Annotated in this window: 49 protein-coding genes and 7 tRNA genes (2 of these 56 only partly in view); 28 read left to right on the top strand and 28 right to left on the bottom strand. The window is 60.0% G+C overall.

Annotated features, from left to right (window positions below; all coding sequences use genetic code 11):
* The 3 genes from gloB to V3390_RS09750 form a co-directional block, all read left to right on the top strand.
* Nucleotides 1-122, top strand: the final stretch of a protein-coding gene (gloB, locus tag V3390_RS09740; RefSeq protein ID WP_331704274.1) for a hydroxyacylglutathione hydrolase. The gene continues 640 nt to the left of window position 1, outside the view; the window shows 122 of its 762 coding nt (coding positions 641-762); the start codon falls outside the window, past its left edge; it ends in the stop codon at nucleotides 120-122.
* Complete coding sequence (locus tag V3390_RS09745; RefSeq protein ID WP_331689887.1) at nucleotides 115-948, top strand: transglycosylase SLT domain-containing protein; 834 nt, start codon at nucleotides 115-117, stop codon at nucleotides 946-948. The genes gloB and V3390_RS09745 overlap by 8 nt, the downstream gene beginning before the upstream one ends.
* A gap of 80 nt (nucleotides 949-1,028) precedes the next feature.
* On the top strand, nucleotides 1,029-1,826 hold the full coding sequence (locus tag V3390_RS09750) for an enoyl-ACP reductase FabI (protein WP_331704275.1): 798 nt from the start codon (nucleotides 1,029-1,031) through the stop codon (nucleotides 1,824-1,826).
* Between the two features lie 84 nt (nucleotides 1,827-1,910).
* Here V3390_RS09750 and V3390_RS09755 read toward each other — a convergent pair whose 3' ends face one another.
* Nucleotides 1,911-3,641: a 3-hydroxybutyrate oligomer hydrolase family protein gene (locus V3390_RS09755; RefSeq protein WP_331704276.1), complete on the bottom strand. Its 1,731-nt coding sequence runs from the start codon at nucleotides 3,639-3,641 to the stop codon at nucleotides 1,911-1,913.
* 86 nt (nucleotides 3,642-3,727) lie between these two features.
* Here V3390_RS09755 and V3390_RS09760 point away from each other — a divergent pair, with 86 nt between their 5' ends.
* Nucleotides 3,728-4,411, top strand: a complete 684-nt coding sequence (locus tag V3390_RS09760; RefSeq protein ID WP_331689884.1) for a response regulator transcription factor — start codon at nucleotides 3,728-3,730, stop codon at nucleotides 4,409-4,411.
* 32 nt (nucleotides 4,412-4,443) lie between these two features.
* Here the strand turns inward: V3390_RS09760 and V3390_RS09765 are convergent, their stop codons facing one another.
* Nucleotides 4,444-7,776: a hybrid sensor histidine kinase/response regulator gene (locus V3390_RS09765; RefSeq protein ID WP_331704277.1), complete on the bottom strand. Its 3,333-nt coding sequence runs from the start codon at nucleotides 7,774-7,776 to the stop codon at nucleotides 4,444-4,446.
* A 93-nt stretch (nucleotides 7,777-7,869) separates the two neighbouring features.
* Nucleotides 7,870-10,107 carry a TonB-dependent receptor gene (locus tag V3390_RS09770; RefSeq protein ID WP_331704278.1) on the bottom strand — a complete coding sequence of 746 codons (2,238 nt, stop codon included), beginning with the start codon at nucleotides 10,105-10,107 and terminating at the stop codon, nucleotides 7,870-7,872.
* Nucleotides 10,108-10,269: 162 nt separating this feature from the next.
* Between V3390_RS09770 and V3390_RS09775 the strand changes: the two genes are divergently transcribed.
* Nucleotides 10,270-11,664: a GntP family permease gene (locus V3390_RS09775; protein WP_331689881.1), complete on the top strand. Its 1,395-nt coding sequence runs from the start codon at nucleotides 10,270-10,272 to the stop codon at nucleotides 11,662-11,664.
* A gap of 68 nt (nucleotides 11,665-11,732) precedes the next feature.
* Here V3390_RS09775 and V3390_RS09780 read toward each other — a convergent pair whose 3' ends face one another.
* The 16 genes from V3390_RS09780 to grxC all read right to left on the bottom strand — a co-directional run bounded on the left by V3390_RS09780 (nucleotide 11,733) and on the right by grxC (nucleotide 23,190).
* On the bottom strand, nucleotides 11,733-13,703 hold the full coding sequence (locus V3390_RS09780) for a SurA N-terminal domain-containing protein (RefSeq protein WP_331704279.1): 1,971 nt from the start codon (nucleotides 13,701-13,703) through the stop codon (nucleotides 11,733-11,735).
* Between the two features lie 112 nt (nucleotides 13,704-13,815).
* Nucleotides 13,816-13,892, bottom strand: a tRNA-Asp gene (locus V3390_RS09785).
* A 109-nt stretch (nucleotides 13,893-14,001) separates the two neighbouring features.
* Nucleotides 14,002-14,076: transfer RNA gene (locus V3390_RS09790), tRNA-Val, on the bottom strand.
* 78 nt (nucleotides 14,077-14,154) lie between these two features.
* Complete coding sequence (locus V3390_RS09795; protein WP_331689879.1) at nucleotides 14,155-14,427, bottom strand: HU family DNA-binding protein; 273 nt, start codon at nucleotides 14,425-14,427, stop codon at nucleotides 14,155-14,157.
* Between the two features lie 197 nt (nucleotides 14,428-14,624).
* The gene (gene lon, locus V3390_RS09800) at nucleotides 14,625-17,120 is read right to left on the bottom strand and encodes an endopeptidase La (RefSeq protein WP_331704280.1); all 2,496 of its coding nucleotides are present in this window, start codon (nucleotides 17,118-17,120) and stop codon (nucleotides 14,625-14,627) included.
* Between the two features lie 171 nt (nucleotides 17,121-17,291).
* On the bottom strand, nucleotides 17,292-18,569 hold the full coding sequence (gene clpX / locus V3390_RS09805) for an ATP-dependent Clp protease ATP-binding subunit ClpX (protein ID WP_331704281.1): 1,278 nt from the start codon (nucleotides 18,567-18,569) through the stop codon (nucleotides 17,292-17,294).
* An 81-nt stretch (nucleotides 18,570-18,650) separates the two neighbouring features.
* A complete protein-coding gene (gene clpP, locus V3390_RS09810) occupies nucleotides 18,651-19,277 on the bottom strand; it encodes an ATP-dependent Clp endopeptidase proteolytic subunit ClpP (protein WP_331689876.1) in 627 nt (208 codons plus the stop codon).
* A gap of 117 nt (nucleotides 19,278-19,394) precedes the next feature.
* Nucleotides 19,395-20,690, bottom strand: coding sequence for a trigger factor (gene tig, locus V3390_RS09815; RefSeq protein ID WP_331689875.1), 1,296 nt, complete (start codon nucleotides 20,688-20,690; stop codon nucleotides 19,395-19,397).
* Nucleotides 20,691-20,744: 54 nt separating this feature from the next.
* Nucleotides 20,745-20,829 (bottom strand) — tRNA-Leu (locus tag V3390_RS09820).
* 140 nt (nucleotides 20,830-20,969) lie between these two features.
* Nucleotides 20,970-21,045 (bottom strand) — tRNA-Lys (locus tag V3390_RS09825).
* 54 nt (nucleotides 21,046-21,099) lie between these two features.
* Nucleotides 21,100-21,176: transfer RNA gene (locus V3390_RS09830), tRNA-His, on the bottom strand.
* A 22-nt stretch (nucleotides 21,177-21,198) separates the two neighbouring features.
* Nucleotides 21,199-21,275: transfer RNA gene (locus V3390_RS09835), tRNA-Arg, on the bottom strand.
* Nucleotides 21,276-21,287: 12 nt separating this feature from the next.
* A tRNA-Pro gene (locus V3390_RS09840) sits at nucleotides 21,288-21,364 on the bottom strand.
* Nucleotides 21,365-21,444: 80 nt separating this feature from the next.
* Nucleotides 21,445-22,455, bottom strand: coding sequence for an isocitrate dehydrogenase (locus V3390_RS09845; RefSeq protein ID WP_331704282.1), 1,011 nt, complete (start codon nucleotides 22,453-22,455; stop codon nucleotides 21,445-21,447).
* A gap of 64 nt (nucleotides 22,456-22,519) precedes the next feature.
* Nucleotides 22,520-22,915, bottom strand: coding sequence for a carboxymuconolactone decarboxylase family protein (locus V3390_RS09850; protein ID WP_331704283.1), 396 nt, complete (start codon nucleotides 22,913-22,915; stop codon nucleotides 22,520-22,522).
* Nucleotides 22,912-23,190, bottom strand: coding sequence for a glutaredoxin 3 (gene grxC, locus V3390_RS09855; protein WP_331689873.1), 279 nt, complete (start codon nucleotides 23,188-23,190; stop codon nucleotides 22,912-22,914). The genes V3390_RS09850 and grxC overlap by 4 nt, the downstream gene beginning before the upstream one ends.
* Nucleotides 23,191-23,281: 91 nt before the next feature.
* On the opposite strand from grxC, the gene V3390_RS09860 reads away from it, so the two are divergent.
* From V3390_RS09860 to V3390_RS09895, 8 genes are all read left to right on the top strand, one after another.
* On the top strand, nucleotides 23,282-24,946 hold the full coding sequence (locus V3390_RS09860) for a M48 family metalloprotease (RefSeq protein WP_425493050.1): 1,665 nt from the start codon (nucleotides 23,282-23,284) through the stop codon (nucleotides 24,944-24,946).
* A gap of 88 nt (nucleotides 24,947-25,034) precedes the next feature.
* Nucleotides 25,035-25,730, top strand: a complete 696-nt coding sequence (gene phoB, locus V3390_RS09865) for a phosphate regulon transcriptional regulator PhoB (protein ID WP_331704285.1) — start codon at nucleotides 25,035-25,037, stop codon at nucleotides 25,728-25,730.
* Nucleotides 25,731-25,744: 14 nt separating this feature from the next.
* Nucleotides 25,745-27,109, top strand: a complete 1,365-nt coding sequence (gene phoR / locus V3390_RS09870; protein ID WP_331704286.1) for a phosphate regulon sensor histidine kinase PhoR — start codon at nucleotides 25,745-25,747, stop codon at nucleotides 27,107-27,109.
* Entirely contained in the window at nucleotides 27,106-29,181 is a 2,076-nt protein-coding gene (gene ppk1, locus V3390_RS09875; protein ID WP_331704287.1) for a polyphosphate kinase 1, read from the top strand. The genes phoR and ppk1 overlap by 4 nt, the downstream gene beginning before the upstream one ends.
* A 32-nt stretch (nucleotides 29,182-29,213) precedes the next feature.
* A complete protein-coding gene (gene ppx, locus V3390_RS09880) occupies nucleotides 29,214-30,743 on the top strand; it encodes an exopolyphosphatase (RefSeq protein WP_331704288.1) in 1,530 nt (509 codons plus the stop codon).
* A 95-nt stretch (nucleotides 30,744-30,838) separates the two neighbouring features.
* A complete protein-coding gene (locus V3390_RS09885) occupies nucleotides 30,839-32,008 on the top strand; it encodes a glycosyltransferase family 4 protein (RefSeq protein WP_331704289.1) in 1,170 nt (389 codons plus the stop codon).
* Complete coding sequence (locus V3390_RS09890) at nucleotides 31,986-32,534, top strand: phosphatase PAP2 family protein (RefSeq protein WP_425493051.1); 549 nt, start codon at nucleotides 31,986-31,988, stop codon at nucleotides 32,532-32,534. Before V3390_RS09885 ends, V3390_RS09890 begins: the two co-directional genes overlap by 23 nt.
* A gap of 17 nt (nucleotides 32,535-32,551) precedes the next feature.
* Nucleotides 32,552-33,415: a 23S rRNA (adenine(2030)-N(6))-methyltransferase RlmJ gene (locus V3390_RS09895; RefSeq protein WP_331689865.1), complete on the top strand. Its 864-nt coding sequence runs from the start codon at nucleotides 32,552-32,554 to the stop codon at nucleotides 33,413-33,415.
* Here V3390_RS09895 and V3390_RS09900 read toward each other — a convergent pair.
* Nucleotides 33,390-34,313, bottom strand: a complete 924-nt coding sequence (locus tag V3390_RS09900) for a cation diffusion facilitator family transporter (protein ID WP_331704291.1) — start codon at nucleotides 34,311-34,313, stop codon at nucleotides 33,390-33,392. The genes V3390_RS09895 and V3390_RS09900 overlap by 26 nt on opposite strands.
* Nucleotides 34,314-34,400: 87 nt before the next feature.
* Between V3390_RS09900 and mfd the strand changes: the two genes are divergently transcribed.
* Together mfd and V3390_RS09910 are read left to right on the top strand one after the other, a co-directional pair.
* Nucleotides 34,401-37,865 (top strand): transcription-repair coupling factor, encoded by a 3,465-nt coding sequence (mfd, locus tag V3390_RS09905; protein WP_331704292.1) that lies wholly within the window; start codon nucleotides 34,401-34,403, stop codon nucleotides 37,863-37,865.
* Nucleotides 37,862-38,254 (top strand): hypothetical protein, encoded by a 393-nt coding sequence (locus tag V3390_RS09910; RefSeq protein WP_331704293.1) that lies wholly within the window; start codon nucleotides 37,862-37,864, stop codon nucleotides 38,252-38,254. Before mfd ends, V3390_RS09910 begins: the two co-directional genes overlap by 4 nt.
* A gap of 32 nt (nucleotides 38,255-38,286) precedes the next feature.
* Here V3390_RS09910 and rlmKL read toward each other — a convergent pair whose 3' ends face one another.
* On the bottom strand, nucleotides 38,287-40,440 hold the full coding sequence (rlmKL, locus tag V3390_RS09915) for a bifunctional 23S rRNA (guanine(2069)-N(7))-methyltransferase RlmK/23S rRNA (guanine(2445)-N(2))-methyltransferase RlmL (protein ID WP_331704294.1): 2,154 nt from the start codon (nucleotides 40,438-40,440) through the stop codon (nucleotides 38,287-38,289).
* Nucleotides 40,437-40,973: an alpha/beta fold hydrolase gene (locus V3390_RS09920; RefSeq protein WP_331689860.1), complete on the bottom strand. Its 537-nt coding sequence runs from the start codon at nucleotides 40,971-40,973 to the stop codon at nucleotides 40,437-40,439. Before V3390_RS09920 ends, rlmKL begins: the two co-directional genes overlap by 4 nt.
* A 46-nt stretch (nucleotides 40,974-41,019) precedes the next feature.
* Here V3390_RS09920 and V3390_RS09925 point away from each other — a divergent pair, with 46 nt between their 5' ends.
* The 5 genes from V3390_RS09925 to V3390_RS09945 all read left to right on the top strand — a co-directional run bounded on the left by V3390_RS09925 (nucleotide 41,020) and on the right by V3390_RS09945 (nucleotide 45,371).
* Nucleotides 41,020-41,601 carry an N-acetylmuramoyl-L-alanine amidase gene (locus tag V3390_RS09925; RefSeq protein WP_331689859.1) on the top strand — a complete coding sequence of 194 codons (582 nt, stop codon included), beginning with the start codon at nucleotides 41,020-41,022 and terminating at the stop codon, nucleotides 41,599-41,601.
* A gap of 33 nt (nucleotides 41,602-41,634) precedes the next feature.
* The gene (locus V3390_RS09930) at nucleotides 41,635-42,525 is read left to right on the top strand and encodes an acyl-CoA thioesterase (protein WP_331704295.1); all 891 of its coding nucleotides are present in this window, start codon (nucleotides 41,635-41,637) and stop codon (nucleotides 42,523-42,525) included.
* A 3-nt stretch (nucleotides 42,526-42,528) separates the two neighbouring features.
* Nucleotides 42,529-43,347, top strand: a complete 819-nt coding sequence (locus tag V3390_RS09935) for a hypothetical protein (RefSeq protein WP_331704296.1) — start codon at nucleotides 42,529-42,531, stop codon at nucleotides 43,345-43,347.
* Between the two features lie 12 nt (nucleotides 43,348-43,359).
* Nucleotides 43,360-44,094: an arginyltransferase gene (locus tag V3390_RS09940; protein ID WP_331704297.1), complete on the top strand. Its 735-nt coding sequence runs from the start codon at nucleotides 43,360-43,362 to the stop codon at nucleotides 44,092-44,094.
* 104 nt (nucleotides 44,095-44,198) lie between these two features.
* A complete protein-coding gene (locus tag V3390_RS09945; RefSeq protein ID WP_331704353.1) occupies nucleotides 44,199-45,371 on the top strand; it encodes an endonuclease/exonuclease/phosphatase family protein in 1,173 nt (390 codons plus the stop codon).
* 16 nt (nucleotides 45,372-45,387) lie between these two features.
* Here the strand turns inward: V3390_RS09945 and V3390_RS09950 are convergent, their stop codons facing one another.
* Together V3390_RS09950 and purT are read right to left on the bottom strand one after the other, a co-directional pair.
* Complete coding sequence (locus tag V3390_RS09950; protein ID WP_331689855.1) at nucleotides 45,388-45,672, bottom strand: hypothetical protein; 285 nt, start codon at nucleotides 45,670-45,672, stop codon at nucleotides 45,388-45,390.
* A 1-nt stretch (nucleotide 45,673) separates the two neighbouring features.
* Complete coding sequence (gene purT, locus V3390_RS09955) at nucleotides 45,674-46,879, bottom strand: formate-dependent phosphoribosylglycinamide formyltransferase (protein WP_331704298.1); 1,206 nt, start codon at nucleotides 46,877-46,879, stop codon at nucleotides 45,674-45,676.
* A 145-nt stretch (nucleotides 46,880-47,024) separates the two neighbouring features.
* Here purT and V3390_RS09960 point away from each other — a divergent pair, with 145 nt between their 5' ends.
* Together V3390_RS09960 and V3390_RS09965 are read left to right on the top strand one after the other, a co-directional pair.
* Nucleotides 47,025-47,909: a hypothetical protein gene (locus tag V3390_RS09960; RefSeq protein ID WP_331704299.1), complete on the top strand. Its 885-nt coding sequence runs from the start codon at nucleotides 47,025-47,027 to the stop codon at nucleotides 47,907-47,909.
* A complete protein-coding gene (locus tag V3390_RS09965) occupies nucleotides 47,906-48,721 on the top strand; it encodes a M15 family metallopeptidase (protein ID WP_331704300.1) in 816 nt (271 codons plus the stop codon). The genes V3390_RS09960 and V3390_RS09965 overlap by 4 nt, the downstream gene beginning before the upstream one ends.
* On the opposite strand, the gene V3390_RS09970 is transcribed toward V3390_RS09965, so the two are convergent.
* The 4 genes from V3390_RS09970 to V3390_RS09985 all read right to left on the bottom strand — a co-directional run bounded on the left by V3390_RS09970 (nucleotide 48,722) and on the right by V3390_RS09985 (nucleotide 52,496).
* A complete protein-coding gene (locus V3390_RS09970) occupies nucleotides 48,722-49,363 on the bottom strand; it encodes a DNA-3-methyladenine glycosylase family protein (protein ID WP_331704301.1) in 642 nt (213 codons plus the stop codon).
* A 9-nt stretch (nucleotides 49,364-49,372) separates the two neighbouring features.
* A complete protein-coding gene (locus V3390_RS09975; protein ID WP_331704303.1) occupies nucleotides 49,373-50,548 on the bottom strand; it encodes a polyketide cyclase in 1,176 nt (391 codons plus the stop codon).
* A 105-nt stretch (nucleotides 50,549-50,653) separates the two neighbouring features.
* Nucleotides 50,654-51,304 (bottom strand): response regulator transcription factor, encoded by a 651-nt coding sequence (locus V3390_RS09980; RefSeq protein WP_331689849.1) that lies wholly within the window; start codon nucleotides 51,302-51,304, stop codon nucleotides 50,654-50,656.
* 13 nt (nucleotides 51,305-51,317) lie between these two features.
* On the bottom strand, nucleotides 51,318-52,496 hold the full coding sequence (locus V3390_RS09985) for a sensor histidine kinase (RefSeq protein WP_331704304.1): 1,179 nt from the start codon (nucleotides 52,494-52,496) through the stop codon (nucleotides 51,318-51,320).
* Between the two features lie 148 nt (nucleotides 52,497-52,644).
* Here V3390_RS09985 and V3390_RS09990 point away from each other — a divergent pair, with 148 nt between their 5' ends.
* The 6 genes from V3390_RS09990 to V3390_RS10015 form a co-directional block, all read left to right on the top strand.
* The gene (locus V3390_RS09990; RefSeq protein ID WP_331704305.1) at nucleotides 52,645-53,211 is read left to right on the top strand and encodes a GNAT family N-acetyltransferase; all 567 of its coding nucleotides are present in this window, start codon (nucleotides 52,645-52,647) and stop codon (nucleotides 53,209-53,211) included.
* Nucleotides 53,212-53,241: 30 nt separating this feature from the next.
* Complete coding sequence (gene minC / locus V3390_RS09995) at nucleotides 53,242-54,012, top strand: septum site-determining protein MinC (RefSeq protein ID WP_331689846.1); 771 nt, start codon at nucleotides 53,242-53,244, stop codon at nucleotides 54,010-54,012.
* A gap of 51 nt (nucleotides 54,013-54,063) precedes the next feature.
* A complete protein-coding gene (minD, locus tag V3390_RS10000) occupies nucleotides 54,064-54,873 on the top strand; it encodes a septum site-determining protein MinD (RefSeq protein WP_331689845.1) in 810 nt (269 codons plus the stop codon).
* A 3-nt stretch (nucleotides 54,874-54,876) separates the two neighbouring features.
* The gene (gene minE / locus V3390_RS10005; protein ID WP_331689844.1) at nucleotides 54,877-55,128 is read left to right on the top strand and encodes a cell division topological specificity factor MinE; all 252 of its coding nucleotides are present in this window, start codon (nucleotides 54,877-54,879) and stop codon (nucleotides 55,126-55,128) included.
* Nucleotides 55,129-55,194: 66 nt separating this feature from the next.
* Nucleotides 55,195-55,674 (top strand): hypothetical protein, encoded by a 480-nt coding sequence (locus tag V3390_RS10010; protein WP_331689843.1) that lies wholly within the window; start codon nucleotides 55,195-55,197, stop codon nucleotides 55,672-55,674.
* Nucleotides 55,675-55,743: 69 nt separating this feature from the next.
* Nucleotides 55,744-57,671, top strand: the 5' portion of a protein-coding gene (locus tag V3390_RS10015) for a M2 family metallopeptidase (protein WP_425493037.1). Its footprint extends 130 nt past the window's final position; only the first 1,928 of its 2,058 coding nucleotides appear in the window; the start codon lies at nucleotides 55,744-55,746; the stop codon falls past the right edge of the window.

The following is a 57,671-nucleotide window of genomic DNA, read 5'->3' on the forward strand; positions in this document are numbered from 1 at the left end:
CGTTTTTGCGTGCGGACGAACCCCAAGTGGCTGCGACCATTGACGCCCACTTCGGTTCGCCCTCCGCCAACGCCGTAGAACGCCTCGGGCGTCTGCGTGCCTGGAAAGATCACTATGTCTAAATTCAGAAGCGCTGTACTGAGCGTGCTGGCCCTTGGGGCCATCTTGCCCAACTCCGTCAACGTATCGCCCGTACGCGCCGAATCCGTTACCGGTGTTGAAGTGCTGCACGCTTACCACGCCAAAGCAGTCCAACAGGGTTGTACCGGCTCCATCACCGGTCGATGGGTTGCGCATTTTTCCAATGCACCTAAGCAGCTGGCAGATCCGAACGATCCGACCTTGTCGCTGTTTCACTATGTGCTCGAGCAAGTGCACGAGGCGGGATTGCCCAGCGAATACGCAATGATTCCGTTCGTCGAAAGTGCATATCATCCGGAACTGCGCAGTCGTCTTGGGCCGACCGGGCTGTGGCAACTGGTTGGTACTACCGCACGCAACTTTAAGGTGCCCATGCGCGGCGGCTATGACGGACGTCTCTCGCCGATCGATTCAACGCGCGGTGTCGTCAACTATCTCAAATACCTCAATCGCATGTTTAAGGGCAACGAGGACCGCGTCATCATGGCCTACAACGCCGGTGAAGGCGCCATGCAGGGCTTTCTGAAGGGCCGCACCAAGCTGTCCCAGATCACCCATTCGTATCCGAAGAAGATCAACGCTCTGACCTGCCTGATTGATCGGCAGATGGACAAGCCTTCGTTCCGTATTGCCATGTCGCGCAAAGTGCCCAAGCTCCATGTGGTGCGTGCCGAAGCGGGTGCGGGCAATCTGAACTCCTGGGCCAAACAGCAGGGCTTTGATCCGAACTGGATTCGCAAACTCAATCCGGCGCTGGCCGGTCGCTCGGTGGGTGGCCTCGAAGTGCTAGTCCACGACCCCAAGTAAGTCGCTCCACCATACGGTCTGGTCCTTTGCTTCAGTTGTTGGCAAACTAGGGAACTTACTGAACGGATCTAGGAGTTTCCATGGGCTTTCTGCAAGGCAAGCGCGCGCTAATCACCGGCATTGCCAGTGACCGCTCCATCGCCTCCGGCATTGCTGCCGCCATGCACCGTGAGGGTGCCGAACTGGCCTTCACTTATCTGACGGACAAGCTCAAGTCGCGCGTTGAAAAAGCAGCCGCTGAGTTCGGCTCCGATATCGTGCTGCCGCTTGATGTCAGCTCCGACGAGCAGATCCGCGAATGTTTCGAGCAACTCGGCCAACGCTGGACGGACGGTTTCGACATTCTGGTGCACGCCATCGCATATGCGCCGCGTGAGGCGATCGAAGGCGAATTCCTCGATGGTCTGACTCGCGAAAACTGGGGCATAGCACACGACATCTCGGCCTACTCGCTTGCCGCTCTCGCCAAAGAGGCGCGTCCGCTGATGCAAGGCCGTCAGGGCGCAGTGCTGACGCTGTCCTACCTGGGCGCACAACGTGCGCTGCAAAACTACAATGTCATGGGTGTAGCCAAGGCCTCGCTCGAGGCAACCGTACGTTATCTCGCATTGGATTTGGGCAAGGAAGGCATTCGCGTCAACGCCATTTCCGCCGGACCGATCCGTACGCTCGCGGCCTCGGGTATTGCCAACTTCCGCAAGATGCTCGGCCACTTTGAGAAATACGCACCGCTGCACCGTGCAGTCACCATCGACGAAGTGGGCAACACCGCCGCATTCCTGTGCTCGGACTTGGCCTCGGGCATCACCGGCGAAGTCACTTATGTGGATTCGGGCTACAACATTCTGGGCATGACCGGTATCGGTGACGACGACTGATTTGCCGTCTGCGTTGTTGCGAGAACTAAAACAGAAAGCCGGCTTGCGCCGGCTTTTTGCTGTCCGAAACCGCCGAAGCCTTCCTTAGGGCATCGGACCGCCTTCGGCAATGTGAGACCACATCCGATCGAGGCCGCGATACAGTTCAGGCAACAACGGCCGCCAGCGTTGGCGATACGCGGGAAAACCCAGGAATGCATCGAAATGCTGTGCCTTGTCCTCGGCGATGAAACTCACAGCGTTGTGGCCGCCTTCGCGCAACATGGCCACGTACGGAATGCTGCTGTACTGAATTGGCACCAGACCGTCATCCTTACCGTGCAGGATCAGAATCGGCGTGTCCTTGTGGGCGGGCATCGAGGCCGTGGTGGCCGCAATCGACTCGGCAACAACCGGATCCTTGCGCAGTTCGGTGAGACATTGCAGCTGCGCGTAGATGTCGGGATTGTCGTGCTTGAGGCTTACGGCGTTGCCCGGCGGAATGCCACTGGAATCGCTCCACCATGCAGCACGCTCAGCGAGCGTTGCCGCACGCGCTTGCTTGTCTGCGCTCTCCGCCTGATAACGATAGCCGCACGGATGCGCGCCCACCGGCGCCTGCGCATAGGCCGATGCATAGGCGACCAGCACGGAGCGCCACAAATCAAAACCGGTCGAAGCGTATCCCGCCGCAAGGGCACCATCGCTCCAGCCGGACGCGCGCATGATCTCGTGCGCCTGCTTGGCCATGGCGGGCACATCGGCACCGTCCAGACGGCCGGCCATCTTTAAGCGTTGGCACCACAGGCCCATCAGTGGCTTGGCAGCAGCCAGCGCCGGCGGTTCCGGCAAGGCGCCATCGGGCAATGCCAGTTGCGCACACGGCATAAAGGTCATCGCATCGAGACCGTAGTCATACAGTGCTTTGCCACCAAAGCCATTGACATGAATCTGCGGCTCACCCGCAACGATGGCGGCAAAATGTGCGCCCTGCTCTTCGGCGGCGCGCAACACGGCGCCACCACCGTTAGAGATGCCCACGGCGATAACGCGCGTATTGTCCCAGTTGAATTGACCGTTACCCGGGAACGCCTGTGACAATGCATCCAAACCGAATTGCGCCGCCTGCACTACGTGACGACCCCAGTCGGCCTCGGGGTTGACCTGCGAATGCGCATGCTTGAAGGCAACCTCATGCGCCTGCGGTGTTTTCTGCGCAGAGACCTTAGGAATGAACACGCGCGAATGGCCGATAGCGCGTTGGCCGGCCAAGTCGGTGCCCTCGCCCGTATCGACATCGACAAAATCGGTACCCGTGCCCTTATCGGTGTAGACCACAGCACAGCCCTTGGGCAGGCCCCAGGCACCGGCTACGCTGATCGCACCGTAGACGCCACGCGAACCCGATGAGGGCGCAACCAGCAAACAACGTTTGTTGCCGTCGAACCCGTCGGGAATCTGGGCCACGACGCGATGCGAGGACACACCACCGGGTAAAGTCGCAACGCCACTGTATTCACGGCCGGCGACTGCAGCGGTGCTGCCATATCTCTCGCCGTATCCGCCGCCGGGTGCTAAGTCGGCGATACCTCGCCAGTTGGCCCAGATCGCACGCCGACGCAACTCAACTGCCGTCGGCTGCTCCGGGTTGGCAAATGCGGGCGCAACGGGCGACTGCAGTCCTTTCAGGCCGAGACCGGCAGTCAGCAAGTCATCGTCGCCGCGGTGATCCGTAATTTGCGGTGGCTGACTGGCCATGTTGTTCGTCATTTGAGCGGTGCCGGCGCAGCCGGCGGTGACCGTGGCGAGCACGGCAGCGGTGAGCAATGTCTTCATGGATCCTAGCCTACCGCAAGTACCGAGTGTCGGCAGTGGCCAAAAGTCCATAGGTAGTACGAAGTCCGCTTGCTACACTCAGAGCCATGCACCAGATTTTAATTGCCGACGATCATCCGCTGTTTCGCGCAGCCTTGCGCGCCGCGGCGACTGAGGCGATTCCGGGTGTCGGCATTCACGAGGCCGATTCTCTCGAGTCGGTACTGCAGACGCTCGATGCGCAACCCGACATTGAGCTGTTACTGCTTGATCTGCACATGCCGGGCAATCACGGTTTGGCCGGACTCGCTTCGATTCGTGCCCAACATCCGGTAGTGGCGGTCATGGTGGTTTCGGCGAACGACGATCCCCTGATCGTACGACGCGCTCTGGATTTTGGCGCCGCAGGATTCCTGCCTAAGAGTTCCGGTCTCGACGATCTGAATGCCGCGATCTCGACCATTCTGAATTGCGGGCAATGGCTGCCGGAATCGATTCGTGCCACCGTGCTACGCACGCGCAGCAGCAATTCGGATGCGGACATGGCATCCAAGCTGTCCTCGTTATCGCCGCAGCAGTTCCGCGTGCTGCGCATGGTGGCTGACGGTCTGCTCAACAAGCAGATTGCGGACCGTCTCAATGTGCAGGAGCGTACGGTCAAGGCCCACGTCTCGGCCATCTTTGAACGTCTGGGCGTTCGCAACCGGACCCAGGCCGGCATCGTGCTACGCGAACTCGAACTGACCGACCCGGGCCGCGTCCCGATGATGCAAGGTCAGGCCAGACCATAACACCCCGCAATCGGACGCCTTTCCTGCAGGCGCTAGGGACGCGCCGCGTTCGATGCCGACAGCAGTCGCATCAGCACACTACGCAAAGCCAATGCGCGTATCGGTTTGCGTACCAGAGTCAGATCCAGCTCCTGACAGATGGATCGCACCTGATCGCTAATATCGGCAGTCAGAACCAATGTCGGCCTGTCGGGCATTTGCCTGATCAGTTTCCGATACAGATCAATACCGGTACGGCCATCGTCCAGATGGAAATCAAGCAGCCACACCGATGCATTCAACGCGGCCTGCGCGATGGGCTCTATTTGCGTACCGTCGAAGGCACTCACATCGTGCCCCCACTCCTGCAACATGGAAGTGAGCTGCTCGCGCGTCGGCTGATCGTTGTCCACCAGCAGGATCCGTGCACCCTCGGCAGTCTCGATCGGCGGTGCCGTCTGCTGCAATTGGTCTGTAATGCTCACGCGCACTGCAAAGGTAGAGCCGCGATTGGTTTCCGTGTGCAGCAGTAATTCATGTTCAAGCAGATCCGACAGCCCCTTCGCAATGGACAACCCCAGGCCCAATCCGCTGGCAGTCACGCCTTCGCCGCGGCGGAACTCATCAAAAATGATCGTGCGGTCCTGCTCCGGAATGCCGGGACCCTGATCGTGCACGGCGAGTTGCAGCGTTCCGTCCGTATCCGTAGTCGCCAGCAGACTCACAGTGCCCTGACCGGCGTAACGCGTTGCGTTGGCCAGAAAATTCTGCAGCACACGTCGCAGCAAGGTCGGATCGGTGCGAATCCACTCTTCGCTCGGGCGATAGACAAACTCCAGACCGTTGGCCTTGGCAATCGCAGAGAACTCGGCGGCCAACGGATCCGTGACGTCGCGCGAAGGCAAGGTCCGCAATGCCGGTGTGAGCCCGCCGGATTTTAGTTTGGCGATATCGAGCAGACTTTGCAGCAGTTCGGTCGTCGAGTCTAGAGCGCCACGAACCTCGCGCACGCGCCCCAGGGGATCGGCTTCTGCATGATCCTTTCGGCGCAGCATTGACTCGAGTCCGTCCGTAAACAGCTGTGCCGCGTGCAATGGTTGCATCAGATCATGACCGACGGCCGTCATAAAGCGCGTTTTGGCTTCGTTGGCGAGCTCCGCTTCGCGCTTGGCTTGCTGCAGCATTTCAGTCCGTTCGGCAACACGCGTCTCCAGCGTTTCATTGGCCAACGCCAGCTGACGTTGTGCCTGCCGGAATTGCGTCACGTCGGTATACGTCGCAACGAACCCGCCACCCGGCATTGGCGTGCCGCGAATTTCGATCATGCTGCCGTCGGGGAATATGCGCTCCGTTAAATGCAATGTCCCTGCGCGCATATAGGCCAGACGACGTTCAACTGCCGCATCGAGTGCCGAACCGCTCAGTCCATGCGAGGCCTGCAGCGCTTCTCGGGTCAGATCCTCGATCGGGCGTCCTACACGCAGCAGCGCATCCGAAAATCCGAACAGCTCGGCATAGCGCGGATTCCACGCCACCAGTCGCAGATTGCGATCGACAACGCTGATGCCCTGACTCATGTTGCTCAGGGCCGCTTCGAGCAGCTGCTGATTGAAACGCAAACCGACCCGCGATTCGTCGACGATGCGCGCCACCTGCTCCACGCCTAAACCCTGGCGGTTATGTGCAGCCTCCAGCAGAATATTGGCCGAAGCGCTGCCTAGCACTTGACTCAGTTCCGCTTCGACCGACTCGCCCACTTCAGCCGGCACCGCGTCGCTGCCGTGGAGTCCTTCGAAGACTGCCTGCACGCGCGCAGGAGGAAGAAAGCGCGATGCCAACTCCCGCAAGGTGCGCACCTGCAGACCCCCGGCGCCGCGACGCTGTAGCGCATCGAATCGGCCGGACAAGCCGATTGTCAGACCGTAACTGACCAGCAGCGAGGTTGCGAGCCCACGCCCCAACGGCGACCAGCTATTCAATCCGAACCACACATTCGGATGTAACCATTCGATTGCGCTCGGGAATGCCGGCACCCGCATGACGTTGGGCAGCAGCACCAACCACGCCCACACCAGCAGGCCGGCAACAATGCCGATGCAGGCCGCCTGTGGTGCCACCTGCGGCCGCCACAGCGCCAACAGCAACACGGGCACGACCGGAACCATGGCCGAGAAGCTCAGGGCCCCTACGTCGGCCAGGACGGCGTTATTGTCGATGGCGCGCGCAAAGGCCCATGACAGCGCCATGACCACCAGAACGGCAGCGCGGCGGGCCAAAACCACATCGCGACGTAAGTCACCATCGGGACGTGTCCACCAGGACCCGCGCAGCACCGATGGCGAAACCCAATGGTTGATGATCATCAGGCTCAAGCTCAGTACGCTCACCACCACCATTCCGGTGGCTGCACCAAGTCCCCCGAGAAACGCGAGCAAGGCCACGCCATCATGGCCGGCATGCAGGGGCAGCGCCAAGACGAACAAATCCGGTGCAACGGTGGATGCTAGCGGGCCGGACAATCCGATCAGCGCGATGGGCAAAATCGGCAAGGCAATCAGCGCAAGATAGGCAGGCAACACCCATCGGGCCTTGACCGTATCGCGTTCATCGCGAGCCTCGACCACGGCCATGTGGAACTGGTGCGGCTGGACGAACATTGCCATCGCACCCAGAATGATGAGTGGCCCAAATCCCAGAGTGCTGCGTTCCGGCAGGGTCTGCGCGGCATCGGGAATGCTCTCCGCACCACCAATGACCACAATCCCCACCAGCAGCATGGCCATTAGTTTGAACAGGGATTCGAAGGCAATCGCGACCACCATGCCGCGGTTGTGCGCACTGGCATTTGCCTCGCGTGTGCCAAAGGCCATCGCAAACAGCGCCATTGCCAGGGCACCATAGAGTGAAATATCCGCATACCATGCCGAAGACCGCGCCGCCACATTGCCGCTCATGAGCACAGAGAAGCTGCCACTGACTGCACGCAACTGCAATGCAATGTAAGGCACCATGCCGATCACCATCACCAGGGTGACCACGGCGGCCAAAGGTGCGCTCTTGCCGAGACGCGTGGCAATTAAGTCGGCCACCGATGTCGCATGGGTGCGACGGCCCAGGTCGACCAGACGGCGCATTAGCGGCAAGCCGAGCGTATAGAGCAAAATGGCGCCGATAAATGTAGGCGGAATCCACCAGCCCGAGCGGGCTGCCTGTGTCACCGTGCCGTAAAACGTCCACGAGGTGCAGTGAATTGCCAGCGACAAACCATAGATCAGCCACCAATGCCGTGCAAACGCCGGTGGATAGCGTTGCGCCCATCGTGCCAGCGCGAACAGGCTAAGCAGCCAGCACACGCAGGCCATGGCAACGGTCAGCGGACTCAGCATCGAAACAGGAATAGCGGCAGTCTCATCAGTACAGGATACAAAAAAGCCCCGGCACAAAGGCCGGGGCCGTTTCACTTCAAGTCACTGCAACGATCAGAAATCGTAGCGGACGGTCAGCGAGTACTGACGCGGCGCACCGTAGAAGCCGGTCAGCACACCGTAAGCGGCGATGTTATAGCCGGTGGTACGGTATTCTTCGTCAGTCAGGTTCGAGCCCTGCAGCGACACGGTCCATGGCTTCTTGCGCCAGATCAGACCGGCATTGACCAGGCCATACCCTTCCTGATAAATCGCCGGGCTCAGATCGGTGGTCGGCCAAACCGACGACTGATAGGTATAGCCGGCACGTGCGGTCAGTTCGCCACCGGCAATCATCGGCAGACGATGCTCGATGTTGAACGCACCGGAGAACTCAGGCGCATTGGTGAAATACTGCGTATCGGCAATATTGACGTTGCTGCTCATGAATTCCGTGTACTTGGAATCCATCCAGGCCAAGTTGCCGCTAATCAACCAGCGGTTCGAAGGCATCCATTGGTATTCCACTTCAAAGCCGTCGATCGTACCGGCACCGGCGTTGGTGAAGTCACCGAAGAAGCTCTTGGATCCGTTCGGCAGGGTGTACTCGGTGAACACGGACAGTTGGATGTCTTTGTACTTGTTATGGAAGTACGCGAAGTTCAGGAACAGGCTCTGATCGAGCAGGCCCATCTTGGTACCGACTTCTAGGCTGTCGACCTGTTCGTCACGGAAGGGGTCGCCTGAACGCGGTACGGATGTGGTGTTGGCACGGATGTTGTAACCGCCGGACTTGAAGCCGCGTGTCGCCGACACATAGCCCATGATGTCCTGCGTGAAGTCGTAGTTGACTGCCAGTTTCGGCGACAGGTTCTTAAAGCGGATGGTCTTGTCGAAGTTGGCGGCAGTGCCCCACGAAGTCGTATAGTTCGGCGTGGTGTAGAACTTGTTGAGCGCGATGGCGTGTTTCTTTTCATCGGTCCAGCGTGCACCGATATCCAGTCCCAGACGTTCGGACAGATCAATCGACCAGTCGGTATAGACCGCAAAGCTGTCCGTAATCACCTTACCCTGCGTATCGCCGAACAGCGGATTGGTGATGGTGGTTGCACCCAGCGGATTATGGAAGTAGTTCAGCACCTGGCCACCGGCTTCGCCGCTGAACATGTAGGCACCCATGACACCGCGCGCGCGGCCACCGCCATCGTAATTGAGCTGCAGTTCGTTACTCAGCTGTTCGTCGCTGTAGAACGCATGCACGTCAACATACTTGCCGGGCAAGGTATCAAAGTCGATGTCAGTCGAGGTATCGGACTCCCGCTTGGCGATGACATACTTGGCAGTCCAGCTCGGATTCATACGCCAGGTTGCGGTGGCGCTGACACCCTTCATGCCGGTGTCATTGACGTTGCCCATGCCACTGCGGATGTCATAACGGCTGTCGAGCGGCTTATAGGTCGAATTCAGCGGGTTAACAGCCAGCATCTTCGCGCCGCGGACACCGGACTGATCGTCCATCCAGTCAAAGGCCAGCTTAATGTCAAAGTCATCGCTGACGAAGGCACCGAGTTCACCGCGCAGCGCCAGGATTTCCTTGTCGCTCACCGGCTGACCGTTGGTCAGGTTGGTACCGAAGCCATCGCGATGCAGACTGGCAACGCTCAAGCGGGCACGCAGTGCATCGGTGCCCAGGATTGGACCGCCGATGGCGCCCTTCACATCGAGCTGACCGTAGTTGCCGACGGTTACCGAACCGAAACCGTTAGTCGTCTTAGGCAGTTCCTTGGAGATGTACTTGATCGCACCGCCAATTGTGTTCTTGCCGTACAGCGTGCCTTGCGGGCCGCGCAGCACTTCGATGCGTTCAACGTCGAACACGTCCAGCAATGCACCCTGCGGACGGGCGATGTACACGTCATCCAGATAAATACCGACACCGGGGTCCACACCCCACAACGGATCGGATTGGCCGATGCCGCGAATGTACGCAGTGACGGTGCTGCTGGAACCGCGAGCGGCGTAGACCGTCAGGTTAGGGACTTGAGCATCAAGATCACCCAGGTCCTGCACGTTCAAGGTCTCCAGGCGCTCCGGCGTAAAGGCCGTAACTGCGACCGGCACTTCCTGCAGCGTTTCATCGCGCTTACGAGCTGATACAGTGACTTTACCGAGCGACTTGACGCTGGAGCTGTCGTCTGCGGTCGTTTCCTTATCGGAAGAGGCGGCTTGGGACTCTTGGGCATAGACCGGCGTGGCCAAGGCGCCTAGAACGGCCAGACACAAGGCATGGCGGGCGGGGCTGCGACGAAACATTGGAACTACCTCGTATCGTTGACGATTGAATTTCCGCCGGAATCGGCGGGCATGACCACAACTTAACGAAATTTGCAGGTTTCGACAGTTGTCCTTTTGTCCAATGTGCGGACCGGGACCCGCGCTTGAAACTGGGGGTCGCCTTTTGTCTCGGACGCCTGTATGTCCTTCCTGATTGTTTTAGCTGCCCTGTGTTTCCTGATGTGGATCGCGTACCGCGGCCACAGTGTGATCCTGTTTGCGCCCCTGGTGGCGCTAGGAGCGGTTGCACTGACAGACCCGTCCTTAGTCGCCCCCATGTTCAGTGGACTGTTCATGGACAAGATGGTCGGCTTCCTTAAGAACTACTTCCCCGTGTTTCTGCTGGGTGCAGTGTTCGGCAAAGTCATTGAGCTGTCCGGATTCTCGCGCTCCATCGTTGCAGGTTCCATCCGATTGCTCGGCGAATCCCGCGCCATCTTATCCATTGTGGCGGTATGCGCCCTGCTCACCTACGGCGGCGTCTCGCTATTCGTGGTTGTGTTTGCGGTGTACCCGTTTGCGGCGGAGCTGTTCCGACAGAGCGGCATTCCTAAGCGTCTGATTCCCGGCACCATCGCGCTCGGTGCCTTTACCTTCACGATGGATGCACTGCCCGGTACGCCGCAGATCCAGAACATCATCCCCACCACGTTCTTCGGTACCGATGGCTGGGCGGCTCCGGTTCTGGGTGTTGCAGGTTCCATCTTCATCCTGATTGTCGGTCTGACTTATCTGGAATGGCGTCGCCGCCAAGCCAAGAATGCGGGCGAAGGCTATGGCGACCCCGCAACCCTGGTCAATGAGCCCGACACCGCCGCAGATACCACACTCAGCCATCCGCTGATTGCACTGCTGCCCTTAATTGCCGTTGGTGTCGTCAACAAGTTGCTCACGCAGTGGATTCCGACCCATTACGGTAAGGAGACATCCTTTATCCCCGCAGTCATGGGTCAGACCGCACCGGTAGTGCAGGAAACATCCAAGCTGGCTGCTATCTGGGCTGTTGAGGGCGCACTGATTGTCGGCATTCTGCTGGTGTTTGCATTTGCCGGCAAACGCGTCATGACGCAGTTTGCGAGCGGCAGTAAAGCTGCGATCGGCGGTGCGCTCCTCGCCGCAATGAATACGGCCTCCGAATACGGCTTCGGTGCGGTGATCGCTGCATTGCCCGGCTTCCTGGTCGTAGCGAACGCGCTGAACGCCATCCCTAATCCGTTAGTCAACGAAGCCATCACCGTGACCGCGCTAGCCGGTATTACAGGCTCTGCATCCGGCGGTCTGTCCATTGCCCTGGCCGCGATGTCCGAATCATTCATTGCGAACGCCAATGCTGCAGGCATTCCTATGGACGTCCTGCACCGCGTTGCGTCCATGGCCTCCGGCGGTATGGATACCCTGCCGCACAATGGCGCGGTGATCACGTTGCTGGCAGTTACCGGCCTGACCCATCGCCAAGCCTACAAGGATGTCTTTGCCATCACGATCATTAAAACCATGGCGGTGTTTGTGGTGATCGCGCTGTATTACCTGCTGTAACCGACCGTTCCGACCGGTACAAAAAAGGCGACCCTCGGGTCGCCTTTTCTGTTTCGTTCGAATCAAGCTCAGAGATTGCGGTCAAACACCGTCACCTTAACGTGACTGCGCTTGGCACGAATGAAGCTACGCACCTCTTCGATGCCGCGCCCCATACCGAACTGCTGCAGCAGCTGATTACGCATGGCCGGAGTGTACTGCGAGGTATCACCCGGTGTGACCTTGCGCAATTCCACCAGCATCGGCTGACCGTTGGTCAAGGTAAACACCTTGACTGCTGCGGCGCCCTTAGCCGACGCCGGAATCGCAAAAATCGCCTCGGACATCTTGGAGTCCAGACCTTGCGCCTGACGCGGCACGCCGTTCAGAACGCGCATCGGCAAACCGGCAGTTGCGCCGGCGACCGGCGAACCGGCCTTGATCTTGGCCATGATGGCATTCGCCTTGGTCATAGCGACCTTGTTGGCGCGCTCAAGACGCACTTGCGCGATGATCTCGTCGCGCACCTTAGCCAGAGGCAACGTCGCCGCCGGCTGGTGTGCGGTGACTCGCAGCAGCATCTTCTGGGTGGGCGACAGATCAATCGGATCACCGACAGCCTTGTCCTTGATCAGCGATTCCTTAAAGGCTTCGCGCTTGACCGCCGGAGTGGCAAATACGCCCTCGTTGGAGGAGCGCAACAGCGGACCCGCCGTTACCACAGTTAGACCGTTGGCTGTGGCGGGTGTCTTCAGATCCTGCGGATTGCTGTACACCGCATCGAGCACCTTACCGGTGACCGTGTTGAGGTTACGTGCAGCGTTGGCCTTATGGAGCTCAGCAGCAATCTCGGCCTTTACCTGCTCGAACGAACGCGCGTTGGAGGCGTTGATCTTGCGCAGCTGAATGACGTGCCAGCCGAAGTCGGTCTTGACCGGCTTGGAGATGCCGGCAGCAGTCATCGAGAACAGAGCCGTATCAAATGCGGCCGGCATGGTGCCCTTGCCTACGGCACCCAAGCTACCGCCCTGCGCCTTAGAACCCGTGTCTTCGGACTTTGCCTTAGCCACTGCGGCAAAGTCAGCACCTGCCGCCGTCACCTCGGCATAGATCGCATCAATCTTGCGCTTGGCTTCGTCCTGCTGGTCCTTGCCGGCGTTGGCCGGCAGGTTCACCAGAATGTGCGACGCTTCGCGCGTTTCAGTACCGGTGTACTTGGCAATGTCCTTGTCGTACTGGGCGCGGATCTGCGCTTCGGTTACCGGTGCCGGCGGCGGCAACTTGGCCGCGTCTATAATCACGTATTCGAGATTGACGCTCTCCGGTGCCTGCAGCTGACCTTTGTGAGTGTCGTACCAGGTCTTGATTTCGGCATCAGTAACAGCTGCAGTATCGGCAACTGTCGGCACGGCAATCAGTGCTGCATCGCGAGTCTCACCGCTGAGCTTGAGGAGATTGTCGAGCTCCTTGGGCGTGACGAACGAACTCGTCGCCAGCTGCTCGGTCAGCAGACGTTCCTGCAGGTTGTCACGGATCACCTGCTCAAACTGACGCGGCGTCTGCGGCGGACTCAATGTTCGCAGGCCCATGATGTACGCATTGGAATCGAACTTACCGTCGGCACCGATAAAGGCCGGGATCGTCATGATTTCCTTTTGCACCTGACCGTCGCTGATACCCATGCCGGCAGCAGTCGCACTGAGCGCACCGATCTTCTCATCGATCATGCGCTCCAGAATTTCACGCTTGTTTTCAGCACTGTCAAATGCGATGGCATCGAAGGCCTCGCCCTCGGCTTCACGTTGTGCCTGACGCTCACGCTCCAGACGCGAGCGGAACTCGTCCTGAGAGATTTCGGCATGATCGTACAGCATGCTGACCGGCCAGAACTTAGGGGCGCCGGGCCAGTAGGATGGCGGCGTATCAATACGGGCGACAGCAGTGGAGCCGCCGCCGACGTTGTACTGGTCAATACCAAAGATGGCAAACGGAACGATTAGCAGACCGAGGATGACGGTCGCGAACCAACCCGTGGATTTATCTCGCAAAAATTGCAGCATGTGGAAGCGCACAGTCCGATGAACGAATCGGTCATTTTAGCGCACCTTCGCCCCGGACCCGCGAGCACAAAAAAACAAGCCCCGCTACGAAGAGCGGGGCTTGCAGAATAAATGGCGGAGTGGACGGGACTCGAACCCGCGACCTCCGGCGTGACAGGCCAGCATTCTAACCAACTGAACTACCACTCCGCGCGCCTGACAATGTTGCCATCAGGTAAGGTTGACTATTCTGCCAAAGGATCTGGCATTTGTAAAGCCCTTAGGAAAACTTTTTTACATTGTTCCTAAGTTTTTTATTTGGTGCGGGCTGAGGGGATCGAACCCCCGACCCTCTCCGTGTAAAGGAGACGCTCTACCGCTGAGCTAAGCCCGCATGTCCGGTATCAGAACAAACACGCCGGCCCCCTTTCGGATGCCGGCGCGCTGTGGAATTGATGCTCCGGGCAGGCGCTTAGTTTACAGCGTCCTTGAGTGCCTTACCAGCCTTGAACGCCGGATTGTTCGAGGCCGGAATTTGAATTTCGGCCTTGGTTTGCGGATTGCGGCCAACGCGGGCTGCACGTTCACGCACCTGGAAAGTACCGAAGCCAACCAACGTCACGGCCTCTTTCTTTTGCAGGGTCTTGGTGATCACGTCAATCATTGCGTCAACGGCCTTGGCGGCATCGGTCTTGGAAATCTCGGCGGCGTCGGCAACGGCTGCGACGAAATCAGTCTTATTCATTGTGAAGGGCTCCTGCGCGAACATTGTCCGCTGTGTTGAAAGATTATTTCATTGATGCGCGACGTCAGGTCACGCTCGAATCCGGTGGCACAAATACCACCCGAATGCCTAAGTTATACCAGCGACTGTGGGGCACTGCAAGCAAAAAGGCCTGAAAATCAGGCCTTTTCACTGTCTATTGACACCGCCGCAACATCTTAGTGACGGGATCGGGATCCCGTCGCCGGACGCTTAGCCGCCGCACGCTTGCGAACGTTCTTTGCGGCAACCGTTTTGCGCACCGCCTTGCGGGCTTTTTTGGGCGGACCGACAGGACGTTCAAGTGCAATGTCGAGCACTTCGTCAATGTATTTGACGGGATGAATGCTCAGGCCTTCGTTCACGGACTTGGGCATATCGACCAGGTCTTTTGCATTCTCCTGCGGGATGATGACGGTCTTAATGCCGCCACGGAGCGCTGCGAGCAGCTTTTCCTTCAGACCGCCGATCGGAAGGACTCGACCACGAAGGGTAATTTCACCTGTCATGGCCACATCGGCACGCACGGGGACCTTGGTATACATGGACACCAGTGCGGTGGCCATTGCGATACCTGCAGAAGGACCGTCTTTAGGCGTGGCCCCTTCGGGCACGTGAATGTGCACATCGTACTTCTGGAACTGATCCTGGGCGATGCCAAGTCGATCTGCGCGTGCACGCACCACCGACATGGCGGCCGAGGCCGATTCCTTCATGACGCTGCCGAGCTGACCCGTTAGCGTCACTCCGCCCTTGCCCATCATCTGAGTCGTCTCGATCTGCAGCAGGTCGCCGCCCACTTCGGTCCAGGCCAGGCCGGTGACCAGACCCACTTCGTTCTCTTCTTCGGCACGGCCGAAATCAAAGCGACGCACGCCCAGGAACTGTTCGATGTTGTCGGGAGTGACCGTTACAGGCTTGGGCTTGACGACCTTGCCCTTGACCTTGCTTTTGACCGGACCGGCCAACGCAATCTGCTTGACGACCTTACGGGCGATCTTGGCGATTTCACGTTCGAGCGAACGCACACCCGATTCGCGCGTGTAGTAGCGTACGACTTCGCGCAGTGCTTCGTCGGTAATGCGGATTTCCTCATCACGCAGACCGTTGGCGGCGATCTGCTTGGGCAGCAGATAGCGCGACGCGATGTTGAGTTTCTCTTCTTCGGTGTAGCCCGGGATGCGAATCACTTCCATGCGGTCCAGCAGCGGACCAGGAATGTTCATTGAGTTCGAAGTTGCAATGAACATCACCTCGGACAGATCGAGATCCACCTCAAGGTAGTGATCGTTAAAGGCGTGGTTCTGTTCGGGATCGAGCACTTCGAGCAAGGCGGCCGCAGGATCGCCACGGAAGTCATTGGCCATCTTGTCGATTTCGTCGAGCACAAACAGCGGATTGCGGGTGCCTGCCTTGTTGAGGTTCTGCACGATGCGACCCGGCATGGAACCGACATAAGTCCGACGGTGTCCGCGGATTTCCGATTCGTCACGAACGCCGCCCAGTGCCATGCGCACGAACTTGCGGTTGGTAGCCTTGGCAATGCTCTGACCCAACGAGGTCTTACCGACACCCGGCGGCCCGACCAGACACAGGATCGGACCCTTCATTTGCTTGACGCGCGTTTGCACGGCCAGATATTCGAGGATGCGATCCTTGACCTTCTCGAGACCGAAGTGATCAGCGTCGAGTACGTCCTGGGCGGCCTTGAGATCTTTACTGACCTTGCTGCGCTTGGACCACGGGACACCGACCAGCCAATCGAGATAGTTGCGCACAACAGCCGCTTCGGCGGACATCGGCGACATTTGCTTGAGTTTGCCGAGCTCGGACTTGGCCTTGCTCTCGACCACCTTCGGCATTCCGGCTTCGGCGATCTTGCGGGTCAGCTCTTCGATGTCGTTGGGTGCATCGTCGTATTCGCCCAGTTCCTTCTGGATGGCCTTCATCTGCTCGTTGAGATAGTACTCACGCTGCGATTTTTCCATCTGCGATTTGACGCGACCGCGAATGCGCTTTTCGAGCTGCTGGACATCAATCTCGCCGTCCACCAGACCGATCATGCTTTCGATCCGCGCAGCGATGCCGGGAGTTTCCAGCAGCTTCTGCTTGTCGATCAGCCGCACGCCGAGATTTGCGGCAGCCGTATCGGCCAGACGCGAAGGATCGTCGATGGCCTGTAAGGTCTGCATCAGTTCTGCAGGCAACTTGCGGTTGGTCTTGACATACTGCTCGAACGAATTGAGCAAGGTGCGCGCCACGGCCTCGAGCTCGCGCGGATCGCGATCGGCCGTGCTGTTGATCTCCACGCCTTTGCCGACCAGTGCGCCTTCGGTCTCAGCAACATCGGAGATGGATGCGCGCTCCAGACCCTCGACCAGCACCTTGATGGTGCCATCGGGCAGCTTGAGCATTTGCAACACCGTGGCGACGGTGCCGACAGCATGCAAATCGTCTCCGCTCGGGTCATCAGTCTCGGCCGTTTTCTGCGCAACCAGCAAGATGCACTTGCTGTCGGAATTCATGGCAGCCTCTAAAGCCCGAATGGACTTGTCGCGGCCGACGAACAACGGAATAACCATATACGGGAACACGACAACGTCGCGCAGGGGCAGTACCGGCAAACGATCGGACGCTGCGGATTCTGGGGTGGATTTGCTCTTGGCCTTGGCCATGTGGTCTCCGGGGATTGCGATTGGGCGAACAAGTCGCCGCACTATCTCAGTGTATAGGGTCAGCGCGGTACAAACTCAAGCGATCGCCGGGATTCATTCAGCGGCCCGCAACGCAAAACGCCGCACCCTTTCGGATACGGCGCCCTGCAATTGGCGGAGCCTGACTCGGACTCAACCGGCGTCAGCTGCCGGTTGCTTGGAATTGTCATAAATCAGGTACGGCGGGGTGCCGTGCTCGACTACGGACTCATCGACCACTACCTTACGCACGTTCTCCAGCGACGGCAGATCGAACATGGTGTCAAGCAGGATGTTCTCGACGATGGTACGCAGACCGCGAGCACCCGTCTTGCGCTTGAGCGCCTTGCGGGCGATGGCTGTCAGCGCCTCGGGCCGGAATTCCAGCTCGACGTTTTCCATGTCGAACAACTTGCGGAATTGTTTGGTGATGGCATTGCGCGGCTCGGTCAGGATCTCGATGAGTGCGGTTTCGTCGAGCTCTTCGAGCGTTGCAATCACCGGCAGACGACCGATGAATTCGGGAATCAGGCCGAACTTGATCAGATCTTCGGGCTCCACTTGCGTCAGGATCTTGCCGGTATCTACCTTACGCTCGCTCGATTTGACCTTGGCACCGAAGCCGATACTGCCGGCCTCGGTCGATCGGGCCTGGATGACCTTTTCCAGACCGGCAAACGCGCCACCCACGATAAACAGGATGTTGCGCGTATCCACCTGCAGGAACTCCTGCTGCGGATGCTTCCGACCGCCCTGGGGCGGCACCGAGGCGACCGTGCCCTCGATTAGCTTGAGCAGCGCCTGCTGTACGCCCTCACCCGACACATCGCGCGTGATGGACGGGTTGTCGGACTTGCGCGAAATCTTGTCAATCTCGTCAATGTATACAATGCCCTGCTGCGCCTTCTCGACATCGTAGTCGCATTTCTGCAGCAGCTTCTGGATGATGTTCTCGACATCTTCGCCGACGTAACCGGCCTCGGTCAGCGTGGTGGCATCGGCCATGGTGAACGGCACATTGAGCAGACGGGCCAGCGTTTCGGCCAGCAACGTCTTGCCCGAACCGGTCGGACCGACCATCAGGATGTTGGATTTGGAGAGCTCGACGTCATCGTTGCGCTGACGCGACTCCATACGCTTGTAATGGTTGTACACAGCGACCGCCAACGTGCGCTTGGCGCGCTGCTGACCGATGACGTACTGATCGAGCGTTTCCAGAATCTCGCGCGGCTTGGGCAGCTGCGTGCGAGTCGCTGTCGATTTCTCCTCGAGCTCTTCGCTGATGATGTCGTTACACAGATCGACACACTCATCGCAAATATAGACACTAGGGCCGGCAATTAGCTTGCGAACCTCGTGCTGATTTTTACCGCAGAAGGAGCAGTACAGAACTTTGTTGCTGTCGCCGCGGGAATTGGTGTCGTCGTTCATGTTGCTTCCTGAACCGGCGCGCCGCACGCGCCGTATAACTTGATACTAGCGAAAATTGGGTCTTGCAGACACATCAGCAGATTAACCGGCCTGAATCGAGTCTTCGGGGCGGCGCTCCAGCACTTGGTCCACCAGGCCGTAATCACGTGCCGCATCGGCCGACTTGAAGTTATCGCGCTCGGTATCGTGCGCAATGGTCTCCAACGACTGACCGGTGTGCCTGGCCAGAATTTCGTTCAGACGGGTCTTGAGCGACAGGATTTCACGGGCATGAATATCAATATCCGTCGCCTGGCCCTGGAAGCCGCCCAAGGGCTGGTGAATCATGACGCGTGAATTCGGCAGTGAATACCGCTTACCTGCTGCGCCCGCTGCCAGTAACAGCGCACCCATGCTGGCCGCCTGACCGACACAGATCGTGCTGACATCGGGCTTGATGTACTGCATCGTGTCGTAGATGCCCAAACCGGCAGTCACCAGGCCACCCGGCGAATTGATATACAGGCTGATGTCCTTTTCGGGGTTCTCGGCCTCAAGGAACAGCATCTGGGCGATCACGACATTAGCCACGTGGTCATCAATAGGACCAACCAGGAAAATGACGCGCTCTTTGAGCAGTCGCGAGTAGATGTCGTACGAGCGTTCGCCGCGGGCGGTTTGCTCCACCACCATGGGGATCAGGTTCAGAGCGTGAGGTGCATTTTCCATTACGAAGGCCTGGTTCGGTTGCAATGTTTCTAATCTGGGGATAGATGTGTCAAAAAGCAAGCAAAAACGCCGGCTCCGAATGACGGAACCGGCGTTATTCAACGCTACGCCCGGTGTTTATTCAGGGCGGATGGCGTCGGCAAAGTCCAGCGCCACCTCGTTCTGACGAGCTTGACCGGCGATCCAGTCAAACACTTGTTCTTCCATTACGCGGTTCTGCACCGATTCAAACAGGTTGCGATCCTGACGGTACAGGTTGATCACTTGCTGCGGATCCTCGTACGTGGACGCAATCAGATTGATGGTCTCGTTGACGCGGGCCGAGTCGAGGCGCAGATCGTTCTTGCGGGCAATTTCGCCGACCACCAGACCAACCAGCACGCGCTTGCGAGCGGTATCGAGGAAGCCCAGATGGGTATCCTGGTCCAACGGATATTGCTGACCTTGCTGACGTGCCTGCTCGGCAACTTGCGCGACCATGGCCCGTGCTTCCTGCTCGACCAGACGCGGCGGCATCTCAGCCGACTCGTACTTGGCGATGAGTTGCTCACCGACCGAACGACGCAGACGCTGCATCAGGGCACCCTTGAGTTCACGCTCAAGGTTGCTGCGAATTTCAGTGCGGAACTGATCGGCATCGCCGCTGGCTACACCGAAACTACGGATGAAGGCTGCATCGACTTCCGGCATGACCGGTTCGCTGACTTCCTTGACATCGACATGGATTTCGACGGACTTGCCGGCGAACAGTTCAACACGCCAGTCGGCCGGGAAATCAACGGTGATGGTCTTTTGCTCGCCGACCTTCATGCCCTTGAAGCCCTCTTCGAGCTGCGGCAGAACCACGCCGGAACCGATAGCAGTGGCATTGCGCTCAACGCCCTCTGCCGGCACGCGTTCGCCATCGACCGTGCTGTACGATTCGAAACCGATCAGATCGCCATCTTGCGCGCCACGCTCAACCGGATTCCAGGTGCGGCGTTGCAGCTGCAGATTGCTGATCATGTTGTCAATGTCAGCGTCTTTAATTTCAGCGGTGTGACGGGTCACATCGAGCGTGGACACATCGAGATCACCGAAATCGGGCATCAGTTCGACGTGTGCAACGTATTGCAGGTCATTGCCCTCGACCGGTTCAACACTCGGATTACCGGCCAGACGGAAATCGTTGTCACGAATGGCGCCGCCCAGACCCTCACGCAGCAGACCGTCGATGGCTTCGCCGCGGACCTGATCGCCAAAGCGCTTTTGGATCACGCTGGCGGGGACTTTGCCCGGACGGAAACCCTTGATGTTTGCATTGCGCTGCAGATCCTTAAGACGGGTATCGACCAGCGAATTGAGACGGTCAGCCGGCAGATCGAGGATCAGCTTGCGACCGAGATTACCTTGCGATTCAACTGAGACTTGCATGTAGTGCTCCGAATACCCGCTGCTGTCGGAAACAGCACCGGGGTGAATGAAAACTGGTGCGAATGGAGGGACTCGAACCCACACGTCTTGCGACACTGGTACCTAAAACCAGGGCGTCTACCAATTCCGCCACATCCGCTTTTTGGAACCCGACATTCTGCCACAGTTGGACCAAAGCGGCCAGAACTACCGCCTATTTTCAGGCGTTTTATCGAACTGCAGGCAAAAAAAGAGCCCGGCGTTTGCCGAGCTCAGTGTTATACACACAACAGGAGAATTTGGTGGGCCGTCAAGGATTCGAACCTTGGACCAATTGATTAAGAGTCAACTGCTCTACCAGCTGAGCTAACGGCCCGTATTGAAATTGTAACAAATGTTGCGGTGCTTTGCATCATTTGCGCAAAAAAAATGGGGTGGCTGAGGGGACTCGAACCCCCGACCTCCGGAATCACAATCCGGAGCTCTAACCAACTGAGCTACAGCCACCATTGGAACACTTTTAATCGAGTGGCGCGCCCGGCAGGAATCGAACCTGCAACCCCAGGCTTAGAAGGCCTGTGCTCTATCCGGTTGAGCTACGGGCGCCTGGAGTAAAAATGGTCGGGGCTGAGGGATTCGAACCCCCGACCCTCTGGTCCCAAACCAGATGCGCTACCAGACTGCGCTAAGCCCCGCCGGCTCTTTCATGGCACGCCGTGCCTCGAAAGGTTGACCATTATGACGGGGCCCGCACAGGCTGTCAATAACGCCGACTTTACACCAGGCGCTTAGCAATCGCCTCGGCAAAGGACTGCGTGGTGCCGGTGCCGCCCAGGTCCGGCGTCAGGTTGTCCTTGGCCTCGAGCGTGTGCACGATGGCTTCGCGCAAGGCGGTGGCACGATCAGGCAATCCGAGATGATCGAGCATCTGTGCGGCAGCCAGCAGCAATGCGCACGGATTGGCAATGCCCTTGCCGGCGATATCGGGAGCCGAGCCGTGGACGGCTTCGAAGATAGCGGTGTCATCACCGATGTTGGCGCCCGGAGCCAGGCCCAGACCGCCGACGAGACCGGCGCAAAGATCGGACAGGATGTCGCCGAACAGGTTGGTGGTAACGATCACATCGAACTGTTCCGGACGCATCACCAACTGCATGCAGGTGTTGTCCACGATCATTTCGTTGCATTCGATTTCCGGATAAGCGGCGGCCACTTCGCGAGCGGTCTTAAGGAACAGACCCGAAGTCGACTTGAGGATGTTGGCCTTGTGCACGATGGTCACTTTTCTGCGACCGGTACGCTTGGCCAGCTCGAACGCATAACGCACGACGCGCTCGGCACCCTTGTGCGTTACACGCGAGGTGGAGGTGGCGATCTCACCGTCTGCGGAGACCGTCTGGCCATCGCCAATGTACAGACCCTCGGTGTTCTCACGAATGGTAATCAGATCGACACCGGTCGGGAAACGCGACTTGGTATTGGGGAAGGACTTGGCCGGACGCACGTTGGCGTACAGGTCGAACTTTTTGCGCAGCGTCACGTTGATCGAGGTGAAGCCCTCACCGACCGGTGTGGTCAGCGGCGACTTGAGTGCGATCTTGTTGCGGGCAATCGAATCCAAGGTGGTTTGCGGAATCAGCTCGCCCGAGGATTCGAGCGCGGCCAGACCGGCATCGACAAATTCGTACTGCAGACCCAGGTTCATGGTGTCCAGCACCTTGAGCGTCGCGTCCATGATTTCGGGGCCGATGCCATCGCCGCGGATGACAGAAATCGTCTGGGTCATTGTCGCTCCTGATTCTAAAAAGTTAGCCGAATATTATGCCACGAATCCGCTGAAAGCCGCCTGATTAGGCGGTTTCACCTTCGAGCTGGTCGAGAAAATCCACAGCGCGGCGCAGATGGGGAATGACGATCGAACCGCCCACCACCAGACCGACGCTGAACACTTCGAACATTTCATCGCGAGTCACGCCTGCTTCCTTGCACTGGGCCACGTGATAGCTGATGCAGTCATCGCAACGCAGGACCATGGACGCGGCCAGACCGAGCATTTCCTTGGTTTTCACATCAAGAGCGCCGGCCTGATAGGTCTGCGTATCCAGCGCGAAAAAGCGCCGCACGACCTGATTGGGCTCGGCCAGGATGCGCTCATTCATGCGCTGACGGTATTTGGTGAACTCCGCAACGCGGTCCGAAGTGTCGGCCGTAGCTGCGCCTTCTGCGTGATCCGAACAGGGCTTCACTGCGACTCACCGTTCAGCAGCGGCATCAGCTCGCCGGCGCGATGCAGGGCCATCATGTCGTCATAGCCACCCACATGACGGTCACCGATAAAGATCTGCGGAACCGAGGTGCGTTTGGTGATTTCGACCATGCGCTCACGGGCGGCGGGATCCTGATCGACGCGGATTTCGCTGCCGATTTCATAGCCTTGCGACTTCAGAAAGGTCTTGGCCATGTTGCAATAAGGGCACACGGCAGTGGTGTACATACGGATTTCGGGCTTGGCGTTACTCATGGGGCGGTTACCTGCGGTTTGAACTTACCTACCCGAAGTATGGTCGAATTATCCAATCTCAATTGATTATTGACGGATTAGCGTTTCAGTGTTGCGACAGACCGTTCTCGTTTTAGCCCTTACTCTGGCCACCGGCGCAGCAACTGCGCAGACGTGGTCGGTAGAGGACCGCAAGTTGCCGGAGATGGGTTCCTCGGCGGCGCAGCTACTGACGCCCGCCAAACGCGTCGAATACGGCAGCATGATGCTGGCGCAGATGCGGCACTACAACCTGGTCCTCGACGACCCGATGCTGGACCGCTGGTTGTCCGGCACGGGTGCCAATCTGGGCAAGCACAGTGCGCGTCCGGCCGATTCCTTCCGCTTCTTTCTGCTGCGCGATCGGCAGATCAACGCGTTTGCCACACTCGGCGGCTATATCGGCGTCAACTCCGGCCTGGTGCTGGCGGCGCAGAATGAGGACGAAGTGGCCTCAGTGCTCGGACACGAAGTCGCGCACGTCACACAAGACCATGTGTTGCGCTCGGTAGAGCGCTCGCAACGCGATCAGCTGCCGGTGTTGCTGGCCATGCTGGGCGCCATTGCGGCCGCTCAGGCCGGCGGCAACAGCTCGGGCAATGCCGCCATGGCCATCATGACCGGCGCGATGGGACTGGCGCAGCAGCGACAGATCAACTACACCCGTTCGGGCGAGCAGGAGGCCGATCGCATTGGTATGCAGACACTGATCCGCAGCGGATATAACGCCAACGCGATGGCCGAGTTCTTTGCGACACTGCAAAATCGCATGCGCGCCAACTCTGCCAACTATTACGGCGAAGAGCCGCCCGAATATCTGATGACCCACCCGGTCACCACCAACCGGATCTCCGATGCCCGTGCACTGGCCCAGCAATACATGGCCGACCCCGCAAAACTGAAAACGGGCGCTCCGATTGGTGCAGGCATCGGCAACACCAACTCTCTGCTGCCCAGCAGTTTGAGGGTCAGCAGTACCGCTATGGCCGCAGCCACCGCGGCCGCGAGCGCGAGTTCGGGGCCGCGCGGTGGCGACTTTGCCTTCGCCAAGGAACGTTTGCGGGTTCTGAGTGAGGAACAACCCGGCAGCTCGCTGCGTGAATATCAGGCCATCGAAAAGCGTGGCGCGCTGACCGATGCGCAGCGCTACGGCAAGGCGGTGGCGCTCATGCGTGCCCAAGGCGGCGCAAATATAGCGCAAAGCATGGAATTGCTGCGGGGACTCGCCGGCGTTAACGCCGGCAATTTGTGGATTCGCATGGCCGAGGCGGAAAGCCTTAGTCGCTCGGGTCAGACCGGCGGCGGCGATGCCATTTACCTGCAACTTCTGCGTGAATATCCGGGCGATCGGGCCGTGAGTCTGACCTATGCCGACTCGCTGACCAATCGGCAGAACAAGGCCTCAGCCCAGCAGGCTCTGCAGGTCTTGCGGCCGCTCGAGGACAAGCTGCCTGATGATCCGATGTACTGGTTGAGCCTGGCTCGAGCCTATCAGGCAGCAGGAGATGAGGTCCGTGCCGGCCTGGCCTTCGCCGAGAATGCCTATGTGCGAGGCCTGACCGAACAGGCACTGGTGCAGTACGAGACGATCAAACGGCGCACCGATCTGGACTACTATGCCCGCGCCCGAGCCGATGCCCGCATCGCCGAAATCAAACCGATGGTGCTGGAACTGCGGCGCCAGGGGCTCGAGGACCCCGACCTGCACGGTCGCAAGCAGGATCCGGACGGGTTCTGACCCACCTCCATACGCTGAACGGCGCTGTCATACCTCTGTCACGAAACTGTAGTCTTATACTGGCACCTAGAGTTGCCGGTATTGACCAGTGCAAAAACGCATTCTGATTGTTGAAGACGAGGCTGCCATCCGTGACATGGTGGCCTTTGCTGTTCGTAAAGGGGAATACGAACCGGTGCTCGCTGCCGATGCCCGCGAGGCGCAAGCCGCCGTCGCCGACCGTGTTCCCGACCTGATCCTGCTCGATTGGATGCTGCCCGGCACCAGCGGCATTGAGTTGGCGCGCCGTTGGCGCAAAGACCAGATCACTCGCGATGTACCGATCATCATGCTGACGGCCCGCGGCGAGGAGAACGACCGCGTTAACGGTCTGGAGGCCGGCGTCGACGACTACGTGGTCAAGCCCTTCTCGGCCCGCGAGCTGCTGGCACGGATCCGGGCAGTCCTGCGTCGTAGCCGCGATGACGAACCCGATGGCAGTGTCGAGGTAGGCCGTCTACGCATCGACGGTGCCGGTCACCGCGTGTACGCCGGCGATCAGCAGCTGCAGATCGGCCCGACCGAATATCGCCTGCTGCACTTTTTCATGACGCATGCGGAGCGCGTGTACTCGCGTTCGCAACTGCTGGATCACATCTGGGGTGGCAACGTCTATGTCGAAGAGCGGACCGTCGACGTCCACATCCGCCGCCTGCGGAAGACGCTAACGCCGTTCGGTGCTGAAGACATGATCCAGACCGTGCGTGGCGCGGGGTATCGGTTCTCCGCATCGCCGATCGGATAAACGGGTCGACTTTAATGCCTATCCGTTTGCGCCTGGCCTGGAATCGTACGCTGCTGGAGCTGGCTCTGCTGGTGGTGGTGGCAACCGCCGTGGGCTATGCCGTCGGCTATCCGTGGCAGGCGCTGTCCGTCTCATTGCTCGGCGTCATCCTGTGGCATTACTGGCGACTGCGCGCGTTGCTGACCCGCCTGAGTGCTCGTCGCCGCGTGCCACCCAAAGTGCGCGAGGGCATCTGGCACGAACTGGATCGCATGCTGTATCGCGGCCAATCCGAAACCCGTCACGGCAAGAAGCGTCTGGTACAGATGCTGCGCGCCTATCGGGCAACCGGTGCAGCCCTGCCCGACGCACTGCTGATTGTCGATCGCAAGACGCAACAGCTGATCTGGTTCAATCAGGCCGCACAACCGCTACTGGGTTTGCGCTATCCCGAGGACATTGACCACAACGTCACGACCTCACTCCCATCTCTACCCCTGCGGCAAATGCTCGAAGAAGGCACTGCGAGTGAGCCGCGCGAAGTGCGATCGCCGGTAAATTCCGACATGACATTGAGCATTCGTCTGATTCCCTACTCCAAGGATCTGTGGATGCTGGTGGCGCGCGATGTCAGCCGACTGGTCCGTCTCGAGGAAATGCGCCGGGATTTTGTAGCCAACGTCTCGCACGAACTGCGCACGCCACTGACCGTGATACACGGCTATCTGGACATGCTCGATGCCGAAGACTATCCCGACCTCGCCCCGGTGCTGGCCGAGATGAGCCGCCAGTCAGATCGCATGAGCAATCTGGTTGAGGATCTGCTGACCCTGTCCCGCCTCGAGGCCCAAGGCATCACAATTGAGCGCAATCGTGTGGATATGCACGGAATGCTCAACACCTTACGGGCCGATGCCGAGGGCCTGAGCCAAGGTCGTCACACCATTCTGGTCGAAGGCCTGACCGACGTCGACGTGCTTGGCTCGGCGCAGGAACTGCATTCTGCATTCTCGAACCTGGTCAGCAATGCGATTCGCTATACACCGACTGATGGTCGCATTATCGTGCGCTGGTATCGTACCGGCGACGGTGGCGCTGTGCTTAGCGTCGCGGATACCGGTTTCGGCATTCCCCCCAGTCATTTGCCGCGTCTGACCGAACGCTTTTACCGCGTTTCCAATTCGCGTTCACGCACTAGCGGCGGTACCGGCTTGGGTCTGGCCATCGCCAAGCACATTCTGAATCTGCACGATGCGCATCTGGAAATCAGTTCCGAAGTCGGACTCGGCAGCACGTTCTCGTGTATCTTCGGCCCCTCTTCGGTATTGGATGCTGCAACCCAACTCGCGCACCACACCCCCATGGACAACACGGCAGTCGTCGCCGACGGAACCTCATGAACAACCCTGCTCCCGCTGACATCGCCCCGCTCTTTGCCAATCGCGAGCTGTCGCAGATCAGCTTTAATGCCCGCGTCCTCGATCAGGCTCTGGACAAGCGCATCCCGCTGCTGGAACGCCTGCGATTCCTGTGCATTTCCTGCACCAATCTCGACGAATTCTTTGAGATCCGCGCCGGCAATCTGACCCGAAAGATCGGCATGGTTCAAGTGCCGGGTCCTGATGGCCGCACGCCGCAGGAGGTTCTGGATGCGGTGCACGACGAATCGGCCAAGCTCGTGCGTGCGCAGTACAGCTGCTGGCAGGACGTGCTCGCACCGGCTCTGGCTGCCGAGGGAATCCGTGTACTCAAATCGCGCGACTGGGATGCTGCCACGGCGGACTGGCTGCGCACCTATTTCAACGACGAAGTCATGCCGGTACTGTCGCCACTGGGTCTGGATCCGGCACATCCCTTCCCCAAGATTCTCAACAAGTCACTCAATCTGGTCGTACTGGTCGAGGGCCGCGATGCCTTCGGACGCGAAGGCGGTCTTGCGATTGTGCGGGCACCGCGTTCCCTGCCGCGCATTATCCGCATTCCGGAATCGGTGTCCGGCGGCAAGAGCGACTTTGTGTTTCTGTCGTCAATTCTGTCGCAGTATGTCAGTGACCTGTTCCCCGGCATGACGGTAAACGGTGCCTATCAGTTCCGCGTAACCCGCAACTCCGAACTGTTCGTTGACGAAGAAGAAGTCGAAGACATTGCGATTGCCCTGCGTGACGAACTGGCCCGCCGCGGCTACCTGCGCGCCGTACGTCTCGAGATCGACGAAGCGTGCCCGGACGAGATCGTCGGGACGCTGCTGGAGAATTTCGAGCTGACGGAAAATGCGGTGTACCGCATCAATGGTCCTGTAAATCTCAATCGCGTCTCGCAGGTAATTGATCTCGCGCAACGTCCGGACTTGCTGTACGGCGATTTCAATTCGCGCAAGATGGAGATCGGCGACGACCTGTTCCACCATGTGCGCGATCGCGACATTCTGCTGCACCACCCGTACGACTCGTTCTCGACGGTGATCGAGCTGCTGCGGCAGGCCTCCGTGGATCCCGATGTACTGGCGATCAAGCAGACGCTGTATCGCGCCGGCAAAGGCTCACCGATCGTTGATCATCTGATCCAGGCCGCACGTAACGGTAAGGATGTGACCGTCGTAGTCGAACTGCGCGCCCGCTTTGATGAAGAAGCGAACCTTGACTTTGCCGATCGTCTGCAGGAGGCCGGAGTACAGGTCGTCTACGGCGTCGTCGGCTATAAAACCCACGCAAAGATGATGCTGATCGTGCGCCGCGAAGCAAATCAGCTGCGTCGCTACGTGCATTTGGGAACCGGTAACTACCACTCCGGCACCGCCCGCGTGTACACCGACTTCGGACTTATCACTGCCAACCCGGATATTGGCCGCGATGTGCATCTGATATTCCAGCAGTTGTCGGGTCTGGCCCCGGCGATCCAGCTCCATCGTCTGCTGCAGTCGCCGTTCAGTCTGCACTCCGGGCTGATCGAGCGCATTGAACGCGAGGCCGAGCACGCCAGGGCCGGGCGTCCTGCGCGCCTTATCGCCAAGATGAATGCACTGAACGAGACGAAGGTCATTCGGGCGCTCTACGCTGCCTCACAAGCCGGGGTTCAGATCGATCTGATCGTTCGTGGTGCCTGCACACTGCAGCCCGGCATCCAAGGTATCTCCGAGAATATTCGCGTGCGTTCGATTGTCGGGCGGTTCCTGGAGCACCACCGCGTGTACTGGTTCCGGAACGATGGCGATTCGGAGATCTACTGCTCCTCCGCCGACTGGCTGGAGCGCAATCTGCTGCGGCGTGTGGAGACGGCCTTCCCTATTCTCGATCCGATTCTGGCCCGCCGCGTCTACGAGGAATCGCTCGAAAATTATCTGCGCGACAATCAGAACGCCTACGAGTTGCTGCCGGACGGCACCTATACCCGCGTCGAAGTCGAACCCGGCGAGCAACCGTTCTCAGCACAGATGTCCCTGCTGGCGCAGACCGCAGCAGGTCATTCCGCGTGACAGCAGGCGTGGCCGGCGTTTAGAATGCGCGAATGACCGCCACGTTGCATAGCGCAAGACTCCCTCTCAAGGACGGCGACCAGCTCGCCGCGATTGACCTCGGCTCCAACAGTTTCCACATGGTGGTGGCGCGCTACCAGATGGGTCAGCTGCAGCTGCTCGATCGCATTCGCGAGACGGTTCGCATGGCCGAGGGTCTGGATCGCAAAGGCAACCTTTCCGACGATGCGCGCCGCCGTGCTCTGGACTGCCTTGGTCGCTTTGGCCAACGGTTACGGGATATCCCTCCATCACAGGTCCGGGCAGTTGCCACCAACACGGTGCGCCGTCTGGCCGAACCTGCCGCATTTCTTGCCCGTGCGGAAAAAGCCTTAGGCCACCCTGTCGAAGTGATTGCCGGCCGCGAAGAAGCGCGCCTGGTCTATCTGGGTGTGGCTCATGCGCAGCCACCCAAAGACGGCCAGCTGCGGCTGGTAATGGACATTGGCGGTGGCTCGACGGAATGCATCATCGGTAACGGTTACGAGCCGCTCGAGCGCGAGTCGGTACAGCTGGGCTGTGTCGCTTCGACCAAACGTTTTTTCGCCAACGGCAAACTGTCGCGTAAAAAATACCGTGAAGCCCTCGATGATGTCGCCGCCGAATTCCAGCAGTTTGCAGGTGTCTACCGTGATCTGGGCTGGGAAGAAGCCATCGGCTCCTCCGGCACGATCAAGGCCATCGGCAAAATCTGCCAGAACATGAATCTCACCAAGGGCGCCATCACGGCTGATGCGCTGCCGGCGTTCCGTGATCGCCTGCTCCTCGCAGACAGCATCGATGAAATCGACTTGCCGGGCCTGAGTGATGACCGTCGTCCGGTGATTGCCGGCGGACTGCTGATTGTCGAAGCGGCCTTCCGCACTTTAGGTCTGCAGCGCATGATCGTCTCCAAGGCGGCCCTGCGCGAGGGCGTTCTGTACGACATGCTGGAACGCGGCAGCCACCAGGACCCGCGCGACGGCGCTGTGGATGCGCTGATGACCCGCTTTACCGTCGATCATGCGCAAGTCGAACGCGTGCAGGCCACTGTCCTGCGTTTATTTGATCAGGTCGCCGGCAGTTGGGGCCTGGACGCTGATGACCGCGTACTGCTCGAGCGCGCGGTGCGACTGCACGAGATTGGCCTGGGGATCGCGCACAGCGGCTACCACACGCACGGTGCATACGTGCTGGAGAATGCCGATATCGAGGGCTTCTCGCGCCAGCAGCAGCAGTTCCTTGCTAGTCTGGTCGCCACCCATCGCCGCAAGGTCGCCAAGAATGCCTTCGATGCGCTGCCCGATCGACTGGTCCCCGCTGCGCGTCGCTGCTCTGCTCTGCTGCGACTGGCCGTGCTGTTTCAGCGCGGACATACGGATACGGTGATTCCCCGCCTGGACCTGCGCGCCTCAGGCAACGTGTTGCACCTGCAGCTCGATGCCGGCTGGTACGCCGACCGGCCGCTACTGCGCTCGGACCTGACCGATGAAATCAAGGACATCGAAGCGCTAGGCATGCGACTCGAAATTACCGCGGTGTAAGAACACCGGCACCCTACCGTCACGGAACTGACACGCGACTGCCACGATCAGTTCATCTGCGCTTGCCAGGCTATGCTCATATGGAGTCCAAGCCGATGCGCTACGCACTGATCAGCGAAACCTATCCGCCCGAAATCAACGGCGTTGCCCTGACGGTGCAGAGCCTCGAGCAAGGTCTGCGTCAGCGCGGCCATGAAGTGCAGCTGATTCGCCCTAAACAGCGCGATGAAGCCGCCGCACTCGCCGAAAGCGTGACCCCTGCGGCGCATCTGCTGACGGTGCCGAGTTTGCCGGTGCCAAAGTATCCGCAGTTACGGTTCGGACTGCCTTCAACCGGTCGCCTTCTGAAACTGTGGAAGTTCGAGCGCCCCGATGCCGTCTACGTCGCGACCGAAGGCCCGCTGGGCTGGAGCGCATTGAAGGCGGCCAAGATCCTGGGCATCCCTGCAGTCACCGGCTTTCATACGCGGTTTGACGAATACATGCGCGATTACGGCGTCGGCTTTCTGCGTCCGGCTGCGGTCTCATGGATGCGGCGATTCCATAATCGCGCGGCCCGCACCTTGGTTCCGACTCGCGAGCTGCAACGTGAATTGCAGGAGCTAGGGTTCGAAGGCGTAGATTGCCTGCCACGCGCTGTCGACTGTAACCGCTTCACACCGCAACGTCGCGATGCGTCGCTGCGCACGCAATGGGGCTTGGGTCGCCACGATCTCGCTGTGGTCTATCTGGGCCGTATTGCTGCGGAAAAAAATCTTCAGTTGGCCATCAATGCGTTTCGCGCGCTGCAGATGCAACGTCCCGATGCGCGCTACATCTGGATAGGCGACGGCCCCAAGCGCGCCGAGATCGAAGCCGAAAATCCCGACTTTATCTTCACCGGTACCTTGCGCGGCACGGAGCTGGCGACGGCCTTGGCCAGTTGCGATCTGTTTGTCTTCCCCTCGCGCTCGGAAACCTTTGGCAACGTCACCCTCGAAGCGATGGCCAGCGGCGTTCCGACCATCGCGTTCGATTACGGTTCCGCGCATGAATTCCTGCGCCACCGCATTCACGGCGAAGTCCTGCCGGTTGATGACGAGAACGGCTTTACCGACGCCGTAGTGCGTCTGGGTCTGGATGACACACGGCGGCCGGCAATGGGGCTGGCCGCCCGACAAGCCATGGAAAAGCTGCGACCCGAACAGGTCGCTGCCGACCTGGATTCCATGTTGTGCGGTTTGGCCGTCCGAGGGGATCATGATGCAAAAATTGCATTGGCATAGCGGCTGGGTCCGTCGCGAACACGAATGGTGCGTGAGCGCCAACCGTGCCGGCTACCTCGAACGCTCACGCCGCTACTTTGCCACCGTCTCGCGTTGGGGCGATGGTCCGGCCTGGTACGGACTCATGGCGACGCTGTTTGTGTTTGGCGGCGGCCGCGGAGTCCAGGCTGCATTGCACATGGCAGTGTTGGGCGCCGTGTCACTGATTCTGTATAAAGTCCTGAAGCGCTGGACTCGTCGCCCGCGACCGTTCGCTGCCGATGGCCGCATTCAGGCCTGGGTCGCCCCGCTCGACGAATTCTCCTTCCCCTCCGGTCATACGCTGCACGCGGTGGGCTTTACGATCATTGCCTGCGCTTATTTCCCGCTGCTGGCGCTGATTCTGGTGCCGTTTTCGGTGAGCGTGGCCCTGTCCCGCGTCGTGCTCGGCCTGCATTACCCGTCCGATGTACTGGCTGCCACTGCCATCGGCATGAGCCTGGCATCGTTAACCTTGTGGCTGACTCCCGGGGTCACGCTGTTCTAAGCCCGTACAATGGGCCCATGAATTATCGCCACGCCTTTCACGCCGGCAACCATGCCGACGTTCTGAAACATCTGACTGTTGTCGGCCTGCTGCAGGCTTTGACGCAAAAAGACACACCCCTGTTCGCCGCTGACACGCACGCCGGCCGTGGCCTGTACAGCATGGTCAGCTCCAGCGCACAGAAAACCGGCGAGGCCGAGGATGGCATTGGCCGTTTACTGGCCGAAGCGCCTTCTGACCCGCTAATTCACGACTATTTGCAGGTGGTGCGCAATGCCCGCCAGCAGACCGGTGACATGACGGTATATCCGGGTTCGCCGTGGTTGCTCAGTCATCTCACGCGCCCCCAGGATCGGCTTGGCTTTGTGGAGCTGCACGATGAGGAAGCCGCAGTCCTGCAATCGAACTTTGCCGGCGACCGTCGCGTCACCGTGCGCCATGGCGATGGCTATACGGCCATGCGTGCCTTACTGCCGCCCCGTATCGGTACGGAACGCATCAATCGCGGCCTGGTGCTGATTGACCCGCCGTTTGAGAAACAGCTCGGCGAGTTCGACGACATCATCGCGGCCTTGCGCGATGCACTGGAGCGTTGGCCCTTGGGCTGCTTTGCCGTGTGGTATCCGATCAAGCTACAACGCTCGCTGCAACCCTTTATGCGGCGCTGCGAAGCGCTCCCGGCCCGCAACGTCTTACGTGCGGAACTGCTGGTACGGGCCGCCGATTCGCCGCTGCGCATGAACGGCAGCGGCATGGTCATCGTCAATGCGCCGTGGCAACTGGATACCCGGTTGCGCACGGCGCTAGCGAAACTGGCGCCGATTCTGGCCGATGGCCCGGGCGCCGATTCGCTGGTCAGTTGGGTCCGACAGCCGGCCTGATTTCCGGCTCAAAGAAGCTAAAGCGAATCTCACCGAACTGCGTCTTCATGGCGCGCTCGATGCGATTGATTTCGTCAGTCAGCTCCTGGGCGGTCTGCAAGCCCTGCATCTCGGCTTGCACGGAGACCATCGCTTCATTGCCCAGCTGCAGCGTGATCAGACTGATCACGTGTTTGATAGATGGCTGCTTTTCAATGAATGCGCGGATCTCGGCCTGGCGATACGGCTCGAGCGACTGACCGATCAGCATGGCTTTGACCTCACGCGCTACGAATACAGCCACCACGATCAGCAGGACGCCAATCATCAGCGTGCCGATGGCATCCCAGATCGGGTTGCCGGTGAACACGGACATCAGCACGGCAAACAGAGCAAAGATCAGACCCAGCAGGGCGGCCAGATCTTCGCCGAAGATAACGACGAGTTCAGCCTGACGGCTTTCGCGGAACCAGCGATAGATACTGCGGCCGTTGCGGGATTTGGTCACTTCCTGCAGACAGGCGCGCATCGAAATCGATTCGGCGATGATGGCGAACACCAGCACGCCGGCGGCCCACCACCACTGGCGCAGAGGCTCAGGATTCTGAAGCTTGTGGATGCCTTCGTACAGTGAATAGATGCCGCCGACGGTAAACAGCATCACTGCAACCAGAAACGACCAGAAATAGATTTCCTTGCCGTGGCCGAGCGGATATTCATCGGTCGGTGGAAGCGCGGATTTGCGCAGACCCAGTAGTAACAGCAACTGATTTCCGCAGTCCGCCAGCGAGTGAACCGTTTCTGCCAGCATCGCGGTCGAGCCGGTCACGAAGGCGGCTACGCCCTTGGCCACTGCAATTGCAAAGTTTGCACCCAAGGCGAAAATAATCGCCCGCTTGGAATCACCACCACCGGCCATAGCATTCCCTCTGTCTTGAAATCGGAAAGTGCTTATTCTAACTTGCAGCGGGCGGTTGCCCGATCTCCCTTGTTAAAATAAGCGGCTATGCCATCGCTTCCTCTGCCTCCGCTGCCGCAAAAGGGCCACAAAAGGGCCCTGTGGCGCACCCCCGCGACTCGCACCGGCCTGGCTCTAGAGTTTCTGCAGGCTGCCGGGAGCCTGGATCGTCCGGTTCTGGTGGTCGCCCGTGACAGTGCGCATGCGCATCAGCTTGAGGCCGACTTACTGGCCCTCAGCAATCCCGATCGCGGCGCAAACCTGCCCATTCTGGCCTTTCCCGATTGGGAAACCCTGCCCTACGACGTGTTCAGTCCGCACCCGCAGGTGGTCTCGCAGCGATTAGCGGTTCTGCGCGAGTTGCCGAATCTTTCCCGCGGCATCGTCATCGCCCCGGTACAGACCTTATTGCAGCGGATTGCACCGCCATCGTTTTTGGCGGGCGGCAGTTTCGATTTGCGTCACGGCCAACGCCTGAGTCTGGAGGCTGAACGTCTGCGTCTCGAGGCCGCGGGCTATCGCACGGTACCGCAGGTGATGGACCCGGGTGATTTTGCCGTACGCGGTGGTCTGCTCGATGTCTACCCGATGGGGACCGAGCAACCGTTCCGTATTGAGCTGCTCGATGACGAGATCGATTCGATCCGTCACTTTGATCCCGAGTCACAGCGCTCGCTCGACAGACTCGAGACACTGCAGATCCTGCCCGGCCGTGAGATTCCGCTCGATGATCTGAATCGCCGCCGTGTGCTCGATCGCCTGCGTGACCGCTTCGACATTGATACGCGACGATCGGCGCTCTATCGCGATCTGCGCGATGGTCATGCGCCCGCCGGCATCGAATACTATCTGCCGCTGTTTTTCGAGCAGACCGCGTCGCTACTGGATTATTTTCCCGACGAGTGCCTGCCGGCCCTCGATGATGGCGTGTTCGCGCAAGCTGAGGCCTTCCTGCTGCAAGTGGCTTCGCGCTATGAGCAGCGCCGCCACGATGTCGAACGTCCGATTCTGCCGCCGGCAGATCTGTTCCATCCTCTGGATTCACTGCGGCAGCGATTAAACGCCCTGCAACGGATCGAAGTGATCGCCGACGGGGATCCGCTATGGGAGCAGGCCAAACCCCTCGATGTGACGGCAGCGCCTGATCTCGCCATCGGCAATCGCGAAGGCCGGACCGGCGATGCCCTGCGCTCCTTTCTCGCCAGCTACCCGGGTCGCGTGCTGATTGCTGCCGACAGTGCCGGTCGCCGTGAGACACTGCTCGATATTCTGCACAGTGCCGACCTGTCGCCGGCCACGGTCAATGACTGGTCGTCCTGGCAAGCGGGCAATGACCGGTTTGCACTCACCGTGTTGCCGATCGAAGACGGTTTTTCGATCCGCCAACCGGCCATCACCGTTCTCACTGAGCGCCAGCTGTTTCCCGATCGCATTACACCGATCCGTCGTCGTGGCAAGCGGGTCCGCGATCCCGAGGGACTGATCCGTGACCTCGGTGAGCTCGAACCCGGCGCGCCCATCGTGCACGAAGATCATGGCGTCGGTCGCTATCGCGGACTGACCGTTCTCGAAGCCGGCGGTGTTCGCGGTGAGTTTCTGGAGATCGAGTACGCCAAGGGCGACCGCCTGTATGTGCCGGTCACTCAGCTGCATCTGATCAACCGTTACTCGGGTGCCTCGCCGGAGACAGCGCCGCTGCATAGCCTGGGGGGCGAACAATGGACCAAGGCACGCCGCAAGGCCGCTGAAAAAGTCCGTGACGTCGCTGCCGAGCTGCTGGCTATTCAAGCCAAGCGTCACGCGCGCGAAGGCTTGTCCATGCCCGTTGACAGAGCCATGTACGAAACCTTTGCGGCCGGCTTCGCCTTCGAAGAAACACCGGACCAGCATGCCGCCATTCAAGCGGTGTTGCGCGATCTGGATTCGTCCCAGCCCATGGACCGTGTAGTGTGTGGCGATGTCGGCTTTGGCAAGACCGAGGTTGCGGTGCGCGCTGCATTTGCCGCCGCTTCGGCGGGGCGCCAGGTCGCACTGCTGGTGCCGACAACGCTGCTGGCCGAACAGCACTTTGAGAATCTGCAGGATCGCCTTGCCGACTGGCCGATCAAGGTCGAAGTGCTCTCCCGCTTCAAGTCTGCCAAGGAAACCAAAGAAGCGCTGGCCCGCGTGGAAAACGGCAGCGTGGACATCATTGTCGGCACCCACAAACTGCTGTCGCCCGACGTGCGCTTCCGCAATCTGGGCCTGGTCATTGTGGACGAGGAGCAACGCTTTGGTGTGCGCCAGAAAGAGGCATTGAAAGCCCTGCGCGCCAACGTGCATCTGCTGACGCTAACGGCCACGCCGATTCCGCGCACGCTCAACATGGCCATGGCCGGCCTGCGCGATCTGTCGATCATTGCGACGCCACCGGCCAATCGCATGGCCGTGCAGACCACCATCGCCCACTGGGATGATGAGTTACTGCGCGATGCCTTCGCGCGTGAACTGGCGCGCGGCGGTCAGGTGTATTTTCTGCACAACGATGTCGAGAGCATCGGTCGCATGCAGCGGCAATTGCAGGAACTGGTGCCCGAGGCACGTATCGGTGTGGCGCATGGCCAGATGCACGAGCGCGATCTCGAGCGGGTCATGGGTGACTTCCATCACCAGCGGCACAACGTGTTGCTGGCCACCACCATTATCGAATCCGGCATTGATATTCCCAACGCCAATACCATCGTAATCAATCGCGCCGATCGGTTTGGGTTGGCGCAGCTGCACCAGTTGCGCGGTCGGGTCGGTCGCTCGCATCATCGTGCGTTCGCCTATCTGCTGGTCCCGGAACAGCGTGCAATGACGGCCGATGCCCGCAAACGTCTGGATGCCATTGCCTCGATGGATGAACTGGGCGCCGGCTTTGCCCTCTCTACCCACGACCTGGAAATACGCGGTGCCGGTGAACTGCTCGGCGAGGATCAGTCGGGCCAGATGGCCGAAATCGGTTTCACGCTGTATACCGAGCTGCTGGAGCGTGCGGTGCAGTCGATTCGCAATGGCGAGCTGCCGGCCGACGACGTGCTGACTTCACGCAGCACCGATGTGGAACTGCATTCACCGGCGCTGATTCCGGAAACGTATGTCGCCGACGTGCATACGCGTCTGATGCTGTACAAGCGCATCAGCTCCGCTCGCGATGACGAGCAACTGCGTGAACTGCAGATCGAAATGATTGATCGCTTCGGTTTGCTGCCCGACCCTGTGCGCACACTGTTTCACGCACACGCGCTGCGTCGTCTCGCCGAGCCCATGGGCATCCGCAAGATCGACTGGGGCCCGAACGGCGGCCGCATTGTGTTCAGCGACAAACCCAACATTGACACCTTGTCGCTGATTCAATTAATGCAAAGCAAATCCGCGAATTTCCGGATGGAAGGATCCAACCAGCTTCGCATTACACTGGAAATCGAAGAGTTGCCGGCCCGCGTCGAATCCGCGACCGTGCTGTTGCAATCCCTGAGGGCTAAACCATGATCTCCATCCGTACTGCTACCGCGACCGCCGTTATGGCTGTATTGCTGTCGGCCTGCGCTACCGGCAATGCACCGGGCGTCCGCAAGGATCGCATCGTGACCCTGGGCAAGATGACCGTCCTGGGCTACACGCAGACTGCCGTGCTGCCCGACGGCTCGCGCCTGACCTACATCAGCACGACCAACGATTCACGCTGCAAGCCCAAGGTCCAATGCGTGTGGGCTGGCAAGGCCGATGCCAATTTCCGCTACGCACCGGTCAATGGTGCTGCGTATAACTTCAGCATGGAAATTCCGCGCGAGCTGCATCGCAAGGTCGGACGCTATGACATGGAACTGATTTCCATCGAGCCGTACGCGACACCACCGGCAGTGGTGATCTTCCGTTAAATAAAATGGCCGGCATCATGCCGGCCATTTTTTCAGTTGCGATGTGTCAGTCGCCAGCAGCGATGGATGCGGTGATTGCGCTCAAAGTCAGGATCCAGCGTCTCGGCCGTAATCTCTTCGCACTCGGCGAACAGGGCCACGGCTTCAGCATCGAGTTTGAAACGACGGAAATTGTTGGAGAACAGCAGCACCCCATCGCGACGCAGTCGGCGCATCGCCAGCTCGAGCAGCTCCACGTGACTGGTCTGGATGTCAAAGTCCCCTGCCCGTTTGGAGTTCGAGAACGTCGGCGGATCACAGAAGATCAGATCGTATTGCGACTTGTCCTCGGTTAGAAAACGCAGCGCATCGGCCTGGACCAGGCGATGTGCACGTCCGGTACAACCGTTGATGCGCAGATTGTCTGCCGCCCATTGCAGGTACGTGGCCGACAGATCAACCGAGGTCGTGCTGCGCGCACCACCGACGGCCGCCTGGACTGTCGCTGCACCCGTGTAGGCAAACAGGTTGAGCATGTCTTTGTCGTCGGCCGCACCGGCAATACCCGAACGGACCGGGCGATGATCAAGGAAGAGACCCGTATCCAGGTAATCAAACAGATTGACGCGTAGCAGGACCGAGCCCTCGCGAACTTCAAGGAACTCACCACGCCGATCCATCACGCCGTACTTGCTGCCGCCCTTGCCGCGCGAACGGGTCTTGACGGAGACGCGATCGCGACTCACCTCAAACACCTCGCGCACGGCCGACAGCAGGTCGCGCAAGCGCTGCTTCTGCACCGGCTCGGGAATTGTGGCCGGCGCCGCGTATTCCTGCACGTGCAGCCACAGTGAGCCGTCGTCGGCTTGCGTATAGACATCGACGGCGGCGGCGTATTCCGGCAGATCGGCATCGTAGATGCGATAGCAGGTGACGCCGCTACGTGCCAACCAGGACTTGAGCTTGCGACGGTTCTTGCGCAGACGGTTAGCCACCATTTGCGCTGACTCGTTCAGCGCCGCCGGAGCCTCAGTTTCACGCGCCGTCATCGGACGCAGATCGCGAACCACGATCAGGCTCGCCTCAATCGCGCCGTTAAAGAGCTGATAGACCTTATTGGCACGCAGGCCGGTCGCCTTGCCTAACTCCTCGCTGCCGCACAGGATGGCCGCGGTCCAGCCGGGCACCCGCTCCTGCAGTGCCGTACCGAGCGCCCGATACAGTGCCGGATCGGCTTGCAGTCGCGCATCGTAGGGAGGATTGCAAACCACGACGCCTTGCGCGGGAACCGGCGCATTGGCGGTGTCATCGTCAATAGCGCGTTGCCGCCATTCGATGACGCCATCCAGTTCCGCCAGCTCGGCATTGCGACGCGCATTGGTTAGCGCACGGGAATCCATGTCCTCGCCAATGAATTGAAGGCTCGGCAAGCGCTGCAGTCCGACCTGGCGGCGTTGCTCCGCATCGGCGACCACGGTCTTCCAATGTTTGCTGTCAAACTGCAGCCAACGGCTCGGTTCGACACCAAACGGATAGCGGCTCAGACCGGGCGCACTGTCAGCAGCCATGAGCGCGCCTTCGATCAGTATGGTTCCTGAGCCGCACATCGGATCCAGCAGACCGCTGCCTTCCTGCAATGCCATCTGCGGCCAGCCGGCACGCATCAGCATGGCCGCGGCTAAGGTTTCCTTTAACGGGGCCTCGCCCTGGTGCTGGCGCCAACCGCGACGGTGTAAGGGGCCGCCACCCATATCCACGGAAATGATGGCCACGCCTTTACGGATGACCAGATGCAGACGCACATCGGGTTCTTTCAGATCGACCGACGGTCGCTGATCGAACTCACGACGAATTGTGTCGACCACCGCGTCTTTGACGCGTTGTGCCGCGAACTGACTGTGCGTGATGCCGCTATCGGAGACGTGGGCATCGACTGCGATGCTGGCCGTGGGCGCCACATGCATCGGCCAGTCAATCGCGCTGGCACCTTCATACAAGGCCTTTTCATCGCGACAGGGAAAACTGTGCAGCGGCCACAACACGCGCGACGCAAGTCGCGAGTGCATGACGATCCGTTGCGCCTCGGCCTGAGTGCCCTCGACGGCGACACCGGCCATGGCGGCCTTCGCACCTTGGGCCCCGAGCGCGACACACTCATCGACCAGCAGGTATTCGAGCCCCTTGCCGCAGCTGACAAAAAAACTCATCGCAGCGACTGCAGAAATTGCCCGAAGGCTTGTGCCGAGGCCTGGACGTGGTCCGTCAGGCGATGCGTATCATTTACCAGTAGCAGACGTGCACGGCGCGGCGCGGCCCAGTCGATCACGTGTTGCACCGGAATCAGCTCGTCGCGCCACGGATGGACAATGGAGATGGGTACTGCGGCCGCATCCAGATGCAGCGAGGCATCCTGCAATTCGCGAAAGATCGGCGGAGCCATCAGGAACAGACCCGCCACGGGTGCCAGCAGGCTCTCCTGCGCGGAAATATAGGAGCCCAAGCTGGAACCCGCCAATACGACCGGACCATTCGGCAAGGCCGCGGCAATGCGCGCACGCAAATGTTCTCGGCGCGCCACGACGTTGCCCAGTGCGCTGACCTCGGACTGCGCATCATAGCCGGTGTAGTCCGGCCGCTCGTGCGTCCATCCTAAGGATTCGGCGACTTCGGCCAGGGCGGTGACTTTGGTGGCATCGGGTCCGCTTTCAAATCCGTGCGAGAGAATGCAATGGCCTTTCATGCGGCGCAGTTCGGTGTCTTCATGGCCATAATGCTAGCATTTGCCCATGCCCGCTGATCTGCCGCCACTGAACCTTCTTCCCGATCCGCTGCCCTACGAATCGCGTCTGGAGTCGCGTGCGCCCGAGCAAGTGGATCTGGTTGTGATCCACTGCACCGAATTGCCGGATCTGAAGACAGCGCGGGAGTTCGGTGAGTCCGTGCTGTATCAGGAATCGGGCACAGGCAATAGCGGGCACTTCTATGTTGACCGGGACGGCAGCGTGCACCAGTACATCCAACCCCGGTACGTCGCCCATCACACCCGCGGCTATAACCCGCGCTCGATCGGCATTGAACTGGTCAATACCGGTCGCTATCCGAATTGGCTGGATTCACGCCATCAGGCCATGGACGAACCCTATACTGCGCTGCAGATCACGGCGCTGATCCGATTGCTGCAGGAACTGAGTGCGCAATATCCGCGCCTGCAGTTCATTGCCGGCCACGAGGATCTGGACACCACGCGCGTTCCGGCCAGCGACGATCCGAGTCTCGAGGTCGCCCGCAAGCGCGATCCGGGTCCGCAATTCCCGTGGGGCGATGTATTGGCGGCCATTCGACTGGTCCGGCTGCAGGCGGCTCCATAACCCGCATGCGATAATGGAGGGCTGTTTTTCTGTATGTCCGCGATGACCTCGACTGTCCCTGAATTACTCGATCTGCTGCAGCTGGAACGGCTGGAACAGAATCTCTTCCGCGGCCAAAGCCGTGATATCGGCACCAAATTCGTATTTGGTGGCCAAGTGCTGGGGCAATCACTGAGTGCTGCGCAGGCCACGATCGAAGAAGATCGCATCGCCCATTCGACCCACGCCTATTTCCTGCGTGCCGGCGATATTGAACATCCGATCGTGTATCAGGTCGATCGCACCCGTGACGGCGGCAGTTTCAGCGTGCGCCGCGTGACCGCCATCCAGCATGGCCAGCCGATCTTTTTTATGGCCTGCTCGTTCCAGACGCCCGAAGACGGCGCCGAGCACCAACTCTCCATGCCCGAGGTCCCCAAGCCCGACGATCTCCCCGCGCCGATCCCGGTGCCGGCTGAAACAGCGGCCACCTTGCCGGCCATGGTACAGCGATGGTTGTCGCGCCAGGGGCCTTTTGAGTTCCGCCACATCTATCCGCGCGACGAACTCAATCCGACCAAGCGCCCGCCGTTCCAGCAAGTCTGGTTCCGTCTGAGCGAACGCGTTGGCGATGAACCCTCGTTGCATCGCTCCTTACTGGCTTACGCGTCGGACTTCCATCTGTTGGGCACGGCCACCTTCCCGCACGGCGTCAGCTATTACCAGCCTAATGTGGTCATGGCTTCGCTCGATCACGCTCTGTACTTTCACCGACCGTTTCGCGCGGACGAATGGCTGCTTTACTCCATGGACAGCCCCACAGCGCAGGGTGCACGCGGATTGGCCCGCGGCATGGTTTACGATCTGCAAGGCCGTCTGGTGGCCAGTTCCATTCAGGAAGGCCTGATCCGTGTAATGGATCCGGCGCAACAGGCCGGCAGTTAAGTCATGCGCCAGGTCTTTGTCAGCGATCGTCTGGAAACTGTCGAAGGCGTGGTCCGCCTTCTGAACGACAACGGCATCGAAGCGATTGTCCGCAACGGGCGCGGTTACCGCGGCAACCGACGCCAGGACTTCAGCTTCCGGCAATCGGCACCTAACCTGCCCGAAGCCTGGGTCCTCAACAACGATGACAAGACCCGCGCCCGACAGCTGCTGTTCGACGCCAAGTTGATAGACTCCACGCGCGACCGCGACAGTTATCTGGCCGGCACGCAACGCCGCGACGACGCGCTCCAGCGCAAAGGCAGTCGCGCCATGACCTTGCGCTTGGTCGCACTGGCCGTACTGACCATTGGCGCCGGCATCTTTTTTATGACGCGCACTCACTCGCCGCTCGATCGTGCGGATGCAGCGCTGCAGGGCCCGATCGATTCGACCAGGAGCCGACCGCTGCCACTAAGTCTGCAGATCAGCGCTTTGCAGCAAGGCATTGATCTGGGTGCCATGCCGGCGCTATGCCTCAGCGTGGATGGCCAACGTCCCGTCAATGATCTGATGGTGCGCTTGCAGGGCAACGGCAAACGCATCGTGCCGTTCAATCACTGCCAACGGCAATCCGACCCGCTGACGGGATCGCATCTTACCGACGGCACGCCGGCGGAGTTCATTGAGATCGGCAATTTCCGTGCGCGTTCCGCCACCGAAGGCGTCATAGATATCAATACCTTTCACCATCAGCAGTGGGCACACTACCGTACGTATCGTGTCGAACTGATCAACGGCCGATGGGCTGTCCGTCAGCTGACTCGTCACGTCGCGGCGTAACGGCTACCCGCCATGGGCACCGAACGCGACACTGACATCCGCCTGTTCCGAACTGCAGAACACGAATGCGGTTATTACGATGACCGAATGGCACGCGATCTGGTCATTGACCCGCAGGATCCGAGCCTGCCGCTGATCTACAACCAGGCCCTGGCCAATGGCTTTCGTCGTTCGGGTAGCATCGTCTATCGGCCGGACTGCCTGGAATGTCAGGCCTGCACTGCACTACGCCTGCCGATTGCATCGTTTCAACACTCGCGAAGCCAACGTCGCTGCCTGCAGCGCAATGAGACTGTTTCCGCACAATGGGCGCCACCAACTCGCACGCCGGAACAGTTCGATCTGTACCGTCGATACCTGCAGTCACGCCATCGCGATGGCGGCATGGACGCTCATGAGGAACCGGATTTTGATGAGTTCCTCACCGGCACGTGGATGGATACGCGCTTTCTGGAAATGCGTGAGGACGACAAACTCATCGGCGTCGCCGTTACCGATGTCGTGGACGACGGTCTGTCGGCCGTATACACATTCTTTGAACCTGAGATGGCGGCCCGCAGTCTGGGTACGTTCGCCATCCTGCGCCAGATCGAATGGGCGCGCGAGTGGAGCCTTCCTTATCTCTATCTGGGATACTGGATCCATGACCACCCCAAGATGGATTACAAGCGGCGTTACGCGGGTGCCCAAGTGCTGGTCGGCTCTCAGTGGCTGCCCATTTCCATGCTCAATTCGGAGTCGAGATGAAATCTTCCCTTTTAATCAGCGGCGCACTGTCAATGGCGATGCTGACCGCCTGCACACCGCAGCAATGGATCGAGCGTCGCGTCGAATCCGCAGTGACCAATGCCATGGATGAAATCTCCAAAGACAGCGTCGATGTCCGCCGCAAACCGGGCACGCAGCTGCGCATCGCCACGTTCAACACCTCGATGTTCGATGATGCCGATGGCGGACTGCTCACGCGCCTGCGCAGTGACGATGCCAATATCCGCCGTATCGCTACCGTGATCCGCACGGTCCGTCCCGATGTCGTACTGCTCAACGAATTCGATTACGTGGCCGATGGCTCGGCAGTCGATCTGTTCCGTACGCGTTTTCTGCAGGCGTCTGTCGCGGGCACGGACCCTATTACCTATCCGTACCGCTACATCGCACCGGTAAATACCGGGGTGCCGAGCGGTCTGGATCTCGACAACAACGGCCAAGTCGGCGGCGACGGTCGCAGCGCAGGCAATGACGCCTGGGGCTATGGTCTGCATCCCGGCCAATACGGCATGGTGGTCCTGTCGCGTTATCCGATTGATGCGGCCGCCGTGCGAACCTTTCAGAATTTAAAGTGGTCCGCGATGCCGCAGGCCATGAAACCTGTCGATCCGACCACCGGCAAGGACTGGTATTCGGCCAAGGCATGGGGTCAGTTGCGACTTTCCTCCAAGTCGCACTGGGATGTACCCGTTTTCGTCAACGGCAAGACCGTGCATGTACTGGCCTCGCATCCGACGCCGCCCGTGTTTGACGGTCCCGAGCGTCGCAACCGCAACCGCAATCACGACGAAATCCGTTTGTGGCGCGAGTATCTCGACAATGCCGCTACCTCTGCGCGCTGGCTGTGCGATGACCGCGGACACTGTGGCGGTCTGGCGGCCGATCGTGCCTTCGTGATCATGGGCGATCAGAATGCCGACCCCGATGATGGCGATGGCGTTGCCGGCGCCGTTCGGCAGATCCTGGACCATCCGCGCGCGCAAACCGGCAATGCTCCGCGCAGTGCGGGCGCAGCGCTGAGGGCATTGGACTACGGCAAGGAACGCAAGGGCGATGTGAGCACGCACACCGGCGACTTCGGTCCCCAAGCGGGCACCTTGCGTCTGGATTACGTCATTCCGTCAAAGCAGTTCGAGATTCTCGGACAGGGCGTGTTCTGGCCCTTGCCGAAAGACCCGCAAGCCGATGCCACCACCGCCAGCGATCATCACATGGTGTGGATGGATCTGCGCTTCGGCCCCGACGACTCGCGCTGAGCGCGTCGGATAGCCGTTACCTACGCGGCTGAAAGCCGATGGATTCCGGCGCGACTATGGTCAGGATCATCTTGATCATCCCTAAGGGGATCATCATCTCGACCGTCATGTCGACGCCTTTGGCATCTTTACCGTGCAGTGTGAGTTCGCACAGGGCGCCACCGGTATCGACTTCGGCGGCGACGATATGCGGACCGCTGGCGTCCTTTTGAATAAACGGAGCGGCGACGGGTCCTAGCGCTTCGGCCGCGCTATCGAGTAAGTAGACGGCGTAGCGCCCCACCACAGTTTCGCTGTTCAAATCAGTTCTCCGGATCCAGGGTAATTTGCAGGGCCGCAGCGGCATCGCGCGCCTTGCGGCGGGCCTCATCAATTGATGTTCCCAGTGCCAGCGTAACCGCCACGCGGCGCTGACCTTGCACAATCGGCTTACCGAACAGGCGCAATGCAGTACCCCGCTCGTTCAATGCGCGATCCACACCGTCAAACTGCGGCACGCCGTTGCCTTGCGCGAGCACCGCACACGAAGCCGACGGACCGTAATCCACCAGCTGCGGAATCGGCAGACCCAGAATCGCGCGCGCGTGCAGTGCAAATTCACTCAATTCCTGACCGATCAGTGTGACCAGCCCGGTGTCGTGCGGTCGTGGAGACACTTCGCTAAACCAGACCTGATCGCCTTTGACGAACAGCTCCACACCGAACACACCCCAACCGCCCAGCTCGGCCGTGACGGCATCGGCGATGCGTTGCGCCTCACTCAGAGCGATCGGCGACATGGGCTGCGGCTGCCAGCTCTCGCGGTAGTCGCCATCGCGCTGCAAATGACCGATGGGCGCGCAGAAACTCACGCCACCGGCATGGCGCACGGTCAACAGTGTGATCTCGTAATCGAAATCAACAAAGCCTTCGACAATGACGCGGCCGGCACCGGTGCGACCACCGGTTTGCGAGTAATCCCATGCGGCCTGCACATCGTCGGCGCTGCGCACGGTGCTCTGCCCTTTGCCGGAGGACGACATCACCGGTTTGACCACGCACGGCATGCCGATCTGCTCGACGGCATCGCGATAGGCCTCGAGCGTGTCTACAAACGCATACGGCGAGGTCGGCAGGCCTAAGGCCTCTGCGGCCAGGCGGCGAATGCCCTCGCGATCCATGGTCAGCTGCGCGGCACGCGCCGTCGGAATCACGCGGCGGTCTGAATCCGCGCCCCACTCGCTCTCCAGCTCAACCAGTGTCTGCGTATGGATCGCTTCGATCTCGGGCACGATCAGGTGCGGTTGCTCCCTGTCGACGAGCTCACGGACCGCCTGCGGATCCAGCATATCGAGCACCACAGCGCGGTGGGCCACATGCATGGCCGGCGCGTTGGCGTAACGGTCGGCGGCGATCACTTCGACACCGAATCGCTGCAGCTCGATGGCCACTTCTTTGCCGAGTTCGCCGGATCCCAGCAGTAAGGCGCGAGTCGCCGAAGGCGCCAACGGGGTGCCAATGGAAGTCATGTGAACTCTGTCTCCGGATGTAGTTTTCGTGGCGGCCGGTCCATGCCATCCTATACAGATGCGATCCGCCCCGGCCTTGGGCCCTTCCATTATAAATCGAGCGGCCAGATGGCCGCGGCAAGCTGCGTTGTTGCGTACAGCGGCAATGCTGATGCTATGCGCCGTGGTGAGCGCCTGCGGAGTTCCCTTAGGCGGTAAAACGGCATCGCGCCTGCAGGGCGTGATCGTGGATCAGCAGCTCAACGAAATCAGCGGTCTGACGGCATCGGGTCGTCACGCCAACGTATTCTGGGTCATTGACGATGGGGGCAACGCGGCCCAACTGTATGCCATTAATCGCTACGGCACGCGCGTGGCCACCTACACCATCGACGGCGTCAACAAGACCGACTGGGAAGACATCGATCAGTACACGATCAATGGCCGGCATTATCTGGTGATCGCCGACACCGGCGACAACGGTGCGCTGCGCAAGACGCTGCAACTGCATGTCATCGAAGAGCCGGCCGCTCTGTCCAACAGTCGCCTGCAACCGACGCGTTCGATTGCTTTCCGTTTTCCTGACGGTCCGCACGACACCGAAGCGATGACAGTGGATATTGCCAGTCGCCAAGTATTGCTGATCACAAAAAAGCGCAAGCCGCCCATTCTGTTTAGCGTGAGTCTCGACCCGGATGCGCCGAAAGTTCAGACCGCGAAACGCCTGGGGGATGTGATCGGCGTGCCTTCGGCCAGCAAGGCCGATCTGAAAGCGAGACCGCGCCTGGCGCCCTATGATCATCAGGTCACTGCGGCCAGCATCTCGCCCAATGGCAACACAATGGCCGTGCTGACCTATCGGTACGTACTGCTCTACACGCGCAAGGGCAAGGAAAAGTGGAGTCGGGCCGTATCGCGCGATCCCTTAGTTCGCGTCCTACCCGTCATTCCGCAAGCCGAGGCGATGGGCTACACAGCCGACGGCAAATCGGTGTTTGTAACCGGCGAATTCAGCGTGGCGCCGTTGTACAGGATCCCGGTGCCGCAATGAGCGATGCATCGCAGCAGCTGCTCAATGCCGCCCTTGTCGAGCTGTGGCCTCAGCGCGTCATGGATGCCAATGGTCTGCTACCACCGGCCTGCGATGAGAATGCCGGCTGGCGCGTTCGTGACAAGTCCGGCGGACTGTTCCCTGCTCGCATCACCGCGCAAGGCGAGTTCGCATGGTGCCCTGAGATCGCGCCACCTGCCGATCCCGCCGGGTTCCGCAGCGCCGCGCTGGAACGACTGACTGCGCATACCGAGCTCGGCACCACCGTACCTCTCGATGACCTGCTGAGCTGTCTGGATGCGCTGCAGGTGGACCCCGCTCAGTACGCAACGCGCACGGGCCTGCGCTTGCTGCCGGAGCCGTCGCACTTGCACTTTGCGGGCTTTGACCGATACGGCCGCAGCCTCTGGCTCGAACTGCATACGGCACTTGCCTGGACTCGCATGCTCGCTGCTGCAGCCAACGATGGCATCACGCTGGAAGCGATCTCCGGCTTTCGGAGCCACCGTTATCAGCTCGGCATCTTCCGCCGCAAGCTCGAGCGCGGCCAGACCGTCGCTGAGATCCTGCAGGTGAACGCCGCGCCGGGCTTCAGCGAGCATCACACCGGTCTGGCGCTCGACATTTCCGCTCCGGGCGAACCCGCCGCCGAGGAATCCTTCGAAGGCACCCCCGCCTTTGAGTGGCTCACAGCTAACGGCGCCACTTACGGCTTTACGATGAGTTACCCGCGCGACAACCCGCACGGCATTGTCTATGAGCCCTGGCATTGGGCCCGGGGACACGCCCTTCGCGCCGCCGAGTCGTTCTAGCTACAACTGCAGATCGGCGATGCGCCACAGCATCATGGCCGCGTAGGTACGATACGGACCCCAGGCCTCGCTACGTGCGATCAACTGCTTGGGCGTTAGCATGACCTCCGCCCCATCGACCCTTTGTGCGCCCTTGCGCACGCCCAGATCGTCAGCGGGCAGCACGTCAGGCCGCCCGAGACGAAACATCAGCAGCATCTCTGCGGTCCAGCGGCCAATGCCGCGCACGGCCGTCAGCCGATCAATGATCACGTCGTCGGACAAATGCACGAGCTGCCGGTACGAGGGGATCTCACCCGCCGCCTGTCGCGCCACCAAATCACGCAAGGCGCGCGTCTTGGCGCCGGATACACCGCAGGCACGAAGAACCTCATCGGAGACGGAATCCAGCGCCGCGCCGCTTAAACGCGGGCCACCGATCGCCGTCTCGACCCGCCCGACGATGGTCGCCGCGGCCTTGCCGGACAACTGCTGATACAGGATGGATCGCGCCAACGCATCGGCGGTGTCAAACGATTGCTTCCACGAAATTGGGGCCTCAAGAGGCCCCAATTTGCGGATCCACGGTTTGAGCGTCGGGTCCTTGCGGACCAGATGCCTGGCAGCGGCCACGGTGTCAAAGCCGCGGGGGATCGCTGCCATGGAGAGAACTTACGGCGTGGCGGCCGGTTCTGCAGCCGGTTCAGCAGCAGCCGGAGCGGCGGCGCCTTCAGCAGCTTCGGTCTTGGCAGCGCCATCGAGCGAAACGCCTGCCGGCAGTGCCTTGACGCGTTGGTAAACGGTGTAGTTGCCGGTCGGCAGGAAGCTGCCTTCGACACCCGAGAACCACGATTCAAACGCACGGCCCACCGGGGTAGCGCCCTTAGCGGCAGCCCACTGAGACAGCGCGTTGCGGAACTTAGGCAGATCATTGTAGGTACCGACAGCAGCCACTTGCACGGCCGGACCGGCCGGAATGTATTCGGCCTTGACGCGGTTATCGGTGCGGATATCGATTTTGCCGCTGGCGCCGGCCTTTTTGACCGGTTGAGCCACGTCGAATGCATAGGTGGCCTGACCGAAGTTGGTGGTCACGATTTGCAGCGGACCGTCAGCAACCAGGCCATTGGCGTTCATGGTGGCGACCAGCGTCGATTGCGCATCCTTGATGGCGTTCTTCAGCGGTTCTTCGGCACGGGCGACTTCGACCGAGACCGAGATGATGTTCTTTTCACCCAGTTGCGAGAACTTAGGCGCGGTAGCCGGATCGCCGGTTTCCAGATCGGTGTAGTCGAAGTTCGGGATCAGAGCCAGCATGTCGTTGAACTTGCGCATACCGGACTTGAGGTCCTCGCCAACGGTTGCCGAGACATACAGACCGGCATAGCGGCCGATCAGGTTGAAACCGTAATCGACGTCATACGACTGGACGACCTTGGTGTTGCGCTTCATGCGGCCGGCCGAGCTCAGCGTGAACTTCATGCGCTTGTTGTAGCCCTTATCGGAGTTGTCGACATCGACCGAGACCGACTTCAGCGGCACGCTGTCGGTAATCGTCCAGGAGCCGACACCATCACGGTTGTTCAGCGACATGTAGTCCAGACGTGCACCCTTGCCCGTAGACGGACCCGAGAATTTGGTTTGGACGGTGGGGCTACGCTGTGCAATTGGGTTCCAGTCCTTCCAGCGCGCAAAGCCGTTCAGTGCGTCAAAAACGATGGTGCGCTTGCGGTTGGTTTCCATTTCAGCCGACATGTGACGGCTCGAGGGCAGAATCAGGCCGACCACCAGGAACATGGTGAAGACGATACCCAGGGAAATGAGGACTTCTTTGATACGGTTAGACATTCAGGTTCTCCGGAGCCGGTCCCGGGACGGGAGGGGCACATTTTCTAATCGTATCAAGCCATTCGGCCGGATGCGAGATGTTAGACCGGAATTTTTTACAATTTTTTACACTAATTGCAGCTCCAGAGCCTTCAGGACGGCCCGAGTCCGGTCCCGAACCCCCAGCTTGGACAGGATATTGGAGACGTGATTCTTGATCGTTCCCTCGGCCACGCCAAGCGAATTAGCGATCTCCTTATTGGAAAAACCGCCCGCCATTAGCCGCAGGATTTCCGTTTCCCGTTCGGTCAGCGGATCGGGCTGCTCCAAAGACACGAAATTGTTGTTGAGCTGCTCCAAACCCGACATCAGACGCTGAGTCAGCGCAGGCTGCATCAGCGATCCACCGGCGTTGACGGTCTCAATGGCCTCGACCAACTGCTCCAGCGACACGTCCTTCAGCAAGTAGCCCTTGGCACCGGCACGGATACCGGCCAGTACCAGCTGATCGTCATCAAACGTGGTGAGGATGATGGTTGGCGGCAAGTTGCCCGCGGCAGCCATGGACTGCACCGCTTCGAGCCCGGACATTACCGGCATGCGCATGTCCATCAACACCACATCGGGCTGCGCTAAGGGAATCGTCTCCAGCGCCTGTTTGCCGTCAGTGGCCTCGCCTACGACTTCGATGCGGTCACTCAGCCCCAGCAGTGAACGCACGCCTTGTCGCACTAGGGTTTGATCATCAACCAGAAATACACGAATACGGTTAGTCATAGTGCCACCTCGCTCAGGGGTCAATCAGGTTAGCAGTCTGGGCCAGGGCGACCCGTCTGTCTTCGTGTAGCGGAACATGGAGCAGAACGCGGAAACCGCGCCCGGGCTCGGTCTGGATGCGTACATCGCCACCGATCTGATGCAGGCGCTCCTGCATACCGGACAGTCCGTTGCCGGCAATCCAGCGATCGGCACCGCGGCCGTCATCGTGCGCATCGAGTTCGACCTTGCCTTCGACAGCGCGAACCTGGATGTGCAGATGGCGCGCCTGCGAATGGCGCACCGCATTGGTGATGATCTCCTGTGTGCAGCGTAACAGCACATGCGCACGCGCCGGATCGTCCATCACCAAAGGTTCGCGAATATCCCAGTGAATCTGGATGCCGGGCACGTTATCGCCTAGCGGTCGCAGCGACTGCCCTACGTTCATCGCGCCGGTCTCACGCAGTTGCGAGACCACTTCGCGCACATCGGTCAGCAGCAGCTTGGCCAGCGTGTGGGCCTGGGTGATGTGGTGCTTGGGGGCGCCTTCGGCAAGATGGCCTGCCACCTCTAAATTGAGACTCAACGCGGTCAGGTGGTGACCGAGCAAATCGTGCAGTTCACGACTGATGCGAGTACGTTCGGTCATGCGGGTGGATTCGGCGAGCAGTAAGCGCGTGCCCCGCAGTTCGGCATTCAGGCGGCGCTGTTCATCGCGTGCTTGCGCCTGCTGTCGCGCTACGAAACCGGTAGCGAACACGAACAGACAGAAACCGCCGTACAGACTCGACTGCATCAGCGCATCAGACCACGAGTAATTCATGGATCGAAACACCGGAATAAAGGCCAGGTTGCTGCAGATCACCCATAGGATGCCCAGGGTTGGCGTCAGCAGCCAGGCAAACACCGAGGCGGCCACCATCAGCAGGATCGACCCCAGTCCGCTACCGGAGAAAAACCCGAAACCGAGCGCACTGGAGGTCATGATGACCATCAGGATGTAATCGGCGACCCGAGTCTGTTTGCGACCCAGATTGCGCGTGCTGAGAAAATAACTCAGCCCGAAACTCAGATAGCAGATCCAGATCCATTGCACATCGCGCTCACCGAACTCTTCGCGGCGAAGCAGGTCAAAGATCGGAAACCCCATCAGCGCCCATGTAAACAGGCCGGAATAGCGCAATAGACGGATGTGGTTGAAGCGGGTCATGGTGAGTCCATCGTACGGCATCGCACGAACCCTGCCATGCCCCTTTGGTCATGGGTGCGGCCGAGCCCGGTTCGAGTCGCCGCAGGCGCCATGTGGCATAATTTCAAACGGTGGCTCACCCACCGGCGACAGGCTTTTGGAGCGATATATGGCGGTACAAATCCGGGACGTTCGCGAACAGGATCTCGATGCGGTACTGGCTGTCAACAACACCGCCGGCCCTTCGATCATTCCTCTGGAGGCGCAACGCCTGCGCCATCTGTTCGACACCGCCGAATACTTCCGCGTCGCCGAGATCGAGGGCGTCCTGCACGGTTTCATCATCGGTTTCGGCTCCGGGGCCGCACACGATTCCTCCAATTTCCTGTGGTTCCGCCACCACTACCCCGAATTCTTCTATATTGACCGCATCGTAGTGGACAACGAAACGCGCGGCGGCGGCCTCGGCCGCATTCTCTACGCCGATGCGGAGAGTTACGCCGAACCGCGCTACCCGCAGTTCGCCACCGAGGTCCTGATGGATGAGCTGGCAGACAAGGTCCTGCTGTTCCACGGCGGACTGGGATTCCGCGAAGTCGGCCAAACCGGCATGGACAATGCCAAGTTGCGGGTTTCGATGCTAATGAAGCCTCTGTATAGTTACGATTGGATCCGCAATACGTATGGCAGCAAACTGCCTGACGTCGAGTGGATCCAGCACCCCCGCGCGGTCTGAGCCGCCAGCCCCTTTCTCTTTAGATTCTCGATGTCCGCCACTCCTAATTACGAACTCGCCGGTGAACTGAAAATTGGTCAGGTCGGCATCGCCAACCTCCGCATCCAGACGCTTGATATCGCCAGGCTGCAGGCCGAGATGGACGATCGCGTCAAACGCGCGCCCAATCTGTTCGGTCACGCCGCCATCGTGCTGGATTTTGGCGCTCTGTCCGAAGTGCCCACGGTCGCTCAAGCGCAGCAGCTAATTGATGCATTGCGCGCTGCCGGCACCCTGCCGGTGGCTGTGGCTTACGGGTCCTCGGCCACCGAACAACTGGCCCGCGCCCTGAATCTCCCGATTCTGGCCAAATTTCGCGAATCCTTCGATCCGAGCCGCGCCGGCGGCGCTGCAACTGCGGCCTCGGCTCCGGTCCCGGCTGCTGCCCCCGCAGCGGCTGCCGCGCCGGCGCCCGCAGCACCTTCGAACGATCAACCGGGCCAGATCCACGCCACACCGATCCGCTCCGGACAGCAGATCTACGCGGCCGGTAAGGATCTCACCGTACTGACTTCGGTCGGTGCCGGCGCCGAAGTGATCAGCGACGGCTCCATCCATATCTACGGCCCATTGCGCGGCCGTGCCATTGCCGGAGCTCAAGGTAACGAAAATGCGCGCATTTTCTGCCGCGAGTTCGATGCGGAGCTGGTCTCCATTGCCGGCAACTACAAGGTACTCGAAGAGGTGCCGCAGGACATGCGCGGGCGGCCCGTCCAAATTTGGCTGCAGGACGGCCAGCTTAAGTTTGCGGTTATCGAATAAACTGCAAGCTGCAACCCATAACCATATCGCCAGAAGGCGGAGGACTTAGTTTTGACGGAAATTATCGTAGTGACATCGGGCAAGGGCGGCGTCGGCAAGACTACGTCCAGCGCCAGCATCGCCACCGGCCTTGCTCGCCGCGGCCACAAAGTTGCAGTCATTGACTTCGACGTCGGCTTGCGCAATCTCGACCTGATCATGGGCTGCGAACGCCGCGTCGTGTATGACTTCGTCAACGTCGTCAACAAGGAAGCCGGTCTCAAGCAGGCGCTGATCAAAGACAAACGCTACGACAACCTCTATATCCTGGCGGCTTCGCAGACGCGCGATAAGGATGCGCTGTCGCAAGATGGCGTGGAACGCGTCCTCAACGAGATCAAGGCCGAAGGCTTTGATTACATCGTTTGCGATTCGCCGGCCGGTATCGAAAAGGGCGCAACGCTCGCCATGTACTTCGCCGACCAGGCGGTAGTCGTGGTCAATCCCGAAGTGTCCTCGGTCCGAGACTCCGATCGCGTACTGGGCCTGTTGGCATCCAAGACGCGTAAGGCCGAACAGGGCGAACGCATGAAGGAGCACCTGTTGCTGACGCGCTACTCGCCTTCGCGCGTGGCCGCCGGTGAAATGCTGAGCATCGCCGACGTCGAGGAAATCCTTGGCCTCAAGGCTATTGGTGTGATCCCCGAATCGCAGGATGTGCTGTCTGCCTCCAACAGCGGCGAACCGGTCATCACCAACACCGCTTCGGATGCCGCGCAGGCGTATGACGATGCCGTCGCCCGCATTCTGGGTGAACAGCGTCCGATGCGCTTTACGCAAGCCGAGAAAAAGGGCTTCTTCACCAAGCTGTTCGGAGGATAAGCCATGGGCATGTTCGATTTTCTGAAACGGGACCGCAGCACCGCCGAGACGGCCAAGAACCGCCTGCAAGTGCTGATTGCGCAGTCGCGCCAGTCCGCCAACGAGCCCGACTATTTGCCGATCCTGCGCCAGGAACTGCTGGCAGTGATCAAGAAATACGTCAAGGGCGTTGATGACGGTGCGGTCAACGTGGCCATGCAAAAAGACGGTTCGCTCGACGTCCTCGACATCCGCGTCGACTTGCCGGAATCCTAAGCATCCCAGCTGGCTCAGTCACGGGCGCGGCTCATTACGGACCGCGCCCGTTTTCTTTTGTTCCTCATGATTTCAGTTCGCGACATTGATCTTGAACAGGCACGGCAACTGCTGGCCCGCTACGGTCTGCAGCTGGAGTCCGTGGCCGAAGGCCAAGCCATCCCGGGCAGCTACTGGGGTGATGCCGAAGCCGGGCTCATCGGCACCCGCGTTTACGCGCGCGCTGACACACCGGTGCATTCGATACTGCACGAAGCGTGTCATCTCATCGTGCTGCCCGATGACGAAGCACGTGCGGCCGTGCACACCAATGCCACCGATTCGGTCGAAGAAGAAAATGCAGTCTGTGTTCTGCAGATCCTGCTAGCCGAACAGTTGGATGGCGTCACACGCGATGCCGCACTCACCGATATGGACGCCTGGGGCTACACGTTCCGGCTCGGAAGCGCCAAGGCCTACTTTGAATCCGATGCCGATGACAGCTGGCAATGGCTGCAGGATCGCGGGCTAGTCAGTCGCGATCGGAGTCTCATTCTGCCGACCTAATCGCAGTGCAACATAACGCGAATGCGCTAAAGTGGAGCGAGATCTTCCTAATACCAAGGTGTTTGCTCCGTGAAATGGTCCCGCACGATGTTGGCTACGGCCCTCTCCACTGCTCTTCTGTCTGTCGGCCTGGCCGGCTGCGAACGCGTCCAGTCTGCAGACGAAAAAACGGCTGCCGGCGCCGCCATCGCCGAAACCGCGCCTGAAGGCGAAACCGCCGATCAGTTCGTCGCACGTCTCGATAAGGAAATGCGCGAGATTTATCTCGAACAGAATTACGCGCAATGGACGGCTTCGACCAACATCAACGGCGATACCGAGTTTCTTGCAGCCAAGGCCAATGAGCGTGGCTTACTGCAGTTGAACCGCTGGATTGAACAGGCCAAAAAATACGAAGGCCAGAACCTCAAGCCTGAGACCGCCCGCGCGCTCAAGCTGCTCAAGCTGATGACCTCCATGCCGGCGCCTAAGGATCCGGCCAAGGTTTCCGAGCTGACCAAAATCGTTGCCAAGCTCGAAGGCGCTTACGGTGCCGGCAAGTACTGCAAGGACGGCGACACCACCAACTGCCGTGAACTGGGCGATCTCGAAGACGTACTGCGCAGCAATCGCAATTACGACGAGCAGCTCGATGCCATGAACGGCTGGTACGCGACGTCCGTGCCTTCGAAAAAGGATTACACGCGCTTTGTCGAACTGGTGAACGAGGGCGCCAAGGAAATGGGCTTTGCCGACGCCGGTGAAATGTGGCGTTCGGGTTATGACATGCCCGCCAACGAAGTCGGTCCCGAAGTGGATCGTCTGTGGGCACAGCTCAAGCCGATGTACGAACAGCTGCACTGCTACGTCGGTGCCAAGCTCGATGAAAAATACGGCAAGGACAAGGGTCACACAGCAGGCGGGATGCTGCCTGCACATCTCACCGGCAACATGTGGCAACAGGACTGGGGTAACTTGTGGGATATCGCTGCGCCCTATCCCAATGCCTCGCCGCTGGATATCAATGGCGCGCTCAAAGCGATCGAAGACCGCAACATTGCGGACGCTTTGGTCAAAGCCGGCGGTTCCGCACCGGATTCGCAGAACGACGCCTTCCAGGCCGGCAAGCTGACCACCGCCAAGCAAATGTTCGAACGTGCGGAGAATTTCTACACCTCGCTGGGTCAGCCCAAATTGCCTGCATCATTCTGGGAAAAAACGCAGTTCATCAAGCCGCGTGATCGCGATGTGGTTTGCCACGCCAGCGCCTGGGATCTCGACATGAAGGGCGACGTGCGCATCAAGATGTGCACCAAGGCCAACGAGGAAGACTTCACCACTATCTATCACGAGCTGGGTCACATCTATTACGACCTGAACTACAACCCGCAACCGGCCTACTTCCAGAACGGCGCCAACGATGGCTTCCACGAGGCCATTGGCGACACCATGGTTCTGGCCATGACGCCCAAGTACCTGAACTCGATCGGCTTGGTCGGCGCACAAACCGAATCGCAGGAGTCGCTGATCAATTCGCAAATGCGTATGGCATTGGCCAAGGTCGCCTTCGTGCCGTTCGGACTGATGATCGACAAGTGGCGCTGGGGCGTGTTCGATGGCTCGATCAAGCCCGCCGAATACAACAGCGCCTGGTGGAAGCTGAAGGCCGAATATCAGGGTGTCGCGCCGGTTGCTGCACGTGGCGAGGAGTTCTTCGACGCGGGTGCCAAGTACCACGTGCCGGCCAACACACCGTACCTGCGCTACTTCATGGCACATGTGCTGCAGTTCCAGTTTTACAAGGCCATGTGTGATGCCTCGGGCTACACCGGCCCGCTGAATGAGTGCTCGTTCTACGGCAACGCAGCTGCAGGCCAAAAGCTCACGACCATGCTGTCGCGCGGCGCCTCGCAACCGTGGCAACAGACGCTCAAGGAGATGACCGGCAGCGAGAAGCTCGATGCAGCCCCAATGGTCGAGTACTTCAAGCCGCTGAACGATTGGCTGAAGACTCAGAA

It is taken from the genome of Aquilutibacter rugosus (genome assembly GCF_036541335.1).
Taxonomy (GTDB): Bacteria; Pseudomonadota; Gammaproteobacteria; order Xanthomonadales; family Xanthomonadaceae; genus Aquilutibacter; species Aquilutibacter rugosus.

Coding starts and splice junctions, on each gene's coding strand:
- V3390_RS09745 (WP_331689887.1), top strand. CDS start 115: ATGTCTAAATTCAGAAGCGCTGTACTGAGCGTGCTGGCCCTTGGGGCC.
- V3390_RS09750 (WP_331704275.1), top strand. CDS start 1,029: ATGGGCTTTCTGCAAGGCAAGCGCGCGCTAATCACCGGCATTGCCAGT.
- V3390_RS09755 (WP_331704276.1), bottom strand. CDS start 3,641: ATGAAGACATTGCTCACCGCTGCCGTGCTCGCCACGGTCACCGCCGGC.
- V3390_RS09760 (WP_331689884.1), top strand. CDS start 3,728: ATGCACCAGATTTTAATTGCCGACGATCATCCGCTGTTTCGCGCAGCC.
- V3390_RS09765 (WP_331704277.1), bottom strand. CDS start 7,776: ATGCTGAGTCCGCTGACCGTTGCCATGGCCTGCGTGTGCTGGCTGCTT.
- V3390_RS09770 (WP_331704278.1), bottom strand. CDS start 10,107: ATGTTTCGTCGCAGCCCCGCCCGCCATGCCTTGTGTCTGGCCGTTCTA.
- V3390_RS09775 (WP_331689881.1), top strand. CDS start 10,270: ATGTCCTTCCTGATTGTTTTAGCTGCCCTGTGTTTCCTGATGTGGATC.
- V3390_RS09780 (WP_331704279.1), bottom strand. CDS start 13,703: ATGCTGCAATTTTTGCGAGATAAATCCACGGGTTGGTTCGCGACCGTC.
- V3390_RS09795 (WP_331689879.1), bottom strand. CDS start 14,427: ATGAATAAGACTGATTTCGTCGCAGCCGTTGCCGACGCCGCCGAGATT.
- lon (WP_331704280.1), bottom strand. CDS start 17,120: ATGGCCAAGGCCAAGAGCAAATCCACCCCAGAATCCGCAGCGTCCGAT.
- clpX (WP_331704281.1), bottom strand. CDS start 18,569: ATGAACGACGACACCAATTCCCGCGGCGACAGCAACAAAGTTCTGTAC.
- clpP (WP_331689876.1), bottom strand. CDS start 19,277: ATGGAAAATGCACCTCACGCTCTGAACCTGATCCCCATGGTGGTGGAG.
- tig (WP_331689875.1), bottom strand. CDS start 20,690: ATGCAAGTCTCAGTTGAATCGCAAGGTAATCTCGGTCGCAAGCTGATC.
- V3390_RS09845 (WP_331704282.1), bottom strand. CDS start 22,455: ATGACCCAGACGATTTCTGTCATCCGCGGCGATGGCATCGGCCCCGAA.
- grxC (WP_331689873.1), bottom strand. CDS start 23,190: ATGAGTAACGCCAAGCCCGAAATCCGTATGTACACCACTGCCGTGTGC.
- phoR (WP_331704286.1), top strand. CDS start 25,745: ATGCCTATCCGTTTGCGCCTGGCCTGGAATCGTACGCTGCTGGAGCTG.
- ppk1 (WP_331704287.1), top strand. CDS start 27,106: ATGAACAACCCTGCTCCCGCTGACATCGCCCCGCTCTTTGCCAATCGC.
- ppx (WP_331704288.1), top strand. CDS start 29,214: ATGACCGCCACGTTGCATAGCGCAAGACTCCCTCTCAAGGACGGCGAC.
- V3390_RS09885 (WP_331704289.1), top strand. CDS start 30,839: ATGCGCTACGCACTGATCAGCGAAACCTATCCGCCCGAAATCAACGGC.
- V3390_RS09890 (WP_425493051.1), top strand. CDS start 31,986: ATGCAAAAATTGCATTGGCATAGCGGCTGGGTCCGTCGCGAACACGAA.
- V3390_RS09895 (WP_331689865.1), top strand. CDS start 32,552: ATGAATTATCGCCACGCCTTTCACGCCGGCAACCATGCCGACGTTCTG.
- V3390_RS09900 (WP_331704291.1), bottom strand. CDS start 34,313: ATGGCCGGTGGTGGTGATTCCAAGCGGGCGATTATTTTCGCCTTGGGT.
- mfd (WP_331704292.1), top strand. CDS start 34,401: ATGCCATCGCTTCCTCTGCCTCCGCTGCCGCAAAAGGGCCACAAAAGG.
- V3390_RS09910 (WP_331704293.1), top strand. CDS start 37,862: ATGATCTCCATCCGTACTGCTACCGCGACCGCCGTTATGGCTGTATTG.
- rlmKL (WP_331704294.1), bottom strand. CDS start 40,440: ATGAGTTTTTTTGTCAGCTGCGGCAAGGGGCTCGAATACCTGCTGGTC.
- V3390_RS09920 (WP_331689860.1), bottom strand. CDS start 40,973: ATGAAAGGCCATTGCATTCTCTCGCACGGATTTGAAAGCGGACCCGAT.
- V3390_RS09925 (WP_331689859.1), top strand. CDS start 41,020: ATGCCCGCTGATCTGCCGCCACTGAACCTTCTTCCCGATCCGCTGCCC.
- V3390_RS09930 (WP_331704295.1), top strand. CDS start 41,635: ATGTCCGCGATGACCTCGACTGTCCCTGAATTACTCGATCTGCTGCAG.
- V3390_RS09935 (WP_331704296.1), top strand. CDS start 42,529: ATGCGCCAGGTCTTTGTCAGCGATCGTCTGGAAACTGTCGAAGGCGTG.
- V3390_RS09940 (WP_331704297.1), top strand. CDS start 43,360: ATGGGCACCGAACGCGACACTGACATCCGCCTGTTCCGAACTGCAGAA.
- V3390_RS09945 (WP_331704353.1), top strand. CDS start 44,199: ATGGATGAAATCTCCAAAGACAGCGTCGATGTCCGCCGCAAACCGGGC.
- purT (WP_331704298.1), bottom strand. CDS start 46,879: ATGACTTCCATTGGCACCCCGTTGGCGCCTTCGGCGACTCGCGCCTTA.
- V3390_RS09960 (WP_331704299.1), top strand. CDS start 47,025: ATGCTGATGCTATGCGCCGTGGTGAGCGCCTGCGGAGTTCCCTTAGGC.
- V3390_RS09965 (WP_331704300.1), top strand. CDS start 47,906: ATGAGCGATGCATCGCAGCAGCTGCTCAATGCCGCCCTTGTCGAGCTG.
- V3390_RS09970 (WP_331704301.1), bottom strand. CDS start 49,363: ATGGCAGCGATCCCCCGCGGCTTTGACACCGTGGCCGCTGCCAGGCAT.
- V3390_RS09975 (WP_331704303.1), bottom strand. CDS start 50,548: ATGTCTAACCGTATCAAAGAAGTCCTCATTTCCCTGGGTATCGTCTTC.
- V3390_RS09980 (WP_331689849.1), bottom strand. CDS start 51,304: ATGACTAACCGTATTCGTGTATTTCTGGTTGATGATCAAACCCTAGTG.
- V3390_RS09985 (WP_331704304.1), bottom strand. CDS start 52,496: ATGACCCGCTTCAACCACATCCGTCTATTGCGCTATTCCGGCCTGTTT.
- V3390_RS09990 (WP_331704305.1), top strand. CDS start 52,645: ATGGCGGTACAAATCCGGGACGTTCGCGAACAGGATCTCGATGCGGTA.
- minC (WP_331689846.1), top strand. CDS start 53,242: ATGTCCGCCACTCCTAATTACGAACTCGCCGGTGAACTGAAAATTGGT.
- minE (WP_331689844.1), top strand. CDS start 54,877: ATGGGCATGTTCGATTTTCTGAAACGGGACCGCAGCACCGCCGAGACG.
- V3390_RS10010 (WP_331689843.1), top strand. CDS start 55,195: ATGATTTCAGTTCGCGACATTGATCTTGAACAGGCACGGCAACTGCTG.